This is a genomic window from Paenibacillus sp. BK720, assembly GCF_011761545.1.
Classification (GTDB): domain Bacteria; phylum Bacillota; class Bacilli; order Paenibacillales; family Paenibacillaceae; genus Pristimantibacillus.
On record NZ_JAASRQ010000004.1, the window covers coordinates 328570 to 386240 of the forward strand.

The 57671-nt window shown below is 52.6% G+C and carries 34 protein-coding genes (1 of these 34 running past the window's edge); 6 read left to right on the top strand and 28 right to left on the bottom strand.

The window, feature by feature from the left end; all coding sequences use genetic code 11:
- From FHT67_RS17095 to FHT67_RS17115, 5 genes are all read right to left on the bottom strand, one after another.
- Positions 1-1062, bottom strand: partial view of a DUF3320 domain-containing protein gene (locus tag FHT67_RS17095; RefSeq protein WP_167200123.1) — the 5' end (the start) only. It extends 4815 nt beyond the left edge of the window; only the first 1062 of its 5877 coding nucleotides appear in the window; the start codon lies at positions 1060-1062; its stop codon lies beyond the left edge, outside the window.
- Between the two features lie 193 nt (positions 1063-1255).
- Positions 1256-1912, bottom strand: coding sequence for a M48 family metallopeptidase (locus FHT67_RS17100; protein WP_167200163.1), 657 nt, complete (start codon positions 1910-1912; stop codon positions 1256-1258).
- A gap of 57 nt (positions 1913-1969) precedes the next feature.
- Positions 1970-2425 (bottom strand): SRPBCC family protein, encoded by a 456-nt coding sequence (locus tag FHT67_RS17105; RefSeq protein WP_167200166.1) that lies wholly within the window; start codon positions 2423-2425, stop codon positions 1970-1972.
- A gap of 207 nt (positions 2426-2632) precedes the next feature.
- On the bottom strand, positions 2633-3544 hold the full coding sequence (locus tag FHT67_RS17110) for a formylglycine-generating enzyme family protein (protein ID WP_167200169.1): 912 nt from the start codon (positions 3542-3544) through the stop codon (positions 2633-2635).
- Between the two features lie 118 nt (positions 3545-3662).
- A complete protein-coding gene (locus tag FHT67_RS17115) occupies positions 3663-4298 on the bottom strand; it encodes a glycoside hydrolase family 11 protein (protein ID WP_132307645.1) in 636 nt (211 codons plus the stop codon).
- Between the two features lie 452 nt (positions 4299-4750).
- Here FHT67_RS17115 and FHT67_RS17120 point away from each other — a divergent pair, with 452 nt between their 5' ends.
- Positions 4751-10831 carry an S-layer homology domain-containing protein gene (locus FHT67_RS17120; RefSeq protein WP_167200172.1) on the top strand — a complete coding sequence of 2027 codons (6081 nt, stop codon included), beginning with the start codon at positions 4751-4753 and terminating at the stop codon, positions 10829-10831.
- A gap of 159 nt (positions 10832-10990) precedes the next feature.
- Positions 10991-11404 carry a very short patch repair endonuclease gene (locus tag FHT67_RS17125; RefSeq protein WP_347880102.1) on the top strand — a complete coding sequence of 138 codons (414 nt, stop codon included), beginning with the start codon at positions 10991-10993 and terminating at the stop codon, positions 11402-11404.
- A gap of 367 nt (positions 11405-11771) precedes the next feature.
- Here the strand turns inward: FHT67_RS17125 and melA are convergent, their stop codons facing one another.
- The 4 genes from melA to FHT67_RS30070 form a co-directional block, all read right to left on the bottom strand.
- Positions 11772-13280 (bottom strand): alpha-glucosidase/alpha-galactosidase, encoded by a 1509-nt coding sequence (gene melA / locus FHT67_RS17130; RefSeq protein WP_167200178.1) that lies wholly within the window; start codon positions 13278-13280, stop codon positions 11772-11774.
- A 99-nt stretch (positions 13281-13379) separates the two neighbouring features.
- On the bottom strand, positions 13380-14306 hold the full coding sequence (locus tag FHT67_RS17135; RefSeq protein ID WP_167200182.1) for an AraC family transcriptional regulator: 927 nt from the start codon (positions 14304-14306) through the stop codon (positions 13380-13382).
- A 64-nt stretch (positions 14307-14370) separates the two neighbouring features.
- Positions 14371-14859 (bottom strand): hypothetical protein, encoded by a 489-nt coding sequence (locus tag FHT67_RS17140; protein WP_167200185.1) that lies wholly within the window; start codon positions 14857-14859, stop codon positions 14371-14373.
- A 95-nt stretch (positions 14860-14954) separates the two neighbouring features.
- Positions 14955-15497 carry a DUF1232 domain-containing protein gene (locus FHT67_RS30070; RefSeq protein ID WP_243867267.1) on the bottom strand — a complete coding sequence of 181 codons (543 nt, stop codon included), beginning with the start codon at positions 15495-15497 and terminating at the stop codon, positions 14955-14957.
- Positions 15498-15726: 229 nt separating this feature from the next.
- Between FHT67_RS30070 and tlp the strand changes: the two genes are divergently transcribed.
- The 3 genes from tlp to FHT67_RS17160 all read left to right on the top strand — a co-directional run bounded on the left by tlp (position 15727) and on the right by FHT67_RS17160 (position 18419).
- Positions 15727-15939: a small acid-soluble spore protein Tlp gene (tlp, locus tag FHT67_RS17150; protein ID WP_132307657.1), complete on the top strand. Its 213-nt coding sequence runs from the start codon at positions 15727-15729 to the stop codon at positions 15937-15939.
- A gap of 117 nt (positions 15940-16056) precedes the next feature.
- Positions 16057-17634, top strand: a complete 1578-nt coding sequence (locus tag FHT67_RS17155) for an acetate--CoA ligase (protein ID WP_167200188.1) — start codon at positions 16057-16059, stop codon at positions 17632-17634.
- A 464-nt stretch (positions 17635-18098) separates the two neighbouring features.
- Positions 18099-18419, top strand: a complete 321-nt coding sequence (locus FHT67_RS17160; RefSeq protein WP_243867269.1) for a type II toxin-antitoxin system death-on-curing family toxin — start codon at positions 18099-18101, stop codon at positions 18417-18419.
- On the opposite strand, the gene FHT67_RS17165 is transcribed toward FHT67_RS17160, so the two are convergent.
- The 8 genes from FHT67_RS17165 to ald all read right to left on the bottom strand — a co-directional run bounded on the left by FHT67_RS17165 (position 18408) and on the right by ald (position 41489).
- Entirely contained in the window at positions 18408-24206 is a 5799-nt protein-coding gene (locus FHT67_RS17165) for a glycoside hydrolase domain-containing protein (protein WP_167200191.1), read from the bottom strand. The genes FHT67_RS17160 and FHT67_RS17165 overlap by 12 nt on opposite strands.
- Before the next feature lie 28 nt (positions 24207-24234).
- Positions 24235-25809, bottom strand: coding sequence for an S-layer homology domain-containing protein (locus FHT67_RS17170; RefSeq protein ID WP_167200194.1), 1575 nt, complete (start codon positions 25807-25809; stop codon positions 24235-24237).
- Between the two features lie 26 nt (positions 25810-25835).
- Entirely contained in the window at positions 25836-29366 is a 3531-nt protein-coding gene (locus tag FHT67_RS17175) for a PA14 domain-containing protein (protein ID WP_167200197.1), read from the bottom strand.
- A gap of 450 nt (positions 29367-29816) precedes the next feature.
- Positions 29817-30758 carry a methylenetetrahydrofolate reductase gene (locus tag FHT67_RS17180; protein ID WP_167200201.1) on the bottom strand — a complete coding sequence of 314 codons (942 nt, stop codon included), beginning with the start codon at positions 30756-30758 and terminating at the stop codon, positions 29817-29819.
- Positions 30759-30835: 77 nt separating this feature from the next.
- Positions 30836-31372, bottom strand: a complete 537-nt coding sequence (locus FHT67_RS17185) for a DUF402 domain-containing protein (RefSeq protein ID WP_167200204.1) — start codon at positions 31370-31372, stop codon at positions 30836-30838.
- Positions 31373-31538: 166 nt separating this feature from the next.
- On the bottom strand, positions 31539-38336 hold the full coding sequence (locus FHT67_RS17190) for an S-layer homology domain-containing protein (RefSeq protein WP_167200207.1): 6798 nt from the start codon (positions 38334-38336) through the stop codon (positions 31539-31541).
- A gap of 37 nt (positions 38337-38373) precedes the next feature.
- Entirely contained in the window at positions 38374-39564 is a 1191-nt protein-coding gene (locus FHT67_RS30545) for a HupE/UreJ family protein (RefSeq protein WP_167200209.1), read from the bottom strand.
- Between the two features lie 797 nt (positions 39565-40361).
- On the bottom strand, positions 40362-41489 hold the full coding sequence (gene ald, locus FHT67_RS17200) for an alanine dehydrogenase (RefSeq protein ID WP_167200211.1): 1128 nt from the start codon (positions 41487-41489) through the stop codon (positions 40362-40364).
- A 149-nt stretch (positions 41490-41638) separates the two neighbouring features.
- Here ald and FHT67_RS17205 point away from each other — a divergent pair, with 149 nt between their 5' ends.
- Entirely contained in the window at positions 41639-43252 is a 1614-nt protein-coding gene (locus tag FHT67_RS17205; protein WP_167200213.1) for a PucR family transcriptional regulator, read from the top strand.
- Positions 43253-43260: 8 nt separating this feature from the next.
- Here the strand turns inward: FHT67_RS17205 and FHT67_RS17210 are convergent, their stop codons facing one another.
- From FHT67_RS17210 to lacZ, 11 genes are all read right to left on the bottom strand, one after another.
- Positions 43261-43491 (bottom strand): hypothetical protein, encoded by a 231-nt coding sequence (locus FHT67_RS17210; RefSeq protein ID WP_132307679.1) that lies wholly within the window; start codon positions 43489-43491, stop codon positions 43261-43263.
- Between the two features lie 55 nt (positions 43492-43546).
- A complete protein-coding gene (gene hydA / locus FHT67_RS17215; RefSeq protein ID WP_167200215.1) occupies positions 43547-44968 on the bottom strand; it encodes a dihydropyrimidinase in 1422 nt (473 codons plus the stop codon).
- A gap of 3 nt (positions 44969-44971) precedes the next feature.
- Positions 44972-46276 carry an NAD-dependent dihydropyrimidine dehydrogenase subunit PreA gene (gene preA, locus FHT67_RS17220; protein ID WP_167200217.1) on the bottom strand — a complete coding sequence of 435 codons (1305 nt, stop codon included), beginning with the start codon at positions 46274-46276 and terminating at the stop codon, positions 44972-44974.
- Positions 46277-46356: 80 nt separating this feature from the next.
- Positions 46357-47712: an NAD(P)-dependent oxidoreductase gene (locus FHT67_RS17225; RefSeq protein WP_167200219.1), complete on the bottom strand. Its 1356-nt coding sequence runs from the start codon at positions 47710-47712 to the stop codon at positions 46357-46359.
- A 28-nt stretch (positions 47713-47740) separates the two neighbouring features.
- A complete protein-coding gene (locus FHT67_RS17230) occupies positions 47741-48622 on the bottom strand; it encodes a nitrilase-related carbon-nitrogen hydrolase (RefSeq protein WP_167200222.1) in 882 nt (293 codons plus the stop codon).
- Positions 48615-49889, bottom strand: coding sequence for a M20 family metallo-hydrolase (locus FHT67_RS17235; RefSeq protein WP_167200225.1), 1275 nt, complete (start codon positions 49887-49889; stop codon positions 48615-48617). The genes FHT67_RS17230 and FHT67_RS17235 overlap by 8 nt, the downstream gene beginning before the upstream one ends.
- A 373-nt stretch (positions 49890-50262) precedes the next feature.
- Positions 50263-51321 carry an ABC transporter substrate-binding protein gene (locus FHT67_RS17240; RefSeq protein WP_167200228.1) on the bottom strand — a complete coding sequence of 353 codons (1059 nt, stop codon included), beginning with the start codon at positions 51319-51321 and terminating at the stop codon, positions 50263-50265.
- Positions 51322-51386: 65 nt separating this feature from the next.
- Positions 51387-52283, bottom strand: a complete 897-nt coding sequence (locus tag FHT67_RS17245) for an ABC transporter permease (RefSeq protein WP_208403336.1) — start codon at positions 52281-52283, stop codon at positions 51387-51389.
- Positions 52280-53095, bottom strand: coding sequence for an ABC transporter permease (locus tag FHT67_RS17250; RefSeq protein ID WP_167200231.1), 816 nt, complete (start codon positions 53093-53095; stop codon positions 52280-52282). The genes FHT67_RS17245 and FHT67_RS17250 overlap by 4 nt, the downstream gene beginning before the upstream one ends.
- 57 nt (positions 53096-53152) lie before the next feature.
- The gene (locus tag FHT67_RS17255; RefSeq protein WP_208403337.1) at positions 53153-53956 is read right to left on the bottom strand and encodes an ABC transporter ATP-binding protein; all 804 of its coding nucleotides are present in this window, start codon (positions 53954-53956) and stop codon (positions 53153-53155) included.
- A 628-nt stretch (positions 53957-54584) separates the two neighbouring features.
- The gene (lacZ, locus tag FHT67_RS17260) at positions 54585-57641 is read right to left on the bottom strand and encodes a beta-galactosidase, LacZ type (RefSeq protein ID WP_167200234.1); all 3057 of its coding nucleotides are present in this window, start codon (positions 57639-57641) and stop codon (positions 54585-54587) included.
- Between the last annotated feature and the right edge of the window lie 30 nt (positions 57642-57671).

Here is a 57671-nt window from a genome sequence, read left to right on the forward strand (position 1 = left end):
CGCATCCGTCTCGCCAGGTGCCGCCGCTTGCGGCTCCACAATCCAGCCTTCCGGCGTAGCCGTCCGAATCGGCAGCGGGCGTACCGCCGCGGCGCGGGCTCTTCGAATATCCAGCACGCAGTCGAACTGGTCGGGATCCTGCAGATGTTTTTCCGCTAACCCAACCGCTTGATCAAAGCTTATCGTCTCGCCCTCCACAAAAGCCGTAGCCTCCACCACGCAGATCTGGTTCATTCCCGCCGCGATCCGCTTCGTGAGAACGGAGATGTCATCCTGCACGCTTTCCGCGAAGGTCTCCTCCTCCAGCCATAAGCCGGAGAACGCATGCCCCTTCGTGAAGACGAGCAGCGGATGCAGCCCAACCGCTTCCAGACAGGCCGTGTAAAGAAGGGACAGGTCCAGGCAATTCCCCATGCGGTGCGTAAAGACCGTCTCCGGCAGACGTACGCGCTGACCAACAACCTCAAAGCTTGGAGGCGCTACGTTATACGCGATTTTCCGGTTCTGCAAAGCCGCGTAGATTGCCGCCGCTTGCATGCGCACCTTATTCGGATCCTTGCTCTGATAAGCGGTGAACGAGGAGCTGCCGGTCCATTTGGCTAGAATATCCGCGGCTTCCCGGACGACCTGCGCAATATGGTGATGGTTCGGCATGACAAAAGCAGCCGTCAGCTCCGGCAGCACGGCAAGCCCGCTCCACTCGTCGAAGGCTAATACGGCTATCGTCCCGCGCTCGCGGCAGACCTCCGAATCCCCTTGAAGCACCTGCAAAGTAAGCGTCCCGGTGAGCCGTTCGGACAAATTAGCCAGATAAGACGCCGACATCTGCAGGTTGACCGTTCCGAGATTCAGCGATTGGCCGGCAGGCAGCAGGCTGTAGCTTTTGCTCCACTCGTAAGCAAACTCCGGCTCCGCCGTAATCCGCACCGTAAAGTTAGTAAGATCTTCTTCGGTATGATTATGTATTTCTATACTTCTTACGACCGGCACATGATTTTGCTGGATGCCGTAATTGACAATCTCGCTGTAGGACCAGTCGCAGGATAAACGCGTAGGATTCAAAGGCTTCGAACCTCCTTGCTATTCAGTTTCTATCAAATGCTGTCAATAGATTTAATATAGCACTAAAGGATCATCATTTCTGCTAAATTCGACATAAAAAAGAGAGAGATTCCTCTCTCTCTTTTTTAAACAGATCGCTCCAATATTATACTGACGCATAGCCGATTTCATGTCTATGGATAAAACCTGCCAATTACAGCGTCATCACCTGCCCGTAACGGGCCAGATACGCTTCCTTGTCCTTGTAGTCGGGCATGATGCTTCCGAGCAGACGCCAGAAGGAACGGTCATGGTTCATATGCGTAAGATGGCAGAGCTCATGGATAATGACGTAATCAATCACTTCAACCGGAGCCATCGCGAGGCGGTAGTTAAAGGTCAGCTTTTTGCTGGAGCTGCAGCTCCCCCATTTGGTCGCCGATTCGACAATGTCAATCGACTTAGGTCTGACCTTCAGCTTCTCCTGATAAGGCTTGATCCGTTCCGCTATAACCTTCTTGCAGCTGGCAAAATAGAACCTCCGGAGATTCAGCCGCAGCTCCTCTTCCGATAAACCCTCCGTCTCGATCAATTCATGGAGAGAATAATACTTGCCGAGGTGAAGGAACTTCCCTTCGTCCTCATATTCCTTTGTCTTTGGCGTTATAGCTTGCGCTCTCGCAATGGCCTGCAGCCGGCTCACGATTTCTTTTTCATGCTGCTTCACAGCCCGCTCAATCACTTCGTCGCTTGTATCGTTAGGAGCCTTAATCGTAATATGCCCCATCGAATCCATCTGGAGATACAGCTTCTTCCTCACGCCATAGAGGACGTTAACGTCTATCGTGTAATTGTCTAACTGAACCTTCATAGTCACCATCGTTCCCGCAAAATAAATTCTAATTTGTGTTTGAGTAGATATACTCGGCTATATCGTAACGGCGCGCAGCGTTGTTCCCGTCTCCAGCAGGCTTTTTAAATTACTCAGAATGGCCGGCCAGCCATTGTTGATCCCTTCAAAAGTATCTTCCTTCTCAACAATGTCTGACGGGGCAAGACCTTCGTGTTTAAGCTTTAGCTTTACTGTAGAATCCAGCGGCGTTAATTCGAAGGTTACCTTCTGCGGTTCATCACGAACCGTTTTGTCAGCTGCATAGGTCCAGGTAAAAGAAAGCAGCCGATACGGCTCGCATTTCAGGATAATCCCGTAATCCGTTACCTCTTCGTTCCTTGAGTAAGTAATGCTCGAGCCTTCCTTCCAGTCGGACTGAATGCGGCTGCCAAAAAAATATCTCGTCGTATATGCGCTGCTCGTCAAAGCTTCCCATAGCTTTTCCGGTGTCGTGGCAATGTAAAGGGTATAAGCAAAGGTAGTCTCCGTCATTAGTTATCCTCCCGATTTCAAACTTCGCTGACAGCGATTAAATAGATCTTTTCTTGGAAGCAACCGCGTGGAAGAACCATCTCCTTTTAACGCTCCTTTATAGTGTATCAAATAATAAAGCACACCACATCAGCCGCTTGTTCTACTCGAACAGCGCTTCTGATGCAATGTGCTTTTATTCGTGTTGACGGTATGTCTACACACCATCTATTCCCCGCGAACCAATCGGAAGCCTTGATCCGGCCCAAAGCCGTTAGGCTCGAACTTGCCCCGGAAGGCCGACACGGCGCTGCCGATATCGCCTATCCAGCCGCCGCCCTTGACGACCCGCATAGCGCCTTGCGGTACATCCTGCCCCACGTACCAGTCCCAGCACCATTCCCGTACATTCCCCGTCATATCGTATAAGCCTAATTCATTAGGCTTCTTAATGCCGATCGTTTTGGTCGCATCGTGGTTGTTCTCTATCGCAGGCCAGGTCCAGTCTCCTTCTAGATACTTGTCTCCGGCGTTTCTCCAATACCAAGCGACTTCGTTCACGTTATTGCTTCCGCTGTAGGTGAAGCTTTCGCTCTTCTGCCCTCCGCTTGCGGCATATTCCCATTCTGCCTCCGTCGGCAACCGGTACCCGTTAGCGCCTTCGTTAATCGTAACCGTCCATTTGAGCTGGTCATGCTCGCTTTTGTTATTCGGGTCCTTCGTGTTCTTGTCCACGCTGTAATAAGGTTTGAGTCCTTCCTTCACGCTTCTCGCATTGCAATATTCAATGACGTCGTACCAGCTGACCATCTCGACCGGCAGTTTGCCGCCGTTAAACTGGGAGGGGTTGCTTCCCATTACGTTAACCCACTCTTCCTGCGTGACCTCGTATTTGCCGATATAGAAGTCCGGGAGCTTCGTGTCTTTCCCGTAATAGCTCGACTTCTTATTGGCGAAGGCTCCGCCCTTCACCAGCACAAAGCTATCATCCTTGTTATTCTCCGGCTTGGCGGAAGACTGAACCACGGCCTCCGCTTGAGCAGGCTGATTCTGCGCATTTTTGTCCGGCTGCGGCTCCTCCGTGCAAGCGCTGACCATGACTAGTGCTGTTAATAGAGAGCAGACAATAAGCTTTCTCATCGGTTGATCTCCTTTGAGCATTCGAAATAGAGAAGGCCGCCGTCAGGGAGACCGGCCGGCCTTGGCTCTTTTTTTCCTATGGTAAGAAGCATTCAGGCTCTCTTAGTAACTTATTAGCTTACCACACCGTTACGTTCGAGCTGCCGCTGCTTTGATAGCCTTCCGTCGCGAGGACCTGGTAGGACCAGCTGCTGCCCAGGTTCATGCCTTTGCTTTTCCAAGCGTTAACGTGGTTAGCGAAGGTAATGGCAACGTTGCTGCCGGTTGCTCTCTTCGATTGGCGGACGCTCCAGTATTGCGTGAAGGTAGCCGTTCCATCAATGGATGGCGCGTTGACGCGTTGAGCGGTATAGATATCGTAAGTGCCGCCGTCGCTGCTCACAGTCCCTTTATAAGTACCGGTAGGCCGGTATGTACCCCAGCTGTCTACCACGTAATATTCGATCAGGGAATTTCTAGTCCATCCGTAGAGAGTCAGATAACCGTTGCCATTAGGCGCCCATACGCCTGCATTGTAGTTAATAACACGGGAAGCAGAGCCGGTAGTCCAGCCTTTACCTACAACGAAGTTGCCGGTATTCGACCAATTCACGCTGTAGTTGCCGCCGGAGCCGTTAACCGCGTTCACCGTTCCGCCGCCGTCCGTCCAGTTCTGCCAGTAGTCTGTTGCCGCATTTGCCGTTGCCGCGAATAAACCGATACTCATGGATGCTGCCAGTACTGCTGTCATAACTTTCTTTTTCAACTTAAACATAATCTACCTCCTGGGATTTTGTTATGGCTTGTCACAACATTGTACCTACGACTTAACTTGAATCATCTCAGCGCGTTGATTCTCTATGAAGTAGATTGTTATTGTGTCTGACCCTCTCTGCTAAGCTCGGCTGCCACCTCCTTCTGAACAAGATTATAGATAGAAAACGCTTTCATCATAAGGAACAAATTAAAGGGTTATCCCCCTTGGATTTAACTTGTATGCAAGTATTTTTTATTTTTTGAGCACTTTCGCAAGAAGTAAAGATAGTTCCATTACATGTAAAATTAATTGGATGAATACGCTTCCAAACTTTCCTATAATAAAGCGGCGTAATCGAATACGGAAAGGGGGAACATCCGCGAGCCGTTGCATGGCAGACGCATTCACCATCGCATCTTAGACGAGACATCTTGCAGCATGACCATCGTCCATTAAGGAGTGAGCAGGTAATGAAGATAAGCAATCCGCTTCAAAAAAGCCTTTCTTTTATTCTAGCGCTTGTTCTTGCTATACCACTAATCTCCCCTGCCCCGGCTGCTGCCGCCGAATCGGCGCCAACCGTGGTTACCATTGACGGCGACGCCGCCGATACGAACCCTGCCAATACGTTCAAAGGCTACGGCCTTGTGTCCGCCAATAATACATCCCGCCTGCTGCTGGATTATAAGGAAGAGCATCCCGACCAGTACTGGGAAATGATGAATCTGTTATTTAATCAGGACACCGGCGCTGGCATCAACGATATTAAGATCGAGATGGGCAACGACTCCAACACCTCCTCCGGCACCGAGCCCGCCACCAAGCGGTCTGCCGACGAAGAAGCCAATGTCCGCCGCGGTGCCGGTTATCTATTCGCTGCCGATGCCAAAACCATCAATCCCGACATAAAAGTCAGCATCCTCCGCTGGACGCAGCCAGGCTGGGTACAGCCCTGGAGCGACGGCAATACCGACCCTTCCCAACCCGCTACATTAGCCGCCTACGAGAGAATGTACAAATGGTACAAGGATACCGCCATTGCCATTCATGACACCTACGGCTACGACCTCGACTACATTAACCCGGACCGCAACGAGACCGGCACTCCCAACGTCAACTTCATCAAGTGGTTCGCAAACCGCATGCGCGGCGACGCGGAATTCCCTAACTACGACAAGATCAAGATTATCGCTTCCGACGAAAATACTTCCCTCAACATTCCGACCCGGATGCTCGCAGATCCGGATCTGATGAATGCCGTGGATGTGATGGCTTATCACTATAACATGGCAACCAGCGCCGACTACCTGAAGGTCAACGAGCAGAACCAGAAGGAGGTCTGGTACAGCGAAGGCGTTGCGCCTCAGACGTTCGCCAAGTACCGGGCCAACTCGGATGAAAAATTCGGCGGCGTCGCCAGCGCGCTGGACGTGGCCGGCCGCTTCATCGGCATGTACACGCAGGGCAAACGGACGCATTACATGTTCCAGCCCGCGATTGGCGCTTTCTACAGCGGCGCTCCGTACAGCAGCAAGGAGCTGATCGGCGCCAGAGATCCATGGTCCGGCTATTATGTGCCAGACGTGGGTATACAGACGGTCATGCAATTTACGCAATTCGCCGCCAATGACTGGATGTACATTCCGAACGCAAGCCTTGGCGTAATCGGCAGCCGCGGCAACAGCGAGATGGACGGCAACGCGGCCGGAGCGGAATATAACCGCCTTGCTTTTGTCAGCCCAGATAAGAAGGACTTCTCCGTCGTCATGGTTAATGACAGCGACCGGGTGGCCGAATACCAATTCGACGTGAAGAAAAATATCGCAAACGCCGGCAGCCCGCTTCAGGTCTGGGAAACACGCGGCGCCGACGCCGGGCAAGCTTATGACGCCAACTGGTACAAACAGCTTGCTAACCTTGCTTCAACCGATAATGGTGACGTGTATTCGTATACCCTTACGGTCAAACCGCATTCCATGGTCAGCGTGACAAGCACGACGGTAAACCCGAATACGAGCAATCCGCGCACGCCATACACGCGTAATAACGATATTCCGGAGCAGTCCGTGCTGGACGTTGACGGAAGCAATCCGGCCGTCTTGTACGAGGATGATTTCGAATACGCCAATTATCCGGCGGACAGCAATGGCCTCAGCTACATCGAGCGCCGCGGCGGCACGCCTCGTTATACCGCCGACCAAGGCGGTGCCTTCGAGGTGTATCCGGGCATCGGCCAAGACGGTTCTAACGGCATGAAGCAGATGATTTACTCCGGCAACAAGCCGGGCACTTGGGCAACGACGCCATTCTCCTATACGGTACTTGGCGATGAACGCTGGGCGAACTATGAGACCTCCGTCGATTTCAAGATGGATCAGGACCCAACGCATACCGGAGACAACTACGTCGCGATTGGCATGCGCCACAAGCTAAACGGCACTACCTCCGATTCGGAATCCGGCTATAAATTCCGGGTTTATGCGGATGGCACATGGCGCTTGATCCGCTTGACCGCAACGGTTGCAAGCGGCACTTTAACAGGGTTCGATGCTTCCAAATGGCATCGTATCTCAATTAAGGGAGCCAGCCAATTCATTACTGCATCCCTTGACGGCAAGGTTGTAACAACCTACAACGACACGGCCAGCGGGGCTCCGCTCTCCGGTCAGGTGATGATTCAAACGAGCCTGCAGCAATCCGTCTTCGATAACCTGAAGGTTGAGGCGGTTAACGGTTATGTGCCTTATGCAACGGAGCGGGTCGATGATCTGGATTCCCGCGTGACTTACCATGAAGGCAGCTTCCCGTGGTCGCATAGCTTGTCCGGCGGTGCAGGCCGGTTGAACCGGACCATCTCCACCAGCGGAACAAGCATTATGTTCAGCAGCACCTCCAAGACCGAAGGTACGTTGAACCGTTGGTATATGGTGAAGAACGAAGGCAATACCGCAGCATGGAGCTCGAACAGCACCAATGCATGGGCCGGCGAGACGGGCAGCTATGCCTCCCTCACCTTTAACGGGACCGGCATTTCCGTATACGGCCAAGGGCAAGGCACCAACGCGGTTGTCCGGATGGACGTGTACTTGGACGATTTTGGAACGGGCTATAATCATGACGCTTCGAAGAGAGTCGTTACGAGCAAAGCCTATGCCAACAACAGCAGCAGCCAGCTTATCTACCAGATCAGCGGACTTGCGCCAGGCGTGCATAATGTCAAAATCGTCAAAACCGCCGCGGCATCCGGCAGTGGCAACTACCTTTCCATTGAGAAAGCCGTCGTAACCGCCGATGCAGCGGATCCGACTTCTTTTGAACTGCCGTTTACGGGCAGCGGCTTCCGTCTCGTAGGCGATACCGGAGCGGCAACCATTGATGTTGCTGTAGACGACAAGCTTGTAGGAACGAACATTGCTATTCCTGCCGCCTCGGTCAATCGGACGGATACTTATTCCTATGAAGGCTTAAGCTATGGCCCTCATACGCTGAAGGTCTCCGTGAAGGACGGCAGCTTCTCCATCGATGCGATCGATATTTTGGGAGAGGTGTACGGAACGGTATCCAAGGCTGCTCTTGCGGATTTCATCACCGAGGTTAGCGGATATGAGGAAGCGGATTACATGCCAACGGAATGGGGAGCTTTTACGGCGGCAATAGAGGCTGCGCAAGCGGTTCTTGCCGACGAAGCGGCTACGCAATATAAAGTAGACCTTGCCTTGAACAAATTGAAGGATGCTTCCACCGCCCTCAAGCTCCGGACACAACCGGTTGCCGTCACGGGAACGTATCCAACCATTATCGCAACCCAATCCGGGCAAGCCGTCATAGGACTTCCAGATACCGTAAAAGTCACGCTTGCGGACGGAACAACGGATGCGGACGCAGCAGTTCGTTGGCTGAACAACACGCCGGAGCGCTTCAATACGCCATACTCCAGCGTACAAGTAACCGGCGAGATTATAGGCGGGAACAATCTGTCCATTAACGTGCAGGTCGAAGTTGTTCCTGACAACCTGGTCTATTTCCTTGATCCAGGAGTATCGGACAACACAACAACGCCACCGTATAGTGCCATCAAAGCTTTAGTAGGCGATGTCCTGCTTAATGCGGCAGCCGACCAACCTTCTACCGGCGATACTGTCTGGGGACATACGCCTTCCGATGCGAACTATAAGTATAAGGCTATTTCGGGAGCAGTCGTTGCAACGGATAAAAGCCAAACAGGAATTTATGGTTCCGACACCATGAACAACCCGATCGGCTACGTCCTTCCGTTAACCGCTGGCGACTATACCCTTACTTCCTTCCATCGCGACTGGTGGAATAACACGAACCGGACGATGGATATTACCCTGAGCTACAAGGATGCCGACAACAACGTTGTCACACTACCTGTACGTACCGGTCTTATCGCTGGACCTGACGGCACAACGGTGACCTATGATTTTACCCTGCCTATCGACAGCACGGTCACATATTCCATCAACAACACGTATACCGGCAATCAAGCGGCATTGATCAGCTATCTTGGTGTTGCGAAACGGGTTGCGGACCCTGCGGATGTTCAGGCTCTCGAGACTGCTAAGAGCATTATTGAAGCGGGTAATTATACTGTCAAAAAGGTAACAGCAAACTCGGAGGATGAAGTGAAAGCATGGCTCGCGGATGCGATCCAAGACTTGGAGGGCTTGAGCGCAACCGGCGCTTCCGTTGATGGCATTACGCTAGACACCTTCCAAGCTGCAACCGAAGATAACAACGGCAGCTTCAGCTTTACCGTTCAATTGTCGAAGGGGCTTGCGAAGCAATCGGCAGCTTCTGAGGGGGTTATTGCAGCAAAAGATACCGTTAAACCAGTAATCTCCTTAAACGGTGATGCGGTCGTTAACCTGCCAATCGGTGCCGAATATACCGATGCGGGCGCTACCGCGTTGGATGAATGGGATGGTGATCTTACTGGAAGTGTTGTTACGACGATTACGAACGACGTCAATGACGGAACTACACTGGATACTTCCGTAGCCGGTACTTACACCTTCCACTACAACGTGAGTGATGCTGCCGGTAATGCAGCGGATGAAGTGACTAGAACCGTTGTTGTGAGCGAGGATCCGGATACGGTTAAGCCGGTTATCACGTTGCTTGGCGATGCCACTGTTAATCTGGCGAATGGTGCTAGCTATACAGATGCTGGGGCTACTGCATCTGACGACCGGGATGGCGATATTACCGGCCAAATTGTGAGGACCATTACTAATAACGTCAATAACGGCACAACGCTGGATACTTCCGTCGCTGGCACTTACACCTTCCACTACAAGGTATCTGATGCTGCCGGTAATGCTGCCGATGAAGCAACTAGAACGGTTATTGTAGCGGAGCGGGTACAGCCGCCAGTCGTAACCAATCCAACGCCGTCTGAACCTCCTATTCCTGCAACAACACAAGTTCTGACGAGTGCAGATCTGCAAAATGCGGTTTCGGGTACGATTACCGTCACTATAGCGGATGGTAAGAATACCGTTCAGTTCCCAAGCAATGTTGTTCAGCTTATGGGCGACAATACCCTGAAGCTTGTTATGGATGGCATGACCATTTCGTTTGCGAAGAATGATCTGTCGGGAATCATGGGAGCTGTAACAGGTGCTCAAGCATCTGGGGCGAAAATCAGCTTCTCTGCTGTTCAGGTGCCGAACGGTGAAGTGAATAGTCTGATTAACAACCAGGCTGTTAATGGTACTGTGAATCTGACAACAGCAGGCACTGTCTATGACTTCAGCTTGTCGGTTATCGGGGCAGATGGAATTGCAGTGCCAGTATCAGCATTTGAGAAGCCATTGAAGCTTACGTTCACCGTTGATCCAAACGCGAATCCTGATCTTCTTGGTGTGTACTACATCGCAGCAGACGGAGCTTTGCAATATGTTGGTGGAACTTTAGAGAATGGACAGATGACGGCTTATGTTAAGCATTTCTCGCAATATGCTGTGCTGGAATACGACAAGTCGTTCACCGATGTCAGCCCAGCCTTCTGGGCACATGATGTCATTCAGCAAATGGCTGCTAGGCATATTGTGACAGGAATTAGCGATACCCTGTTTAATCCGGAAGGCAATGTTACTCGAGCTGAATTTGCTGCAATGATCGCACGTGCTCTAGGCCTTGAAGATGTTGATGGATCAGTAAGCTTCCTCGACGTGAAAGCCGATGCTTGGTACGCTGGGTATATTGGAGCGGTTAGCAAGGCAGGTATCGTGATGGGGCGCAGCTCCAATACGTTTGCACCGAACGATGCTATTACCCGGGAAGAAATGGTCGTTATGACCGTTCGGGCTTATGAGTATGTGAAGGGTGAACAGGCGGATGTCGCGAATGGTGCTGCAACATTCGTGGATGGCAGCAGCATCAGTGCTTGGGCACAGGATGCAGCAGGCCTTGCGCAGGAACTTGGCTTGATTAATGGCCGTGACAATAATATGTTTGCTCCGCAGGCGCTTATGACCCGCGCAGAAGGCGCGCAGGTTATAGGGAATTTGATTAGTCTTTTATAAAAACTAAAACAAGATGCTATTTCCCCAGGGAAGTGGCATCTTGTTTTTATGCTACGTAGATAAAGCTGCTTCAATTAAAAACTCTCAACTTTTATCGTGTAGTATAGTATATTCAAAGAACAGAACAGAACATACGTTCTCTATTTGTGTACTAAGGAGGTGTTCGAAGTTAACAAGACTGATAATAGAAGAAAGCTAATGGGAAAAATAAAAAGTAAGAACACTAAATTAGAACAATCTGTATCTAAAGCTCTTTGGAAATACGGCTTTAGATTTCGGAAAAATGTTCTTTCGTTGTACGGGAGACCTGATATAGCAATAAAAAAGTATAAATTAGTCATTTTTATTGATTCTTGTTTCTGGCATGGATGTGAACGGCATTTTAAGTTGCCATCTAAGAATTCAGATTATTGGAAGAAAAAAATAAATCGTAACGTGGAAAGAGATATAGAAGTTACGGAATACTACATGAATAATAATTGGAATTTAATTAGAGTTTGGGAACATGATCTTAAAGTTAATTTTGAGTTAATTATCAGTCAAATTTGCGTGATCATTTTGAAGGCTAAATAAGTCCGTTCAATAATCCCCCGGTCTTCAATATAGATCGGTCAATCTAGTTCAAAGAGAATGCGTGCTGCGCATTATCCACCACATAAGGAGACGCATTGACACTCGTTTGACTTTTAAGTTTTTAAATCGACATTGTATGCAACGCGGAGGGCTCTTTATTACAGCATGTAACTAATTAATTCATTACTAGATGTCCTCCGACAGGTTGTCAGGTATAAGATGTTGAAGCAATAAGAATACCCATTCTCTTATCTAAAGTACTACGAAGCTTGGGATACTTCCCGTTCTCTTTTTTCACGATGGTTCTATAGTCATCATTGTACAAAAGAACTCGCTCAACATCGAGCGAGTTCTTTTACATCATCTCTTAAACCCCAGCCGCAGGCCGCTCCTTCGCCTTATCCGACTCGATCGCGTTGCGAGTCGCCGCTTCCCGATCCTGGCTGAGCTCCTCGATCGACTTCGTCTTCAGGCGCGCAGCGCCCTGATAATTCTCCCGCGTTGGCAACAAGTTACCACTTGCCAACCGCTCCTCCGCTGCGGCGATCGCTTCCGTATACTGCGGCAGCCACTTCGCCTGCGCAACCAGCATCTCATCAGCCATCTGCCAAATCTCCTTCGGATTGCACACCGCACCGGTGAGCGGATCCATCATCATCGCTTGGCGGAGCAGCTTGTCGTCGCCGTGGACGGCGGCTTCTACGGCCATGCGTTGGACGGAGATGCTGACGTTGCAGACGGCTGCGGGGCCGAGCGGCAGGTCGCCGACAACCGGCATGTTGATGCCGTTGCGGTCGACATAGCCCGGCGCTTCGATGATCGCATCGTCAGGCAGGTTGGTGATGACGCCGTTGTTCACGACGTTGAAGTGACCGCGGTAGACACGGCCTGTCTCAAGGCCTTCAATAATATAAGAGCCATGCTCTTCGCCGCGGTTCTCAGCCGTATACTTGAACGGCTCTGCCTTCATCCAATTCGGGAAGTCGGTCTCGAACCAGTTGCGGCCTTCGGTGCAGACTCGCAGGTAGCCGCCGGTCTCGCCGTTGATCCATACGCCAAGATCGATCCAGTCCTTGATCTCATCGGCGCGTTTACGGTACCAAGGCACGTATTCGCTCAAGTGACCGTTGGATTCGGTGGAATAGTAACCGAAGCGGCGCAGCATGTCGATGCGGACCTTTTCGGTCTGAGCGAATTCCGGCACCGCTTCGAATGCCTCCAAGAGGTCCCCCGTACGATCAACACCATCCGTCTTCACGGAGATATACCACGTCTGATGGTTAATGCCCGCACAGATGATGTCGACGTCCTTCTTCTCCCGGCCCAGCGCACGCGCGATTTGGTGATGTCCACCTTGTACGCCATGGCAGAGGCCGATGGTACGGACACCGCCGTACTTGTTGCATGCCCAAGTCAGCATCGCCATCGGGTTCGCATAATTGAGGAGCAGCGCATTGGGTTCCGCCACCTCGCGGATGTCCTTGCAGATGTTCAACATCTCGGCAATGCCGCGCTGGCCGTACATGATCCCCCCTGCGCACAATGTGTCCCCTACGCATTGGTCGATGCCGTATTTTAACGGAATGTCGATATCGTATTGGAACGCTTCAAGACCGCCAATCCGTACCACGCAGAACACGTAACGCGCATCCTTAAGCGCTTCTCTACGGTTGGTTGTGGCTTGAATCTCGATGGACAAGCCATTTTCGTTGATGTCTCTTTGCACGAGCTGCGTGACCATGTCGAGATTATGTTCGTTAATGTCTGTAAAAGCAACCTGGATATCCTTAAATTCCGGCACGGCGAGCAAGTCTCTCATTAAACCACGTGTGAACCCGATACTTCCCGCACCTACAAACGCCACCTTAAAACTCATAAAAAACGCCTCCTCTTCGCCTATAAGGGTGTTGTCTTTCGTTACCCTTATTCTAACAGGCGGAAAAAGAAGGCGTTTCCACATTCGCAACAGCTTGCGTTAGATATTGTCAACTATTTCAACTTCATCATCAGTCCAGCTGGAGATCGTATTCTTGGATTTGCGGTATTCGGCAGGCGATATACCCGTCATTTTCTTGAACAGCATGCTGAAATATTGACGGCTGTTCAGCCCGATATGATCCGCTACTTCAATGATGGGCACATCCGTCCGGGCAAGCAGCATTTTGGCTTTATCCATACGCAAGTCCACCAAATATTCATTGATGGTCTTGTTCATATTCGATTTAAAAATACGCTGGAGATAGACGGGATGCAGATTAACGGCAGCCGCAATATCCTTGGCTTGAATCGCCGTATCGTAATATTGGTGAATGTATTCCGTTGCTTGCCGCACGTAATGATGGATTTGGCGCTCGGTGCTATTTTTCGCCTCAACGGCAACCAGCCTTCCAACGCGAACCAGCAGCTGGGACATCAGAAGATTGGTCATCAGCTCGCGCCCCTGCTCCTTCCCTTCGCCGCCTAGATCCAGCTCGAACACGAGATTCCGCAGGTTCACCTGAATATCTTCATAGTCTCTCAGCACAATGGTATCGAGCCGCTGCTCCAGCAGCTTGGAGAACATCGGGTTATGATTGGCCATTTGATTCATCGACGGGTAGATGCCTTCGCAGGGCTGGAATCCAAACTCGACGTTCAGCATCCGGCACGGACTGCCGCTCTCAACGATCAGTCTATGCGGCACGCCGGCGTCCAGCATAATTAGATCGCCTTTGCGCATCGCAATAACATCCTTGTTCGTCTCAACCGTGCAGTTTCCGGAAATGACGTACATGAACTCCGTCCAGTCGTGCTGATGGAAGCCCATATGGAAATCCTCCCACTGCTTGTAATAATACGCCATGATCTTGGGCCGGAATTCCCCGTCTCTCCACTTTGCATCGTAAAAGCTGTTCGCATTCATGCTTTTCCCACCTTTGCAACCGGTATAGCCTCTAAGGTCAGCATATACCTGCCGGCAAGGAAGGTCAACGCTTCCCGGTCTTCTCGTTCCATTGCTCCGGATAAATGACAAAATACCTGGTCCCCGGCTTCACCGTGTAATGCTCGGTTGTAATGCCGTACAGCTTCAAGCGTTCCTTCAATCTACGATAGTAGCTGTCGAGTCTTCCTCGATCCTTCTTGTTGCCGGGCTCAAGCTCCTGCTTGTACCTGGCCGTGAAGATCATCTCCGAGGTACAGGACAAGCCTTCGGTAACCATTCGGAATAACACGCAGACATCCCCCTCAGACAGCTCCATAGCCTGGCCCCTCGCCAGCCATTCCCCTTTGCTCAAGTCCAGATAAAGATCGTATTGCAGCGGACGATGCTGTTCATACACCTGACGGAGCTGCAACGCCGTCTTGGCTTCCATCCAGCCATCCGCATCCGAATGGATGTAGGCCATCAATTCTTTCCGCCCTTCCTCTATCGCTTCTATCGCTTCTATCGCGCATCTCTCTTCCGTCATATTCATGGTGCTGCTTCCTCCTAGCCCTCTCCTCACTGAATCATCTTCCGATGCAAATACCCCGCTAACAATAAGCGAGGTACTTTATAAATATTTAACTGTTATTTCTTGAAAAAGGTTGCAGCCTTATCCCGGTGCTCGTCCGTAATATGCGAGCTGATGGCCTTATAGGCAACGAATATCGCAGTAGCGTCATCCCCATACCCGATAACCGGAAAAATATCCGGCACAAGGTCGATCGGCAGAATCCAATAGGCCAGCGCGCTAATGGCCGTTACTTTTACTTTGGCCGGCGTATTGGGGTCCATCGCGCAATAGTACATCGCTACCGCTTCATGGGCAAAAGGCACCTTGCCCGCATATTTTCTCATCTTGGACCAGAAGCCTTTGTTTACGTATTTCACTTGCTCCTCATGGTCGCCGATCTTCGCGGACCAGGAGTCCGTGTCGACCTCTTCCTCCTGCCTCTCCGCAGGAAGCGATTCGACGCTGCTTGCAATTTCCTCATCCGACAAGTCGGCCGGAAGGACATCCTCTTGAATGAAGCTTTCGTGGCATGCTTCGCATTTGGCCTGCCTCAGCTTCAGGGCATCAACCTGATTTCTGTGTCCGCAATTCGGACATTCAACCGTAATTTCCGACATCGAGATTCACCCGCCTATTAAATAGTTATATATTCGTTAACGGCATACAGCTGGATTAGCGTAAAACCGGGCAAAACAAGCCCTCTTATATAATTAAACAGAAAAACCAATCTTTAGACAATTAACTTTGGTTTATTTTTGCATAAAAAATCCAGTCCGTGGGTCACAATAGCTGTTGGGTGCTAAACGGCGCCCGACTACAAACACGAATAAAAGGAGAGGTATACGTATGGCAAAGCCAGACAATCGCGCGGACAATGCAGAACATCTGCAGGAGCATATCGCCAACACGCAGCAGAACATCCAAGAGACTGAACAATATTTGAACGAGTTCAGCTCCGAAATCAGCAGCACGGAACAAAACCAGCTCGAAGAAAAGAACGAGCGCCGGAGAGAAAGCGTTGCAGGCTTCAAAGAAGAACTGCAAGACGAACAAGGCTAAAAGGAAAAGCAAAGATGACTTCTGCTTCGTCGGAAGTCATCTTTTTCATGCTCACAACCTATGCTATACTGTCGCTAATCCGCTATGAATCACGCATTGGCAAAGGAGCAGGCCTACATGAATTTCGATCAATGGATCGCACCCGAACAATATAACATCAGCTCTGAGATTGAGCGTCACAAGTCGGACAAGCTTGCTCTCCGTTTGCTGGACGATCAGGGCCATACTACGACGATTACATATAACGAGCTGCTGAAGCAGGTAAACCGGCTGGCGGGCGGCTTAAGCGAGCTTGGACTTGCAAAAGGCGACCGCGTTCTCGTCATGGTTCCTAGAACTATCGAGGCGTATATAATCTACGTGGCCTGCTTGAAGCTTGGTCTTGTCATTATTCCATCCTCCGAAATGCTCCGTTCCAAGGATCTGTCCTACCGCCTCCAGCATTCCGAAGCTCGCGCGGTGATCGCTTGGACGGAGGGAACCGTTGAAGTAGACCGCATTACGGAAGAGCTGCCCGCCCTGCAGTTCCGGATTGACGCAAGCGGCGGACAAGCCGAAGGCTGGATGACCTTAAGCTCCTTAATGGAAGGTCAGCCGGAAGAACGAGAAGCCGAGCCTACCCACCGCGACGATACGGCGATGCTCTCTTATACGTCGGGGACAACAGGCAATCCGAAGGGCGTCGTTCACAGCCACGGCTGGGGCTACGCGCATCTGCGCATTACCGCTTCATGGCTTGGCATCCAAAGCTCCGATCTCGTCTGGGCAACCGCTGCGCCGGGATGGCAGAAATGGATTTGGACGCCGTTCCTATCCGTGCTCGGCAGCGGCGCAACCGGCTTGATCTATAACGGATCGTTCAGCGCGGAGCCTTACTTGCGAATCATTCAGGACAACCAGGTTCAGGTGCTGTGCTGCACGCCAACGGAATACCGCATTATGGCGAAGACGGATGGGTTGTCCGCTTACGACCTGTCGTCGATCCGCAGCGCCGTATCGGCCGGCGAGCCGCTTAACCAAGCCGTGATTAAGCAGTTCGAGGAGCTGTTCCGCTTCATCATTCGCGACGGCTACGGTCAGACGGAAAATACGCTTCTAATCGGCAATCTGAAGGATTCCCCGATTAAGATTGGCTCCATGGGCAAGTCTATCGTTCCGGGTCTCGTCGAGATTATTGATGACGAAGGCCGTCCGCAGCCGATGGGAGAGGTCGGCAGCATTGCCGTTCATACTGACATGCCTGCCCTGTTCAAGTCGTATTACAAGAATCCCGATCGCAAAGGCGCCAACATTGTTGGTTCCTACTTCATCACCGGCGACCGCGCAAGCAGGGATGAGGAAGGTTATCTGTGGTTCGAGGGCCGCGGGGACGATATTATTATCAGCTCCGGCTATACGATTGGACCGTTTGAGGTCGAGGAAGCCTTGCTCCGCCATCCATCCGTCAAGGAATGTGCGGCCGTCGCAAGTCCGGATGAAATCCGCGGCCATATCGTCAAGGCGTTTATCGTGCTGAGGGACGGCGTCTCCGGCTCCCCGGAGCTGGTCAAAGAGCTGCAGGATCACGTCAAATCCGTAACGGCGCCTTACAAATATCCGCGTAAAATCGAATTCATCAATGAACTGCCCAAGACGAGCTCCGGCAAAATCCGCCGGATTGAGCTTCGCCAGCGCGAGGCGTTTCTGAACTCTTAAGCAAAATAACAGCCGCTGTTCAAGCCAAGCTTTTACCAAGGCTTAGCTTTGAATAGCGGCTTGTTTATTACGATAGTTATTATTTCTTTCTTTTGCTACAGTAAATAACGTATTCTAGGCAGTCATCTATCACACCGGCATAATTAACCTATTAAAGGACATATTCTCTACTAGCACGTTTGATGTTCTTGGAGGGCAAAGAGGAGGAGAAGGATGTGGCTAATAAACAAGAAACTATCAAAACAACCGTTGCCAGTGATCGTGTCGTTGAAGATGCTATGAAAAAAGGTATGAAAAAATACGACAAGACCCTTAAAAGGTTGTCGAAAAGTTAATGTATGTACAACTTACCGCAGAGCAGATTATTCAAATTCATGATGAACAATTAAACGTATACGGCGGCCTACCCTGGTATTAAGGATAGAGGAAGACGAAGACTTGATTTCATTGCTGAACAACCCTTCATGGAATCATTCTCGCAAGAACTCTATCCCGGATTATTTAGGAAAGCCGCTGTTTATTTTTATACGTTAACCACTGCTCACGCATTTAACGATGCAAATAAACGCACTGCCGTCTTAACTTGTTATGTTTTTCTTACTATTCACAACCAAGAGCTAATTGCCGATGCTGATGAGTTGTATGAAGTAGCTATAAAAGTCGCTACTAAAACAATGAATATAGATGAATTGAGTATTTGGCTTCAAAATAACTGCGAAAGAACAAACAGCCCCCAATCCTTCGAAAGGATTGGGGGCTGTGCTTTTACTGCCTTATGCTTTTAACGAAAATGCCGCGTTATCGAAGTTGCCGATGTATTTCTTGCCGGTCTCGCCATTGCCGGCCGAGCCAGTCAGCACCAAGTATACATCCTGAATGCCTGTCAGCTTCTGCGTCAAGGCACCGCTCTCCGTTTTGTACGTTCCCCAGCTTCCCGCCGTAGGAGGAACGGAGATTGTACCCACAAGCGTACCTGTTGGGCTGCCCAGTCGTATTTCAACAGCAGAGTTCGCAAAGCAGTTGCCCGAGTTGCTTGAATACTCAACGGCGAATGTATTAACGCCTTCTGTGCCAAAATCCATTCGTTTGTAGGCCAGCCATGCGCCGTTGAACGTGTTCTTCACTTGCAAGCCAACTCCGCCCTTGCCCGCTTCCGTTCCGAGCGCGGTGCTGTTCGCCGGATTCAATGCCGTCGTCCATTCGTCGTACGATTCCAGCTCCAGCTTCGGATAATCGCTGCGAACCGGCTTGTAGCCAAAGGTTAAGCTGTCATAGTTGCCTACGTATAGGAGGCTTGAAGTCGTGCTGCCCGTCATTACGATGTACAAATCCTGCTTGCCTTTGATCGTCGTATTCAGATCCGCTGTCGCCGTATTGTATTGACCCCATGTACTACCTGTATTAGGGATCGCTACAGCTCCAACCAAGGTGCCCGTTGGGCTTCCGAGTCTGATCTCCGCTTTTACGTCCGCAGGAGCTCTATTGGTTGGCGCGTCGTAGACGATGGATACTTGGTTTTTGCCTTTTTCCGAACCAAAATCAACATCCTTGAAGCCCAGCCATGCGCCTGTGTACGTATTGCCGACCGTCTGGCCGCCATTATTGTTCTCGATCTTCATGGCTTGATTGTTAAACGTATTAAGAGCGGTGTTCCACTCCGTCTTGTTCTCGAACTGAACGGTAACTTGCTCCGGCTCTTCAGGCTGCTGCGCGTTCAGGGAGAAGGAAGCATTATCGAAGTTGCCAATGTATTTCTTGCCGGTCTCGCCGTTAGCTGCAGATCCGGTCAGCACCAGATAGATATCTTGAATGCCCGTCAGCTTCTGCGTCAAGCTGCCGCTTACCGTCGCATACGTTCCCCAAGCAGCCGCAGTTGGAGGTGTGGCTACTGTGCCAACAAGCTTACCTGTCGGACTTCCAAGGCGAACCTCTACTGACGAGTTGTTAAAGGTGTTGGTAGAGTTGCCCGCGTATTCAATCGAGAACTTATCTGCACCCTCACTGCCAAAGTCCATACGCTTGTAGGCCAGCCATGCGCCGTTAAACGTATTCTTCACTTGTTGGCCAACTCCGCCTTTTCCTGCTTCCGTTCCAAGCGGCTGGCTGTTGGCCGGGTTTAATTCCGTAGACCAGTCGTCATACGCTTCAAGCTCGAGCTTGGCATAATCCGATCTGATCTTCTCGAATTTGAACCAGTCGAAGTTTCCGATGTACGGCAATTTGTTTGGATTAGGCGTTCCCGCCACCATGACAACGTATAGCTTCTGCTTGCCGGTTAACGTTTTGGTCAGCTTCTCGTTTGTTAGGACATAACTTCCCCAGCCCGTATTCGTGTCGTCAACCAGATTAACGGTTCCGACAAGCTCGCCGGTTTCGCTGCCGAGTCTGAACTCCAGCTTGGAGCCGGCAGGTACTTTATCCGTAGGCGCGTCGTATTGAACGGTTACGTTATTAAAGCCTTTCGAACCGAAATTCACATCGTAGGCCAGCCATGCACCGTTAAAGGTATGGGCAACAACCGTTCCGCCGTTGCCGGCTTCGGTCCCCAGGCCACCCTTGCCATCCGGATGTCCTTCCGACGTCCACTGTGCGCGGCTCTCGAATTGAACCGTCAATTCGTCGCCAGGCTCTTGCGGCTCTTCCGGCACTTCCGGTTCTTCCGGCTCATCCGGCTTCGGATCCGGCAGCGGAATTGGTTCCGGCAGCGGCTCGTCGATAACCGGCGGGCTGTCCGGAAGCGATCCAGGCTCGGACTGCTGCACGATTGGATCGGCCAGCCAGAGCGGAGATTCGTAAATATCTCCGTTAAATTCGTTTACTAAATAGATATTCACCTTATATTTGTTAGCGTCTACGTTATAGATTTGCGAGATGTCAAAGCTTCCGGTCTGAACGGGCACTGCGCTGGATACCCAAGCATGCTCCTTGCCGTCCATGAGCTGGAAGACAACCACCGCCGAATCGGTATAGTCGCCTTTAAGCGTACCGGTAACATCCACAACCATGTTGCCGTCCTGGTGAATATCCGCGTTCAGATCAAACACATCCCACTTCACATCCGAGGTGTAAGCCTCGGTGGACAGAAGAGCTTTACTTGGAGCGAGATTCTCCGCCGCATTAGCCATCACTCTGACCTGCACATCGCCAGGTTCATAGCTCAGCGGTCCAACGGTCTGCGGGTTCGCCTTCGCTTGCGTCCAGGACTTGCCGCCATTCGTGCTGAACTCGTAATCCGATGCGTTCGTGATCCCTTCTACCGGCGTCCAGCCAAACGTATTGGCTTTGTCATCAACGACCGGATGGGTTGGAGCAGCCGGAACGTTCAGCTTGCGCACCGCTTCGAGACTGAAGTCGAACGCGATGTCCGAGCTGGTTGCATTCGCCTGATGCACCTCAGCCGTCAATACGTTGGTGCCTTCAACCAGATAGGAAGGATCAATACTGAAGCCGTTCTTATCCCGCTCATCGCCAACCGTTGCATTGGCAAGCGTGCTGTAGTTCACGGCACCCGAAGGCATATTGGTACGGAAAATTTCATGTCCGTTCAAATAGACAATTGCGCCATCGTCGCGGATTAGGCTGCCACCCAGCTCAAGGATGCCGTCCAGATCCTTCGCTTCGAACGTTTTGCGGAAATAGGTGGTAATGTACTTATTGTTGGCATTTGGCCCGTAGCTGATCGTCGTTGCCGGTTTGCCGTAATTGTCATAACCAAGCATCGCTTTGCCGGAGCTCCAGCTGCTGTCGTCGAAATCTACCTGCGTCCAGCCTTCGCCGGCTTCCTTGCCTTTGTCGTAATAGCTCCAAGTCGATTTCTCAGGGATCAGCTGCTCATGGTTGTAGTTATTGTCGATCTTGGCATTGAAATCGGTCGTTGGAGGAGCTGCGCTTGCTTTCGCGCCCCAGCTCATGTTCGGCGTGCTGCCCATATGGAATTCAAGCGTGCCGCCAGCCATCAGCTCATCGTACTTGATCCAGGATTGATTGAAGTCTTTGCCGTTCAGCTCAGCCGATTGGATAAAACGGTTCTCGCTCGACACGTTATCCGCCTTGATCACAAGCGTCTTCCCGCTGCCCATATGCAGCTTCACTTCGGAGAAGATCGGCGAGCCGATCAGGAAGTAAGCTTCGCCCGGGTTGCCGGGGAATAAGCCAAGCGCGCTGAAAACGTACCAGGAGGACATGCCGCCTGCGTCATCGTCCATCGAAGACAGGTAGCCTTCCGGATCGTCGCGGTATACGCGGGATTTAAGCGGGTAAGCGTAAGCCCCGTGGTTATGGTACTTCTGCGTAACGACTTCCGTCGTAAACTCTCTTGCATAGTATTGCGTCAGGTATGGATAACCCAGATAGTTGAACAGATACGGCGCCGAGATATCCTCCTCGTTGATCGCCATATACTCGTCGATCCCGAAGAAATGCTTCAGCTGCTTCGCCATCTCGGTCTTGCCGCCCATCAGCTCGGCAAGGCCGTTGATATCCTGCGGCGCGGACCAGCGGTATTGCCACAGGTTGCCCTGATAAGCATAGCGGTCAACCGCCTGAATGTCGCCGGCACCTACCGTCGTTCCATTTGGAGTAAAGAAGCCGGTTGGTGTGCCCTTTTCATCCACCTGCGTGGGATTCCACAGCTTTTTGTACGACAGGGCAAGCTCTTTGTACTTCTCGAACGTTGCTTTATCGCCGATCAGCTGAGCAAGCTTCATCGGGAACGATGCGCTGTTCGCTTTCTCCAGCTTGCCGGAGATCTCTCCGTCGCTGATGGAGAAGTTGTCGGCGTCAACCGCCATGCCCTTTAACGCTTTATAGACGTCGAAGTCCTGGAAGCCTTTCGCGTACGCATCAAGAATAACTTGTCCGTTGAATTCGTTCCGGACCGTTGGGCTTGGCCAATAACCGTCGCCCCATTGGGTATAAGTGCCGCGGGTACTGTACAGATCCACGAGCGACTTCACCATATTGTCGTAACGCTGCGGCTCGAACAAGGAGAACATCGCGTATTTGCGGAAGTCGTCCCATGTCGTCCAGCCGTTGTAGTACTCGAAGTCATCGCCCAGCTCGGAAGCCTGACGAATCGTATTCTCGTCTCTGCCCGCTTTGAACGTGCCGGCCGAGCTCGTTACGTTCTTCGGGCTCAGATAAGAATGGTACATTTGCGTATAAAATACGCGCTTGTTCTGCTCATCCGCATCCGTAATTTCAACCTTGTTAAGGACGTTGCTCCAAGCGGCTCTTGCTTCCTCGTGACGGGCGTCGAAATTCCAGTCCGAGTACATGCCTCGCTCCGCTTGCGCCTGCTCCACGCTAATCGTGGACAGACCTACCTTCGCTTGAACCGTTTTGCTCTCCGCCGTGTTGAAGTTCAGCCATACGCCGCTGTTCGAACCGCTGCGCTGAGCTACCGCGCCTACGGAATCGCCTTGCCACGAGCTGTAGGAATCAAAGTTATGATCGAATTGAATCGAGTAATAAATTGTATAGTAGCCATGGCCGCACACGTTCTGGGACTTGATCATCCCCGTAATTTCGTTGCTGCCCGTTACCTTCAGGTTCGCATCCACCATACCCGCGTACGAGTTCGACAGATCGACCAGAACGGAGCCGGTATTGGCCGTATCCGGGAACGTATACTTGTGGAAGCCTACGTTATCGGAGGAAGTCAGCTGCACGTTAATGCCGGAGGCTAGCGTTACGCCGTAAAAGCCTGCGGAAGCCTGCTCGCTGCTTTTGTCGTATTTCTGCTTGTATTCCGCTACGTTCTTCGTGAAATCGCGCGTCTCCGGCATCATCAGGATGTTGCCGCCTCCGCCGCTGCAGCCTACGCCGCTGAAGCGAAGATGGGAGAAGCCCTTCAGGTTTTTGTTCTCGTAGTAATAACCGCTGAATGCTCCGCCGTCGCTGTCCGGACCAAGCGATACCAGTCCAAACGGCGTTGTAGGGCCAGGGTTGGTCTGACCGTTATCGCCAAGCGTATTGATGAAAGGATCCACGTAATCGATTGGCGCCAGATTCGTCTCCGGTTCAGCCGGAATTTGATCGGTCTCAACCCCGTATACTTCCAGCTCATAGATGCGGGCGATGTTGCTGTCATACGCCGCCTTGTCGATGTAGAGACGAATGTACCGCGTCGTGAACGGGGTAACAAACCGGTCAACAATCGTCTGAGCGTTGTTCGTCACGACGTCAACGTCCGTCCATGTCTCGCCGTCGTCGCTTTTTTGAAGCCGGAAGTTTTTCGTATTCCAGAACGGGCTGTTGCCGGACTCGTTAATCGCAGCGTTCTGCAGCACCCATTCGTTAACCAGATATTCCTTGCCCAAATCAAGCTTGAGCCATTTCTTCTGGGCGGAAGTGTTATCGCACCATTTCGTATCGGTCTTGCCGTCCACGGCGTTGCTCGGGATTTCGTTCGCGTTGCACTGGCCGGAAGCCGTAGCCGTCGCGTTAATGGCCACGTTCCTGGTCGTAATCCCTTCGGCCGCTGCCGCAAACGCGGCATTGGATCCGACAGGCACCAGAATGCCGGTCAAGCACAGAACGGTCATCGCCACCGCAAAAAGCTTCTTAAACATTTGCCGGGTCCTCCTTCTTTCGTCTTTCTTACGGCATCAGCCGGTTGATCATAACGGCGATTTCCGCGCGTGTCAGAGCGGCTTTCGGATGGAACTGCTTGCCGTCGCCTTCGATTAATCCAAGCTTCCAAGCCTGATCGACAGCGGTGTTGGCCCAAGCCGAGATTTGTTTCTTATCCGCGAATGCAGGCGCACCTTTGCCGGTATCTTTTACTTCAAAGTACTTAACGGTCCGTACAAGCGTAACGACCGCTTCTTCGCGCGTAATCGGATCGTTTGGTCTAAACGAACCTCCGTAGCCCGACATCATGCCAAGCGAAGCCGCGCGCGTTACCGCATCGGTGTAATATTGGCTAGCCGGTACATCCTTGAACGGATTGGCTGCCGCCGCGTCAGCCGCTTTACCCGTGTAATCCACCGCGCGCATCATCATAGTCGCGAACTCCGCGCGCGTAATGTTGCGGTTAGGCGCATAATGCTGCTGGTCCACGCCGGATACAATGTGCTTGGCGCTCAAGGATTTCACGGCTGCTTCCGCCCAATGGCCAGCCGGCACGTCAACGAATGTTTTGCTGTATTCCAAAATGGTATACGTCGAGAAATGGCGGGCATTAAACTTGAACGTATTGCCCTCAAGCTTGCCGCCGACATAGTCAAGCTGCTTGCCGTTCACATAATAAACGCCAGCCAGACCGGAATGGATCTGCTTCGCTTGCTCGTCCGTCAGCTTAAGGGCTACTTCGGCAGGCTTGTCCAAGTTATGAATCTCCGTGACGCTGCTGCCGTTGATCACTTGAATAGTTGCCGTAAGCACAATCCCAGTCGAGACGTAGTCCGGGTTCGATTGAAGCGCTTGGTTAACGGCATTCTTGGCATCGCTTGTCAGAACCGTATTTACGACAATGCGGACCTGCGAGCTTGCCGATGTATCGGATGTCCCGATTGAACCTGCAGGGAATCGGATCGTCGAGCTTCCCGAAGTCACAATCAGATCCAGGTTCTTATCCTTGAGTGTCTTCAGCGTCTCTGCCGGGAAGTTCAGCGCGCTGCCCGTTTCGCCAGTTGCCGCAGGCAATTCTACCGTAATGGAGCCTTGCGCGCTGTTAGCGGCGGAAGCTAAAGTGCCGCTGCCGAATAGATAGCCGTCTTTGCCAAGCTCCGGCTTGATGGTAGAGCCCGTCGAATCGCCGGCATCGGCGGGAATGGTTGATGCCGGAGGCGTTACGGTCCCCCCGTTACCCGGATTCGAGCCTCCACCCGACCCTTCAACAACCGAGAACGTCTTGTTCACCGTAGTAGAGCCGCTGGTTGCCGTAACGTTATACACGCCCCAAGGAGCAAAATCCTGCGTCTCGGGAATGGTAATGGTTGCGGTATAAGTGCCGTTAGTTGGCTCAATAACATCCATATAGAAGGTTGTCCGGTTCGGACGGATGATCTTCAGGACGACATCGTCCTCTGCCGTTCCGGAGAACGTAATCTCGCCGCCGCGCAGCACTTCCTTCGCGCTAATATTAAGCGCAAAGGCTGCTGCAGCCGCATAGCCGGTTGCCGGCAGGACAACAATACACAACGCCAGTAGGGCTGCCAAAACTTTTTTCACTGCACATGATCCTCTCTTTCCAGCCGTTATTGGAACAGCATTGGTCTCGCCAATTGAACCGGAGTTTCGTTCTTGCTGTCGAACTTGTTCACGACGAATACCTTCACCTTGTAATCCTTACCGGTCTCATTGAAGTACTGTGTCATCGTAAGCTTGGTCTTCTTGAGCGGTACGGCGCTGACGAGAATGGGCTGCGGACTCTCCCCCTTCATCAGCTGGAACACCACGTAAGCATCCTCTTCGTAGTCCCTCAGCTGCTCGACATTCACGCTGACCTTCAGCTGCTGGCCGCGTTCGATTTCACCCGTAAGCAGGAAGGTATCCCGGGAATCGTTCTTCGTGAATGCCTTTGTCGATACAAGCGGCATACCGGCCATAACGCCAAGCGATTCATTCGCCGCGACGCGAACCTGCACCGCTCCGGCCGCATAGTCGCCATCCGCGATTGGCTGAGGGTTAGCCGTAGCCGGACTCCAGGTGTTGCCGTTATCTACGCTGTACTCGTAGTTGGTTACCGCATCGTAACCTTTCACGTTGGTCCAGCCAAAGGAGTTATGCGCATCGTCCACGACCGGTGCCGTAGGAGCAGCCGGCTGGTTGCCCGCGCTGACGGCGATTTTCGCTTCCGAGTTATCGCGTTTGTTAACGGCCTTCACAACGAATTGATAGGACTGATCAAGATTGGTTTTGTCTTTGTCAACGACATATTGGTAGCTGTCCTGACCCTCAACCGTTGGAATGTACACGTTCCAGTTCATGCCCAGCTTGTCGTTCTTCTCGTAGATACGGAAGCCTCGTACGCCTTCGTCCTGCGGCTTGTTCCAAGTAATGGTCCGCTTGTCGTCCTCCGATTTGCTTACTTCCAATTGCTCAACCGGCTTCGGCTTCTCGTCTTCGCGTACAATCGAGTACGTATCGAACGGAGTGGTCTCGCCTGTCATAAAGGAATTAATCGTAAAGCTGTTATCCGTCATGCTGACGCCGGAGAAGATGGCTTTCTTCGGCTGCTGGTAGACAGCCGCATAGTAGCGGTCAACGCCGTCTTTGACATCGTAGAACTTGGTTGCCGCCGAATTGTTGATCATGTAGAGCGTACCGTCCGGATTAAGGGCTCTGCCCTGCGCATCCGTCTGTACATTCTGAACCGGCTTATCGTTGTACATTTGATAGGAACGCATAAACGTATGGTCATGGCCTTGCAGGACAACGTCGATGCCCAACTCGTCAAAGATCGGATACATTTTCTGACGAAGGGCCAGAATATCGCTGTCGAGCGCATGGTTACCCACGGAATAGATCGCTTTGTGGAACGCTACAATCTTCCACTTCTTGTCCGTCGCCGCAACCTCATGCTTCAGCCATTCAATCTCCTGCTCGAAGGAATCCTTCTGAGCTTGGTCCCAGCCGATATCCATCGTGTTAAGCACCATGATATGCGCATCGCCGTAGTCATACGCGTACACGCTGCCCGGCGGCAGCGGGTTCTTGATCGAATCGTTCGGATAGTTGAAATGGTAGTAATAGTTGTCGTTATACGGACCTTCGTGGTTGCCGACAGCAGCCATCAGCGGCAGATTCATCAGAATCGACTGCGGCTTCTTGAAGTAATCCAGCCATTGCGATTCAAGCGCGCCCGCATCCACCTGGTCACCGGTCATCAGCAGGAACTTCGCATCCGGGAACTTCGTGATGGCTTGCTCCATCGTGTTGCCCCACACATCGTAATCCTGCGAATTGGAGCCTTGCGAGTCGGTCAGATACAAGAAGTTGAAGTCATTCTCGTTATCGCTCTCCGTTGTAAAAGACCCCGTCTCGCTCCAGTAGCCGTCAGCGCCAAGCCGGTACTTGTAAGCCGTACCCGGCGTCAGTCCTTCAACAAGCACTTTGTGGCTGATGAACGAGCCCGTCGTGCTGCTCGTAATCTTCAGATTGTTGAGAACCCGCGTATCCTCCGGCTTGCCTGTTACACGGATTTTATTCGGCGAATCAAATCCTTCCGCCGCAGGCACAATCTCAACGATACTGTCCTTAATGTTCGTTGGAGCGCTTTGCGGACGGTCGTAAGGGGTATACCAGGCAAAGGAACGGTTCGTCTTCGCGCTGCCGTAGAGCGACATCGCGATTGCGATCGGCGAGTAGTCCGTTACCTCGGAAAAGTTGGAAGGACTAAACGCAAACGCCTTGACGGCTGTTCCGTCCGCATAGTTCAGATTGCCTTGACCGTCGTAAGCAAGGAAGACGGTTTGACCAGGAAGAACAATCTTCGCCAGACTAAACGTCAAGCTTGAGGAATCTTCGCCGGCTGCAATCTGCTGTACGGATACCGGTTGCCCGTTCGCCATGACGGTAAGGTGATTATTCAAGTCAGCAGGCAGCTCGCCAAGCCCGGAGAGCATGCTAAGCGAGACGGTTTTTCCGTCTGCGGCAACGCTTGCCGCCTTAGGGCCTGTATACTCTGCCGGGAGATAGAAGGCGTTGCCCGGAATGATCTCCTTGGCGAGCGTTGGCGTTGACCAGCGCAGATACAGATTGGAACCGCCAAAGTCCTCGAAATATTCGATCTTGATATCGTACTTGCGATTGCCTTCGAGCGTAACCGGGGTGCTTGTCTGTTCTTTATCCCAGTCGTTCACCCAATGGTCGATCACAAGCCGGTTGTCGATCCATACCCGGAAGCCGTTGTCGCCCATCATGTAGAAGGTATAGTCACCGGACTCCGGCGGCATGATCTGGCCGGTCCAGCGCACGTTGGCGCCATCCTCAACGCCCGTCATCCCTTTTAATACCGGATTCAGGTCCGTAAAGTTAATTTGCGAGTCTACCGTTGTCGCTTTATAATCGCCGAATGCAAAATCGTTGCCCGAACCCGTGTTCAGGTAATATTCGCCGAGCAAGCCCTGCGCATCGCTCGCTGCTGCGACCGAATCGGAGGTAGTCCCTTGATTCGTATTTTCAGGCGTTTCAGGAGCCGTCTCGCTTCGATCGAAGCCAATGGCTTCAAATTCGTAAATCCGTGCGGCGTAAAATCCGGTATCGGCATCCACTTCACCCGGATTCGTAATGTTAAGCTTGAAGTACCTGGCCGTCACCGGCGTGTCCAGCTCATGCGTTGTTGTGTCTTCGGTGTTGCCGGTTACCGTTACGACAGGAGTCCAATTGACATTGTCATCGCTTGTTTCAATCGTAAAATCCTTCGTGTTGTACGGTTCCTCTTGGCCGCCTGCTCCGGCATGTCCAATGATAAATTTCTCTACGCTGACCTCCGCGCCGGCATCCACCTCCAGCCAATACGGATTGTCCGCCATTGGCAGACCGTCGTTGCCTTGGAATACCCATTCACCGCTCTCTCTGTGTCCGTCAATGGCCAAGGAAGGCGCAAACGCATCCGATACATAACCGTTTGCGGTTGCGGTGACTCCCGCTCTTGCAAACACGTTCTCGGCGGATGTTCCGGCATTAGCCTGCTGCACCATGAAATAACCGCCGGACGCAGCTACGGATGTCCACAGCGTCACGACGGCCAACATACGGCTTGTCAGCTTATAACTTCTCTTCACTCCCGATTCCTCCTACTCTACCTCATGCTTCTGCATCATAATAGAGTAGAATAATTTGGCGAATGTAAAAAACGTTTAAAGAAATAGTAAATGCACGTTGTTTTTATCAATTATTTTAGTTAATTATTCTAAATAAATTATTTGATAATCATTTGTATTATAAATTTCATATTTTTCACGTGATAATTTTATTTTCGAAAATAATTATTATAACTATGGTAATCTAAGCATCATTTGGCTTTGAATTGACGATACGGCTTGATCCGATAGATATTGTCTTGGTATGTCAATATTCGATCTATGGAATTACCCTATTTAATGGGATATTCCCTACTAGATGACAGGCATTAAGGGGATAGGTTTACATTAAAAAAGGAGGCTATAAGAGGAAAAAAGCCGCTGTTCAAGCGGGGCTCTTAACAAGCTCCGGCTTTAACAGCGGCCTTTGGTTTATACAATGGCGTGAACGCCAAGCTTACGGTCAATCATCGTTTTAATGTCTTTCACCAGCTGCACCGAAGCTTCGATCTCGACTTTGCGCGTCGATACGCTTTCGATACTGCAGCCAATCGGGATGCCTTTCTCGATGCCGAACTCAAACAGCTCTTCGAAGATTTTCAGCGACAGCGCAACCGACTTGTCCAAAATATCGGTGGACTTAATCAGATCGTTCTCCAGCCACTTCGGAATGCTGATGCCCAGCCACTTCATGAACTCGAGCGTTTTCTGCGACCCGCATGGTGCTAAGTTGAACAGAATCGGCACGGTCTCGATGCCTTGCTCTTGGCAATAATAGTAGTAGTCGGACAGCATATTCTTCGATGCTTCCACATTAAAGGTGGCCTGCGAAATAAAGAACTTGCATCCGCCGTCTACCTTATCCCTGATGCGGAGATGCTCGTCGTTTTTCTTCATGTGGCGCTCGGGAATAACGACGCCGCCCAGCGTTAACCGGTCGTTCAGTTTTTTGCTGAGCTCATAGGCTTCCGGCAGCTTCATCGTAGTCTGCTGCTTGCTTGAGGAAGTACCCACAAAGACCGAGAACCGGTCTTCTTCGGCATCCTGCTTCAGCCATTCCGCGAAGCTTTCTTCCGAGTTGTTGCCAACCACGCGGTAAATAATTTTGGGAACCTTCCAGTAGTTCAGATAATTCTTGCTGTACGAGGTTGGATCCAGCGCTTCCAGGTAGGGGAAAGGTCTCTCCTCATCCGTCCGGTCCGCTTCATCCTGAACGTCATACAGAATTAAGCCGTCAATGTCGAGGTTTTTCAGACGCTCGTACTGCTTTTCCGAAATTTCGGCCAGCTTCTCCGGCGTGTGGCTTGATTTAGGCGGAGTCATGCCGTAGGTGATGATGCCCGCCTGTCTGTTCAAAATTTTATCCTTAAGCATCGTTCTTCATCCTTAACGTCCATAGTAGTAGTGGAATAATTTCTTGTTTACTTCTACATCCCGCGCTAAATTCCTTCTTATACAGTCGGATTTGTAATATTTGCTTGCCGGTCCGGAATGCGGGCCATTAACCGTTCAATGGTTCCGTCAAAAGGAAACTGCCGCTCCGCAACCCGCTTCTGCAGCCCGGCCAGCTCTTCCCTGACCTGCTTCATCAGCTGCTCCGGATATCCGAACTTAATCGCATTGTCGGCAAATTCGTCTTCATCTATAACCATCCATTCGCCGCCGCGCTGGACAAGATCCAGATCATAATCAACAAAGGATATTTCGCTGCCGCTCATCAAGGCAGGCTGATTGATATTGCAATAATATTCATTAATTTTGCCGTCTACAACAGCCGCGCTGACGGTGAACCAATGCTTGCTCGAGAAAAACTCGATGGACCAGTTGTTTACGGTAAACACGGATTTCTTCGTATGATGCTGAAGCTTCCTGCCGTAACGGCCAAGAACAAACACATAGCCGTCCCCTTCCTCCAGCAGATCGGTGTTCCACTCGTAATGCAGGAGATTGCCATGTTTCAACGCTTTTATTTGAACCGAATTATTCACGAAATGGTCTTCCCTTCAACAATCGTTAGGTTAAGAAAGTATACCATACAATACGCCTATTCGTCGTTACTCATCGGCTTCCTCATATTGCCCTGTCACCAAAATCGACAAAAAAATAAGCCAGCCAGAAAAGTCTGGCTGACCTATTTTTCATGCACACATTACTTTAAATAAAATCTACGTATTCGAGCAGTCGCTTCAGCATAACGGTTGCTTCCGCGCGGGTCGCTTTGCTGTCCGGTGCAAATTTGCCGCCCGTCTTGCCTTCGATAATCTTCGCTTCAACCGCTTGCGCGACTGCCTGCTTCGCCCAAGCTTCGATCGAAGCTTTGTCCTTGAAGGCATTCAGCTGCGCGGCAGCGCCGGCTGGCTGCTTGCCTGTAAACGCGAGAGCACGGGAGATCATTACCGCCATCTCTTCGCGGGTAATCGAAGCATTAGGCTTGAAGCTATTGCCTTCGTAGCCTTTTACAATGCCTGCTTTCACCGCTGCGCCTACCGCGCCTGCGAACCAGTCCTTGCTGCTTACATCCTTGAAGGATGCTGCTGCTTGATCTTCGGAGATACCAAGCGCACGAACGACCATAGCCGCAAATTCAGCGCGCGTTACAACGGCATTAGGAGCGAATTTATCGTTGCTGGTGCCTTTGACAATCAGCTTGGAGGCCATCAGCTCGATATCCGCCTTTGCCCAATGCTTGCTCAGGTCGCTGAAGGTTTTGCTCAGCTGCGCAACCGCATAAATACTGTTGCCGTTACGTTGAATCGTCACAATCGTATGTCCGTTTGCGGTTTTGAAGGTTGCCGGCACGAATGTAAACGTGCCAGTCGCCTCGTTGTACATCACCGCTGTGGAATGCGAAGCATCCAAAGTCTGGTTGATGTCGAGCGTACGGGATACATACGTCTTGCCGAAATCATGAATTTCTTGCGTATTGCCGTTCGATTGAATAATGACGCTAAACTCAACCGGAGTACCAACCAGCTTGACACCGGATTGTGCTGCCTTATCCTTCATCGTGCTCGACAATGTGCTGTCTACCGGATCAATCTTGATTACGATCGAAGCGTCCGTGCCAATAGTAGCTGGCAGATTAAGGGCGCTAATCGGCAGATCATAGCTCATAACGCCGATATGAACCGAAATCGTCAGATTCGGTGCTTTTTTCAACGCTTCGAGCAGCACGCGTGCTGGCAGTTCCGCGCTTACGGCTTGCGTGGAATCCGCCGTAATTTCAATCGTTTGGCCTTTTTGTCCCGCAATCATATCGATTGCCTGATTCAGCGCCTTAGCCGTTACGGTCAGAGTAGAACCGTTCGTTGTTCCTTCCAGGCTGACGCCATCGGAGGTTTTCACCGGTGTTTGTCCGCCATTGCCCGAACCGCCGCCAGGCACCTCCACAGGAGGAGTCGTACCGGAATCGGCCGTTGTTTTGCCCGTCGCCGCCGGTCCGTTCGTGCTCCATTTACCGGAAGCATCTCCCGCTTCTACCTTGAATGAGTAGGAAGTATCTGCCGTCAAGCCTGTTACTTCGTAAGTCGTACCCGATACCTTCGCGAGTTCTACGTTATCCTTATAGACTTTGTACTCTGCGACGCCTACATCATCTGAAGCTCCTGTCCAGGTCAGCTTCAGCGAGGTTTTGCCGATATTCGATACGGTTAGGCTTCCGTTGTTCCAGGTTGGAGCCGTTTGATCGGCAGCTGATGTACCTGTCTTAAAGCTCCAAATGTCGGACAAAGTCTTGCCGGAGAATGCATCTTCGGCTACCGCGTACCATTGATACTTGGTATTGGCGTTTAAGCCGCTCCAATTCACGGACGCCTGCTCACCGCTTGTTACCTGATCTGCCTTGCCGATCGGCTGATTGGAATAAACGTTCACGCCCATGTAGTCGGTCGATACGCGTTTTACTTGCGGTGTCAGATCCACATCCAGCGTAAATTCTTCTTGTTTTGTCGTATCGCTTGGATCGTAGAAGTTATAGTCGTCCATGTACGGCGAATACGTTTTTACGTACATTTTGTCATTGGCGATATCGAACTGCAGCAGCTTGATATAGCCTTGACCGCCTTCCGGGCCGCCTTGGTAGTCGGACAGCATTTGATAAACCTTGCGGTCTGCCTGGCCGTCGCCATTGTCGTCCAGTTCGCTTACAAGAAGCTTGGAGTCATGGTAGTGGCCGGAAAGGACGGCAAATACGTTTTTGTTCTTTTGCACGACCTCTTCAAAAATCTTATCCGCAATCGGAGCCCGGTTGCCGGATACAAGCAGGAATTCATGGAAGTTCAGGATCGCTTTGCGGTCCGGATATTTCGCCAGCACCTCGTTCATCCAGTCGATATCCGAATCGCGGATCCCCCAGCCCATGTATACCATAATAAAGTCATTGCCGTTCGAGGATACAAGGTCATAGTGACCGCGGTTGTTATCCAGGGAACCGCCGTAAGTCGGCTGATCCTTGAACCGGTCTTCCCCGAAGTAGTTCCAGTAGTAATCGTAAGCGCCGAGCTGATGGTCAACGTCATGGTTGCCGGCAAGCACGCCGTAAGGAATGTTCGCGTCTTCCAGCACCTTCATGTCTTTATCCGCACGCTGCCATTGAATTTCTTTATCCGCTTCATCGACAATATCGCCGGTGTGGATGACGTATTTGATTTTGTTCTTCTCTTTGTTGTCGGCAATCCAGTTGACGATATCCTCGTAAATGTACGGATAGCTTTCCGAGTAATACTGCGTATCGGACATCCAGGCAAACGAGAAATCATAGTTTTCTTGCGATGCCGGCAGCTCGTCCTGGACCATTACCTGCAGCGTATGATTGTCCGCAAATTCTCCGGCTGTAACCCATGCGCCAAGCGTAAAGTCTTCCGCGCCCGCTACTTTGTAATCTACGCTAATCCATTGTTTTTTGGACGGACTCCATACATACATGCTGACTTTACGGCCTTCCAGCGATTTTCCTTTCCAGCTCAGTTCAATCTGGTCCGTATCCTTCACGGAAGGATCAAGCTGCACCTGGAACCGCTGATAAGGGAATTTCTCCGTGGAATCATCGGTGAGATATTGACCGTCAGCTGACCCGATCAGCGAATAATCTTCATCCGTCATCGCTTGTTCCCCGGCAGGAGCAACTTCCTTCGGAGGCTCGACATCCGCTGCGTTGCGGAAGCCCATAAAGCCGTCTTTATTGGCTCCGTCATACTTAAAGCCTTGGTAGAAGGAAACATCCATTTTGTCATTCGTAGGATCCTTCACTTTAACGGACAGAACCGCGTTGCGGTCAGTACCCGTTGCACCATCCGTTGGCGACACCAGCTCCGGCTTGAGCGGATTCTCGTCCGGTACGGAGAAGGTAACTTCCTTCACGGCTACGTTGCCGACTTTATCGGTTGCCTGGACTTTGAATACATGCTCTCCGCCCGTCAAATCCTTGGAGGCCGTTGCATACGGGATTGCGATTGGCGTCTCGTCGAGCCACACCTGTACTTTATCCACGCCGGACAACGCGTCTTGAGCGGCAGCGTCAATCGTGAACGCACCGCGGTATTCTTTTCCGTCTTGAATCGTTGTTGTAACGGCTGGCGCGGTATTATCCACTTTCACAACCGCGGCCTTTTCTCCGTACTGGGAGTGGCTCACTTTTACGGTATGATCGCCGTCCGTCAGCTTTGTTGTATCCAGAGCGTAAGCCTTCGATGCAAGCAGCTCATCCGGAATAACAAAGTTGAAATCTACAACCGGATTTTTGCCGGCACTGTCGCCCATCGGGATAACGGTATCCCGGTTTTTGTAACGATCGTCAAAGATTTCCGTACCGTCCGCAAATACAAGTCTTACATTACGTACGGTGAAATCATCCTTGTTCTCTTCCGGGCGGTCATCAAACGGCGATGCCTTTGTGCCTGCACGGATGGAGATAATGTTGCTTCCGCCCTTCAGGCGTTCCGCCGCGATGGGTACCGTCAGCGTTGTATACGTGTTGATCGGATCCAGGAAGATCGACAGAATTTCGTCTCCCATCGTAACGCCGTTCTTAAAATAGTAGTTAACGCCGTTCGCTTCGAAAGCGAAGTAGGCATCCTGCTCAACCGCGCTGTACGTTCCTTCTGTCGCTTCAGTCTGATCGATGGACAGATGAAGCTCCGAAGCAGGCGCACTCTCCGCTGTTGCCTTCAGCACCTTAATGCCGGCAAGGAAATCCCCGTCTTGGACATTCAGGCGCAGCGGCGAATGATCCGTATTGCCAGTCACGTTTGTGCGGTATTTATCTGTCGTTACTTCATTCTGGCCATCCGAGATAACGTAATAATACTCGATGTAATCGCGGCCGATCAGCTCCGGCGAGTAGATCGTGTAGTGATACAGCGTATCGTCAAAGCTTTCCGCCAGGTAACGCTTCGTATATTGCGCATCCAGGTTGCTCTTGTAATAGAGAGCTACGGATTTAACATTGTTCTCGTCATGGGCTTCCGCTACGATCGAGAGGTTTTTCGATTTGTCGATTTCCGGCGTTGCCGTCAAATCCTTATAGGTAGGATTTAATGTATCCACCGGCGTCTTAACGGTAATGACAGGTACCTGAACCGGAGCTGCGGAGCCCGGTGTCGCCGCTTCCGTACCGGCGCTGTATTTGACCATCTGCGTGCTGCCGGTTGGCGAATATTTGTAAAAAATCCCTTTGTTCGCAACTGTCTCCGCGTCCGTGTCGTAATAAACGGCCGAGATTTCCGTCTTCGTATTCGATGCAATAACAATGCCGCGTCCGCCGCCGTTTGCCATGCCGTCACTGTACATCTTGACGATATCCGTGCCTTCTACAAGATTCGTGCCGTAGTTAGCGTTGAAGTCGGCAACGGTTTTTTGCTTGTTCTGGCTGTTGATGACCCAGAACACCAGCGTCTTTTTCGAAGGAATAAGCAGATCCTCCGAATCCGTCGGCCAGACCACATCGGCATCCGGTCCCGAAGCGGTATAACGGTATTGGATCTTGTAGTCTTTAAAGTTAACGGTTTTGTCCGTGTTGTTGTAGATCTCGACAAACTCGTAGCCGTCCGCCGTACCTACGTTTGTGGAGTCCGGAACAATCTCCGTCACCATCAGAGGAGGAAGCTTCGAGAAATCTACGTTGCCAAGCTCAATCGTTACCGTGTAAGTATTCGATTTGACCGTATCGATACCGTCGTTAGCTTGAATATAATATTGCAGCTGGGAGTCGGTAAAAGCTTCCTTCGGAATGTTCGCCGAGAACACGTCGTTGTCTCCGGCTGTCATTGAAATGGAAGTGTATTCTGCCGAATCGCCAAGTTTATAGTATAACGATGCTGTTACAGAGCTGCTGTCCGAGTCCACGATGGCTGCTTGTACCATCAGGTCACTATCGATGCTCCCGGATGCGGGTGGCGTATGCGTGATAACAGGCAGTTCATTAATGGCTGGAGCCGGTTGAAGCGGAAGCAGGGTTGCTTCGACATTACCCGGAGTTGCTGCATTAACGCCTGCGTTGACCAGCTTCATCTTGTTGGTGCCATCTACCGGATATTGATAGAATATCCCTTTGTTCGCGACAGTCTGTTGATCTGTCTCATAAAATGCCTCGGAAATTTCCTTGCCCGTCTTCGATGCGATAACGATTTTGCGCTGGCCGCCGTTAGCCATACCGTCGCCGCCATCGATGCGGAACAGGTTTGTATTTTCTACAAGGGACGATTTATAGTTGGCGTTAAAATCTTCTGCTTTAAGATCTTTATTAGCCCCGTTCATGACCCATAATACAACGTTGCTTAGAGGAGGAATAACCGCCGTGCTTGGCAGCTCCCATATTCCGTCCGGCTTTGAAGAATCCGTATAACGATAGAGCAGCTTGTAATCACTTAATAAAATCGGACGAGTCGTATTGTTATACAGCTCGACAAATTCGTAAGCGTCCCAGTCTTTCCCGTCAACGTTTATGTTTGCACTATCCGGTACAAGCTCCGTAATAAGCATGGGAGGCACTTTCGAGTAATCAAAGTTATGCTGCTCGATTGCAACCGTGTATGTAGACGATTTTACATGGTTAACCGCATCCGCAGCTTCAATATAGTACTGCAGCTCGGTTCCCGTAAGAGAAGCTTTTGGAATAACCGCGGAAAAATCCGAACCGCCCGTATTGCTCATCGGTACCGAGGTAAACGCAGCGTCGGACGGGTTCTTGTAAAAGACCGCCGCCGTAGCCGTGTCATCGGCATCCGTAATTTGCGCCGTAATCGTAAGGTCCTGTTCACTGCTTCCTGCCGTTACCGGAGAATGGGTAATAACCGGCGCCTGGTTAACCGGGCCTTCAGGGAATTGGTAGTGAACCGAAGGAATTTGGCCCGCTGCCAGCGTGCCCGGGGTTGGAGCCGATTTCACCGCAAATTTGTCGGTCTGCACACCACCTGCTGCCGGCAGCATGTAGTGATCGCCTAGACCGGCGCCGACATCTGTAGAGGCCGTGTAGCTGGAACTCGAGATTTCCGTTCCTTGGCTGTTCTTAATGACAACCGCGCGGTCAGCCGAATTGGAGAATCCGTTAAAGCCTGTCACCTGGACGATCTGGCTGTCCGTCAGGCTTACGCCGTATTTGGCATTAAAATCTGTCAGAGCAAAGTTTTTGGGATTATACCAAAACACCATTGCCTGCTCCGGGTCCAACGTCTTCTCACCGAAGCTGAACGTTGCATCCGGGGAAGCTGTTGGGTCCGGATAACGGTACAGGAATGTATACTCGTTCAAACGAATCGTTTTATTCGAGTTATTGTATACTTCGAAAAACTCGTAATCATCCGTACCCGCTACGTCGGGATGAATCTCGGAGACAAACAGCTCCGGCACGGTATTTTCTTCTGCAGCCGCAACAACGCCTACAGAGGACAACAAGCTGATGAGCATGCTTGCCAGCAGAACGCTAGAGATCCATTTCTTGTATCTCTTGCTTACCATAATAGGAAACACTCCTTCTGAATGAATAGATAGGTTGTTACATCGTGAAGTCTGAAATCAGGCGTTCGATCAGCCAATAAAGCCCCATTAAACCAACCACCGAGGAGGTCGCATACGTCCACCAGATTTGACGGTTGCGTGAGCTTGTAATCAGCTTCCGGATCAACCACAGAATCGGTATGACGATCGCCAGTACAACGAGCTGGCCAATCTCAACGCCAAGATTGAAGGAGAAGAGCGGCAATGCAATGTTGCCCGACATCGTTCCGTGCAAAATCTCCGCAAAGCCAAAGCCATGCACCATCCCGAACAACACCGTGACGGCAATCTGCTTGCCTTGCAGCTGCGGGAATCTTTTGCGGAACATCGTCTCAAAAGCTACAAAGACGATACTGAGCGCAATAAGAGGCTCCACGATAAGCGGTGACAACGACGCCAGATCCATCGCGGATAGAACCAACGTGATGCTGTGTCCAACCGTAAAGGCCGAGACCAGCTTCAGCATCGTCCAGCCGCTTGTGCCCGAGGCAAGGATTAGCCCGCAGAGGAACAGCATGTGATCGGCGCCCGACCAGATATGTTCCATCCCCATCGTCACGTAATCTTTCAGGACGCTTGTCCACGTGGATGAAGCGGCTAATGGCTTCGAATCAGCATCCCCTTGAGCGGTGCCCGCATCGGAGCTTGCCGCATCCGTTCCATGGTAGCCTTCCATCTGCAAAATATTGTTCGAGCTGTTAATCACCTGCACGATGGATTGCTTCCCCATCCGGATGGTGGCATAGCTGCGGTGATCGGGGTTTGTTCCGTCATAAAAGTTATATTGAACCATGTACCGGTCGACAGGCTCGGCAAAATCATAGTTGATGTCGATCTCGATCATCGGCACTTTTGCTTTTTCGGTCTGTTTGGCTGCGAGTACAACTCCCGTGCCAACCTTGCTGTTTCCCGTGACGATAAGCTTGTCATGAACAAGCGCGGTGAGCGCGTCGTTTTCACTGGACAGCTCGTCTTCTGAAAGCTTGCCGTCACCGTTGCCATCAAGTCGTGGCATAGCCTCAAGCAATTCCCTCTCCAGCAAGAACAAGCTGTATTCCAGGTTCTTATCCTTAACGGTAATATCCGAGAACCCCGTCGAGCTGAAATGCGCCTCGGCCGTTCCGCCCATTACGGTCACAAACAGCCAAAATGCGGCTAGTACAACCCCAGCTTTTTTGTGTAATTTCACATGTGTCTCCTCTCTCCCTATTGCTTGGCTTCCTTCTTCTCTCTATCTATCGAATGCTAGGCATACTTAGCGATTATAGTTTTCAAGTGTTTGAGGAACGTAAATGGTAGATGAAGAAATTATTGAGAATGTGGAAAATCGTAGAATAAATGATTGGAGGATGTGCCGTTGCTGCGCGCTCGCAAGAGATTCGGAAGTAAGTCCGGAACGGACAAACAGGTGGCGATGCCGGGCTATTTGCGGTTCCTTAAGGTCCCTTAGGGGCCTTAAGAGCTTTCTTATTGCCTGTGCGAGCCGGGTTAAGGACCCTATAAGGGACCTTAACCTCGTGAAATCGGCCATACATGCGGCGACGCCGGGCCTATTTGCGGTTCCTTAAGGTCCCTTAGGGACCTTAAGAGCTTTTTTCTTGCCCGTGCGAGCCGGGTTAAGGGCCCTCAGGGAACTTAACCTCGTGAAATCAGCCATACAAGCGGCGATGCCGGGCTATTCGCGGTTCCTTAAGGTCCCTTAGGGACCTTAAGAGCTTTTTTCTTGCCTATGCGAGCCAGGTTAAGGGCCCTAAGGGACCTTAACCTCGTGAAATCGGCTATACATGAGGCGACGCCGGGCCTATTTCAGCCCCCTTAGAGTCCTACCGACAGCCTGATAGACGGTTTCCAACCTTTCACTGCCGGATTAGCTGCTTTTTCTAGAGTATTTCTAGCCTTACAGCCGGAAGCCAAGCAAGCGGCGCACCCCTCTTAGGCAAAAAAGAACCCCGCAAGCTGGAACAATCCAGCCTCACGGGGGCTCTCTCACGCGATCGATGAGCTTAGCAGCTCGCTCACATGGGTATAGCTCATTTGATGCGCGGCGGCGACGGCTTCATGGGTGACGCAGCCGTCCATGGCATTCACGCCGCGCCGGATCGGCTCGCTGCCGGCAAGCGCGGTGCGGACGCCGCGGTCGGCAAGCGCGAGCATGTACGGCAGCGTGGCGTTCGTTAGTGCCGCCGTTGCCGTATACGGCACGGCGCCCGGCATGTTGGCGACGGCGTAATGCAGGACGCCAAACCTCTCGAAGACCGGCTCGGCATGCGTCGTAATCCGGTCGATGGTCTCCACGCTGCCGCCCTGGTCAATGGCGACGTCTACGATAACCGAGCCTGCCGGCATGGCGCGGACCATGTCCTCCGTCACTAGCTTTGGCGCACGGGCGCCGGGAATCAGCACCGCTCCAATTACAAGATCCGATTCGGCTACAGCCTCGGCGATTTGCCGGGAATGCGAGGCGAGCGTCTGCACCCGGCCGCCGAACCGGTCCTCCAGCGCCCGCAGCCTATCGGCATCTCGGTCTATAATGGACACGTCGGCGCCAAGTCCAAGCGCAATCTGCGCGGCGCCCGTTCCTACAACGCCGCCGCCGATAATGGCGACGCGCCCTTTCCGCACGCCGGGAACGCCGCCCAGCAGAATCCCTCTGCCTCCATGCACCTTTTCCAAAAACTGCGCTCCGACCTGAGCCGCCATTCTTCCGGCGATATCGCTCATCGGGGTGAGCAGCGGCAGCTGCCCGCTTGCCAGCTGAACGGTCTCGTAAGCGATCGCCGTCACTTTATGCTGCACCAAAGCCTCGGTCAACTCCCGCTCCGCGGCCAGATGCAAATAAGTAAACAGCACCAGCCCTTCACGGAAATGCCGGTACTCTTCCTTCAGCGGCTCCTTCACCTTCACGACCATATCCCTTGACCAAGCTTCATCCGCATCCGCCACAACTATAGCTCCAGCCGCCAGATACTGTTCATCCGAAAATCCTGAGGACGCTCCCGCTTCCGTCTCCACAAACACGCGATGCCCATGCCTCACGAGCTCATAAACGCCGCCGGGCGTCAGAGCAACGCGATGCTCCGAGCTTTTTCTCTCTTTCGGAACCCCAATCTCCATATACGCTCCCTCCCTTTCTCCTTATCCACCTGCCGCTATGCGTTACGTTGCCTGCCGATTCTAACCTCTTGTATAATGTGAGAAAACCAATATCGAGGCCTATCGAAGAAAGATTCCCCCACTATTCCACGTTAGGGCGGTGAATGTCCATGGTTGAAACGTTAATGCAGCTAACCGTTAGAGACATCCTGCAGCGCCCGCTGTTTCAGAAGGCGGAGGCGATCGCAAGCGAAGAAGCGCTGAGTCGCACCGTACGATGGGTCCACATTATGGAAGTTACCCAGATTGGCAAGCTTCTAAGCGGCAATGAGCTGATCCTCTCTACCGGCATCGGCTGGCATGACGACGAGGAGCTAAGCCTATCCTTCCTCAGGCAGCTCATCGATTCCGGAGCCTCCGGCCTCTGCATCGAGCTCGGCACCTACACCAAAAAGCCATCCGATGCCATGATCGAGCTGGCTAAAAGCGAGAACTTTCCTCTCCTTTTTTTTCACGAGGAGGTTCGTTATATCGACATTACCCAAGACCTGCACGCTTACTTCATCGATCAGCATCACCGCATGGTCTACGAGCTCGAAGCACTCTCCACCAAGCTGAACCAGCTGCTGCTCTCCGGCAAAGGCATTGTGCCGCTGCTTAAGCTTCTCCACCACTCGACCGGCACCCAAGTCGCATTCTTCCCGCTAAATGCCGAAGCAGAGTTTGTTCCGCCTATGCCCAAAGCCAAAGCAGACAGCTTCTACGAGCAATGGATTTACGGCGAAATGTTTGCCACCCCCGACCAGAAGCGCGGTCTCGCGCACCGCCCGATTCTTGCCCTGGACCATCTGTTTGCCGATTTGCTGCTGCAGTCGGAGCAGGAGCTGAGCGAATTTCAGATTCTCGCTTTAGACCGCTGCGCTACCGCTGTCGCCCAAGAAATGATGCGTACCAAATATATGGAGGAGAGACGGCGCTACAAGGATGAAATGTGGGTGACGGATTGGCTGAGCGGCAAGCATGCCGAGAAGGAGGTCCGGGAGTATATCGGCTCGATTAAGCCCGCCGCCAAGCTGTACGGCTTGACCGTTTGCGTATTCCGTTTGAACGTGAAGCTGGCGGAGTGGAAGGAAGGCGAAGAGCTGCTTATCCAGAAAAACATGGTAGCCCGTGCCATCTTCGAAGGCGAAGGCTACTTTCTTCTCCCCGCTATTTTTCATGATCATATCGTCTTTGTCCTTATTGATCAGATGAAGCAGCTCAAGTGGAAGGACCGTCTGCTCCGCGCCATTGACCGCCTGAAAAGAACCGAAATTAACCCGGACACGTCCCTATTCGCCGGTACGCTTGGCATCGGCAAATATTTGACCGATCTGTCCCGCGCCAAGGAGGGCTACGAGTCCGCGCAAGAGACGGTTGCGATCCAGACGGATATCGGACCGCTGAGCTCGCCTTTTTTCAACGATCTGCACACGTACCGGATCATATCGGGTCTCAAGAAGACCGGAATGCTGCCCGCCCTCATCGAGGAATATATCGGCCCGCTGGCGCGGTACGATCAGGAGAAAAACGGGCAGCTGCTCAAGACGCTGAAGGTATTTCTCTCTCTGTCCGGCTCCAAGCAGGATGCGGCCAAGGAGCTGTTTATCGTCCGGCAGACGCTTTATCATCGGCTCGAGAAAATAGCGTCGCTGTTAGGGGATGACTACCTTGTTGCGGACAAACGGCTGGCTATTGAGCTCGCATTACATGCATACGAATACACCTACGGAGCGATCCAGTAGTTTAATAGTTACCCGGCATCGTTCCAACCGGAGGAAGCCAGCTGCTTCACCACCAGATTGGACATATATTTCCGGGCATCCGCGGAGAGCAGCTGGAGCACCGCGCTCTCCCCGCCGGGATGAACAAGCTCGATGGTTGCGCCGCTCAAATTCTCCACTACGTTATGAATTCTGAACTGCCTGCCGATATAAGCATCCAGCTTTTGCTTCTCTTCGAGAAACTCCTGGTAAGCGGACATAAGTAAGCACCTCCGTTGAATGTCTTCCTCTTCCCGCCTGCATCCTTATCACTGCTTACAGCTGTTCAACCTGTTCTTTGGCGCCCGCATTGTCCTGCTTATATGTCGCGCGCTTCAGGAATTGCCCCGTCCCCGCTTCCCCTACGAAAGCTTGATTCCGTATCACAAACTCGCCGCGCGACAATACGCTTTCCGGCACGCCGCTCACCCGCAGCCCTTCAAAGGGGTTGTAATCCACGTTCATATGATGAGTCTCCGCCGAGATCGTTCTTTCCGCCGTTGGATCGAAAATAACGATATCCGCGTCGCTGCCGACGGCAATCGTCCCTTTGCGCGGGAATAAGCCGAACAGCTTGGCGTTGCGGGTCGAGACAATCTCCACGAATTGGTTAAGCGTCAGCCGGCCTTTCGCAACTCCTTCCGAATACAAGATCGAGAATCGGTCCTCAATGACCGGACCTCCGTTTGGAATTTTGCTGAAATCGCCCTTCCCCAGATCCTTCTGCCCTTTGAAGTTAAAGGAGCATTGATCGGAGCCCAGCGTCTGCAATGAACCCGTTATAAGCGCATTCCAGAGCACCTCTTGATGGCTCTTCTCCCGGAGCGGCGGAGACCAGACATACTTGGCCCCTTCGAAATCCGGCAGCGCGAGGCACGTCTGATCGAGCACCAAATATTGCGGGCAGGTCTCGCCCCATACGTCAACGCCGCGGGTTCTCGCTTCGCTGATCGCCTTCACCGCTTCCGCACAGGTGACATGCACGACATACAGTCTTGCTCCCGTGAGTTCGGCTAGAGCGGCCGCGCGTGCCGTTGCCTCGCCTTCGATGGCGGACGGCCGGGTGAGCGCATGGTAGATCGGGTCCGTATTCCCTTCGGCAAGCGCCTTCCCTACCAGAAACTCGATGACATCGCCATTCTCGGCATGCACCATCACCATGGCGCCAAGCTCCTTGGCCGATAACATAGTCCGGTATAATGTTCCGTCATCCGCTTGGAACACGTTTTTGTACGCCATAAATACCTTAAACGAAGTAATCCCTTCGTCCTTCACGATGGAAGGCAGCTCCGCCAGCACGGCTTCATTGATCTCGCTGATCATCAGATGGAAGCTGTAGTCGATAACGGCTTTGCCGCCGGCTTTCGCGTGCCACTTCCGAAGCGACTCGCTTAGCGGCTTTCCTTTGTCCGTCAGGCAAAAATCGATAATCGTTGTTGTCCCGCCAAAGGCCGCCGCTCTTGTCCCCGTCTCGAAATCATCGGCCGTCACGGTCCCGCCAAACGGCATATCCAGATGGGTATGCGGATCTACCCCGCCCGGGAACACGTATTTCCCCGCTGCGTCAATGATTTCCGCCCCCTCCGCCGCAAGGCCGAGGCCAATCTGCTTAATAACGCCGTCCTCAATAAGCACATCCGCTTGATACGTGTCCGCTGCGGTTACTACTGTGCCGTTTCGTATGATTTTCGTACCCATCGCTTATACCGCCTCCTTGCTCGCGCCGTCTTGCGCTTGATTGGAATCGCCGACGGAAGCAACCGCCTTCTGGCGCTCATTCCAGGACATGGGCAGCTCGCCGGAAGGAATCTCGACCATGGAGATCGCATCTTCCACCGGACAAACGATCGAACAAAGATTGCAGCCGACGCAATCCTCTTCCCGCACCTTCAGGTAAGCACGGCCGTCATCCGTTGTCAGGCGCTCAATGCATTGATGCGACGTATCCTCGCAGGCAATATGGCATTTGTTGCAGACGATGCAGTTCTCCTCATGAATCCGCGCAACCACCTGATAGTTCAGATCAAGATCGCCCCAATCCGAATACCGGGGAACGGATTTGCCAATCAGCTCGGTAACCGAAGATAATCCTTTGTCGTCCAGGTAGTTGCTCAGCCCGTCAATCATATCCTCCACGATGCTGAAGCCGTGATGCATAGCCGCCGTACAGACCTGCACGCCCGTTGCGCCCATCAGCATAAACTCGACCGCGTCGCGCCAATTGGAGACGCCTCCAATTCCGGAAATCGGCACATTAACATGAGCATTGCGCGCGCATTCCGCCACCATGTTCAGCGCGATGGGCTTCACCGCCGGACCGCAATAGCCGCCATGAGCGCCTTTGCCTCCGACATGCGGGATCGTGTTCCAGGTATCGAGATCCACCCCGGCCAGCGAGTTGATCGTATTGATGAGCGAGATCGCATCCGCACCTCCTCGAACCGCCGCTTTGGCAGTGGCCGTAATATCCGTAATGTTGGGCGTCAGCTTTACGATGACCGGCGTTTTGGCCGCTTCCTTCGCCCACATCGTTTGCGCTTCAACGAGATCCGGCTGCTGGCCGGAGGCCGAGCCCATGCCGCGCTCCGCCATGCCATGCGGACAGCCGAAGTTCAGCTCCAGTCCGTCTACGCCTACGGCCTCGACTTTTTTTACAATCTCATGCCACTTCTCCCGCTTCGGCTCTACCATGAGGGACACCACGACGGCATGGTTCGGAAACCGTTTCTTCGTCTCGTAAATCTCCTTCAGATTGACCTCAAGCGGCCGGTCCGTAATCAGCTCGATATTGTTGAAGCCCGCCACGCGCTGCCCGTTAAAATGCACGGCCGCAAACCTCGACGAGGTATTGATAATCGGATCCCCAAGCGTCTTCCATACCGCTCCGCCCCAACCCGCCTCGAAAGCCCGCTGCACCTGGTAGCCCGTATTCGTTGGCGGCGCCGACGCTAACCAGAACGGATTCGGCGAGGATATGCCCGCCAGATTGATACGCAAATCAGCCATCGCGTTCCCTCCTAAAAAGAATTGCCATAAAAATGGTTAATCTAAGCCATTGGTGGTGATTCTTGCCTCGTAAGCATCCATTACGCCGTCTCCTCCTGCTCCTTCACCAGCTGCCAATAGATGGCATACGCCGCTTTCTTGCCCTGCTGCGCCGCCGACACAACCATTGCTTCCCCTTGCCCGTCGCCAAAAATCACATCGCCGGCCGCATACACCTGCGGATCGGACGTTTGGAACGTAACCGGATCAATCGCAACGATTCCGCGTTTATGCGTAAGGCCAAGCTGCTCGATCAAGCCGATATGGCGCGTTTGACCAATGGCAAGAACAACCGCATCCACATCCATAAAAAACTCCGAGCCTTCCACCGGCACCGGCCGGATCCGGCCGCCGCTCTCTTCAAGCTTCATCAGCGTGCATTCAAGCGCCGTAACATGGCCCGCCGAATCTCCAACGATCCGCTTTGGCGCGGTCAGCCATTGGAACCTAACGCCGTCCTGCTTCGCAAAGTCGTATTCGAAATCGTAGGCCGTCATCTCCGCGGAAGTCCTGCGGTAGACAATCGTTACCTCGTCCGCTCCAAGCCGAACCGAACAGGTCGCCGCGTCAATGGCGGTATTGCCGGCACCGATAACGGCAACCTTTTTCCCCGCAAAGTCCGTCCGGATAGACGATTTCGTTGATTCCACGAACTCGATCGCGTCATGCACGCCTTGGAGCTCCTCCCCTTCGATTCCCAGCTTAGGCACCTTGGACATGCCGATGGCCAGCACAATCGCATCGTACTGCTGCTTGATTTCCTCGATGCTGATATCAATCCCAACCCTTACGCCCGTACGGATCTCTACGCCAAGCTGCCTGACCTGCTCGACTTCCCAGAGCGAGATTTCCTGCGGCAATCGGAAGCTTACAATGCCGTACGTATCAAGGCCGCCTGCCTGCTCCTTCGCTTCGAACACGGTGACCGCAAAGCCGAATCGGGCAAGCTCCCTGGCCGCCGACAAGCCTGCGGGTCCACCTCCGATAATAGCGGCCTTTTTCCCGTTGCTGCTTCCCGCTTTGAAAAGCACCTGCTCGTTGCGGATTGCCCAATCGGTCGCGTAACGCTGCAAATCCCCGATCATAATCGGCTTGGACGAATGATTAAGCACGCAAGCTCCTTCGCAGAGCTCCTCCGTCGGGCATACCCGCGAGCAGCTTGCTCCGACCGGATTCGCCTCCATGATGGCGCGGGCCGAGCCTTTCATGTTGCCGGAGGCGATCTTCTTGATAAAGGACGGAATGTTGATGCCTGTCGGACAAGCCTTGATACACGGTGCATCATAGCAATACAGGCAGCGGTTCGACTCCTCGATCGCTTCCTTGGGCTTCATCCCGGCTTTCACCTCGGCAAAATTGCGCCGCAAAGATTCTGCGGATATAAACGTTGCAGTCATCCGTTCATCCCCCTTCCCTCAGCGCTTATTATAGGTTTATGATGCTGTCGTACGTTTCCGGCCTGCGATCCCGATAAAACTGCCAAATATTTCGCACCTCGCGGATCAGCTCTTTGTCCATCACGCCGACGACAACCTCATCTTTATCCCGGCTGCCGATGGCGACGATTGAGCCGCGCGGATCCGCCAAATACGACTGTCCGTAAAACTCTCCCATATTCCAAGGCGCTTCATACCCGACCCGATTAATAGCCGCTATGTAATAGCCGTTCGCCACAGCATGAGCCGGCTGCTCCAGCTTCCACAAATATTCCGAGGTTCCCGCAACCGTCGCGGACGGATTAAAAACAATCTCCGCCCCGTTCAGCCCAAGCGCACGCGCCCCTTCCGGAAAATGCCGGTCATAACAGATGTATACGCCAACCTTCGCGTAAGCCGTATCAAATACCGGATAACCCAGATTGCCCGGCTTGAAATAATACTTCTCCCAAAAGCCGCATCCCCCGTCGCCTGCCGCTACATGCGGGATGTGATGCTTGCGGTATTTGCCGAGATAAGCGCCGTCCGCGTCAATGACCGCAGCGGTGTTATAGTAGCTCGCAATGCCGTCCCGCTCATAAATCGGAAGGATAATAACGACGGACAGCTCGCTGGCAAGCTCCCGGAACAGCTTAGTTGTAGGACCGTTCGGAATTTCTTCCGCCGCGTCATACCATTTGGGAATCTGCTCCGCGCAGAAATACGGGCCGTAGAAAATCTCCTGCAGCGAGATCATCTGAGCGCCTTTGGCAGCGGCTTCGCGTACGAGACGAATATGCTTCTCAATAGCAGCCTTCTTGTGAGCTTCTACCGGTTCATCGCCATGTACGTCATGGGATGCCTGAATTAGCCCAATCGTTACCTTACTCATCGCTTCTCCTCCCTTTCCCGCTCGCAATGCGTACAGCCGACCGGTACAGCAGCTCCGCACCCAGCGCGATATCCTCCGGAGACGAATACTCCTTGGGGTTATGGCTGATGCCGTCCTTGCACCGGACAAAAATCATGCCGTAATCCGTCACGTAAGACATCGTCAGCGAATCGTGGAACGGCCCGCTCATCAGCTCGGGCGGCTTCATTCCCATGCCGGACGCTTCCTTCCGCAAGATGTCCTTCATCCATTCCGCGCAATACCGCGGCTCGCTGTTCGTATCCTCCCGGATCAGATATTGCAGGCCATGCTCATCGCAGATATCCTGAATGGTATCCAGCAGCTGCTGCTCCCGCTCGTTCCGGCGGGAAAGCACGATATCCCGCAGGTCAACCGTAAACGTCACCTTTTCCGGGATAATGTTGCGCGAATCCGGGAATACGGACAGCGAGCCTACCGTCCCCACCGTCGAAGCCCCGTCTTCCAGACGGGCGAGGTCGTTAAGAGCGACGATTACCTTGGCCGCTCCAACCAGCGCGTCCCGCCTCATCGGCATGGGCACCGAGCCCGCATGTCCGGCAAAGCCGTTCAGCTCAACCGTCCACCAGAGCGGACCGGAAATGCCGGTTACAATGCCGATTGGCGAATCCAGCGCTTCGAGCACCGGCCCTTGTTCAATATGAAGCTCCAGGAACGCGCCGATCCTGCCCGCCTCGAATGTATATCCTTCAAACTCTGCCGGGTCGCAGCCGAATTCCAGCAAGGCTTCCCGGCGAGTTACGCCATTCTTGTCCGTCCGGTCAAGCTCCCCTTCCTCAAGCTTGCCCGTCATGCCGCGGACGCCAAATAACCCTTTGTTGAAGCGGCAGCCCTCTTCATCGCAGAAAGCGACGACTTCAATGTCCATTTCGGGCATAATGCCTTTTTCCGCCATCGTCTGCACGGCTTCAATCGCTCCAAGAACGCCGATAGCCCCGTCATACCGTCCGCCGTAAGGCTGGGAGTCGACATGGGAGCCAAGCATAAGGACCGGAAGCTCCGGATGTTTTCCTCTATATACGCCGATCAGATTGCCAAAAGGATCTATTCTTGCGCTCATTCCCGCTTCTTCCATCCAGCTCTTCACCTGCTCTACGCCGGCTCTGTCTTCCTTCGACAAAGCCAGCCGGCATACGCCGGTCTCCCCAATCCTTCCGATCTGCGCCAGCTCCTCGATATGCCGGTTCAGCCGTTCCGCATTAATCGTTGCGTGCTGCTCCACACTCATGTCCCGTTCCCTCCCGTCCAAGTCTCCGATGACATATAAGTATGTACGAGATTCGAATTTATACGGCTAGCCAGAGAGCTGCCCTCAAGTAGGGACAGCCGTTCGTACACCTACGCATATTCCAATCCCAGCAGCGGCTTCAGGCTGCCGCTGCTGCGTTAAGGTCCCTTAGGGACCTTAACCACCCTGCCAGCCGAACTTTTCTCGAGCTTAAGGTCCCTTAGGGACCTTAAATCCTTCACATCCGCCTCTTTCGGCGCTTTACGCTGCCACTTCCACCGCGTTAAGGTCCCTTAGGGACCTTAACCACCCTGCCAGCCGTATTTTTCCCGAGCTTAAGGTCCTCTGGGGACCTTAAGCTTCTCCATCCTCGTCAGCTTTTTTCCGCGTCCGCCAGAATGGTCTTGTCTATTGCTTTGCTTAGATCAGGCGCCGCTTTGATTAATCCGTATTTGAGCGAAATATCTACCGTCCGCTGCACGGCATCATCTACGAAGGAGCCGACCTGGGCATCCGTGAATCCTTCCGGCTTCACAAGCTTCGCCATCTCCATCAGCATGGTCGTCTGATGCTCCTTCGTCGTACTGCCTTCCGTTACCGCCTTCATCACGATATCGACGGCTTCCCCCTGATTGGCGATGGCGTAGTTCCAGCCCTTCATCGTGGCGCGGATGGCCTTAACCGCGGTGTCCCGGTTATTTTTCAGCCAATCCTCCTTCACCACCAGCGTATCCTCCAGCATCCCAACGCCCGCATCCTCAAAGTCGTAAACGTACAAATCCTCCGGTTTTACCCCGCTCTCCAGCACGACATGATACTCGTTATAGACGGTAGAGATCGCTACATCCAGCTGCTTGTTAAAGAACTGGTCCATCGTAAAGCCCTGCTTCACCAGCTCGACATCCTTCTGCGGATCAAGGCCGTTCTTCTCCATAAAAGCGAGCACCTGGAACTGCTGGCTTCCCGTCCACATGCCTACCTTCTTGCCTTTCATCTTCGCCGGCGCGTCAATCCCGGAAGCTTTGCCGGCAACAAACCGATAAGAGCTTTTCTGCAAAATCTGCGCCACCGAGACGAGCGGCAATCCGTTGTCCCGGTTCACCAACAGGCTGTCGAAGCTCGTGACGCCGATATCCGCCGCGCCGTTCACCACCTGCTGCTCAATAACGACATCCGGCCCGCCCGGCACAATCTCCACATCTAATCCTTCTTGCTCGTAGAAGCCTTTTTCCTTGGCAACGAATATCCCCGCGAACTGGGCCTGCGGCACCCATTTCAGCTGGATCTTTACCTTCTTCAGCGGTTCGCTCGACTTGCCCTCGTTCGCCGAAGACTCCGATGGACTGTTATTGCCGCAGGCCGCGACAATAACCAGCGCCAATGCCATCGTCAGCGAGGTTACGCCCTTAATGACCCGGTTTCTCTTTCTCATCTACCCCATCCTCTCCCTATCGCTATCTATTTGCAAGATAATGACATCCCCTGTTGCGTAAGAAGTTATTGCAGCTTGCGCCGGGCGACATGCCACGGAATCGCGATTCTCTCAATTAGCTGTATGAGGGAATAGAAAGCAATGCCAAGCGCGGCAGCGATAACGATGCAGGACCAGGCAATCGGCATATTGCCCAGCTTGATCTGATCGGATAGCAGAAAGCCCAGCCCTCTGGAGGAAATAAAAAATTCGCCAACTATCGCCCCAATAATGCCGGTTGCCATATTAATCTTGAGCGCTGTAAAAATATATGGCAGTGCAAGCCGAAGTCGCAGCTTGTAAAAGATGGCGAGCCCCCCTGCCGCGTAAGAATGCATCAACTCCAGATAGGCGGGCTCAACGGAACGCAGCCCCTTGTAGGCGCTAACCGCCATTGCGGCCATCGTCATGATCGCGACAATCGCCATCTTGGAGGCGATGCCGTCACCGAACCAATTGTTCATTACCGGCGCGAGCGCAACGATGGGTACGGCGTTGAAGGCAGCGACTAAGGTGACGGCGCCTTTGCCCAGTTGCGGAAAAAAGGAAGCTGCAACAGCAGCGAGGAGCCCAATAGACGAGCCAATCAGACAGCCTCCCAGCATTTCCGCGCCGGTGTAGAGGGAATAGTTCCAGAGGAGATCGCGGTTTGTCTGAATAGCCTTTCCGATGGCTGACGGAATCGGCAACTGATAAAGCTCCAGGTGAAAGAGCTTGTGGAATCCTTTTAGCTGCCAGATAACCAGAAAGAGGAGGCCGAATCCGATAGGCAGCCAAAGCGCGCTTGCGGATTGTTTTCGTAAGGAGCTTGGGGTTAGGCCGCTAATCTTAGCGTTCCGTTCTGCCGTATGGTCTGTTGCTAATCTAGGCTGCGGGGGCGGGACTGGGGGCGGCTCCGTATGGAGGGCGGTCATCTCCTTCATCTCTCCCCACCTCCTTGCGAGCGGAATTCCGGCTGCCATGGAGTCCATAACCGCTCAGCCAGCGTGACCAGCAGAAACCAAATTAACCCGATTGCAACGCTGATTAGAATCGTGGACCAGAACATATACACCTGCGAGCTGCCGTAGTAAAGAGAGCTGAGCATTAATACGCCAATGCCGTTTGGCGCGCCCATCAGCTCAACGATAATAGAAGCGGTAATCGCGAGGGGGGCGGACAGCTTCAGTCCGGCAAAAAGACCGGGAAGCGATGCCTTCAGCCGCAGCTTGGTGTACGTCGTCCATCCAGAGGCTGCGTACGAGCGCATCAGCTCCTCCTGCTCCGGCTTAATGCTCCGAAGGCCGCGAAGCATATGGATGGCTACCGGAAAAAAGGTTACGTACCCCGCCATCAGCACCCTCGACAAGGCAGGATCGTGAATAATGCCGTACAAGATTGGGGCTAGCCCAATGATCGGAACCATTTGCGAAGCGATCATATAGGGAGATAAGGTCAGCTCGATCGCTCTGGACAGGCTCATGATAATGGCAAGGGCAACCCCAACCGCGGTTCCAGCTGCAAATCCCAGTATCGAGTTTCCGAAGGTGATCATGCCTTGCTCGGCTAATGCGGGCCAATGCTTGACCAGGGCTTCCATGACAAGGTGAAGATAAGGGAGCTTGGAGGCCGGAGCCATCACATGGGCAATTTCGGCTATGTACCAGGCCGCGACTTCCCATAGCGCCAGAGCTCCCGCCGCCCATATGGCGATAATGCCGCCCTGGCCGCTTTTTCTAAGCCATCCGGTTATCAAGGGGATCACGCTCCTACAAAGAATTGCGAATGCAATTCTTACTTCGTAAGCATCTACTTAAGAATTGCGAATGCAATTCTTATCTTCTACAAAACAAGCCCTCACCTTGGCCGTCATCTCGTGGAAACGGCGTGAATCGCGGATTTGCTCGTAGCTGCCTTCCTCGCGTTCGATGTCCAAGATCGCATGGACGCGTCCGGGATGTGCCGACAGGACGATAACGCGATCGGACAGGAACACTGCTTCCGGAATGCTGTGAGTCACAAATACGATCGTCTTGCTGGTCTGTTTCTGAATGTCGAGCAGATCCAGCTGAAGCTTCTCCTTCGTAAACTCATCCAAAGCGGAGAACGGTTCATCCATCAGCAGGATCGGCGGGTCAAGCGCCAACGCTCTTGCAATCGCAACCCGTTGCTGCATGCCGCCGCTTAGCTGCCAAGGATAATGATCCTTGAAATTTGTTAGACCAACCATGTCAATCAACTGCTTTGATATGGCTGAATATTCAGATTTTTTAAAGCCAAGCACTTCCATCGGAAGCTCGATATTATCCTTCACCGTGCGCCATTCGAATAAAGTAGGGCTTTGAAATACAATCCCGAACCTTCGCTTTAACCGGACTTCACGCGGCTCCTCTTCTCCGATTGTTATCCGTCCGCTTGTTGGCTGCAGCAGATCCGCGATTAACCGGAGCAAGGTGGATTTGCCGCAGCCCGAAGGCCCTAGCAGAGAGACGAATTCGCTCCGATGGATATCAAAGCTGACTTGCGAGAGCGCCGTCACCTCTCTGCCCTTCCGGCCAAACACCATCGATACACCGTCGATCCGTATCTCTATTTCCCTCTGACTCGCTTGTGACAATTTCCCAACCCCCTCGCTCTTGATGAAGATTGTTTATGTCATCCTTTACGCGCCGTTTATGTTGTTATGTAATATTATATAACACGAAATTCGGATTACATTATACAAACTGTTTTATAAAATGGCGTGAACGTTGGACGTTATGTATAGAAGTAGCTGGACGGCGTTCATACGATGTGAGGGCTGAGTTACATTATTTGTGTTTTAACTGCCGTGAAATAGGATGGTTACTAAGCCAACGAAGATGCACCGGAGCAGCTCGTGGTTTAACTAACTCCCCTCTCCGTTACGTTGTACATTTTGCAGGATAAGGGACGTAAAACGTTCTAAGTAGAAGATTACATTGCACGGAATGCAGTAATCGGGCCTCATGTTGTTGTTCTCACGCATATTCTGCGTCATATGCTGCACAACGTACAATGTCGAACAAGTTACTGGGAGGTAGAGCCTTATTATGCTGTATTTCGTGCAGTGCGGCGGGCGGAGAAGTGACCGGCATGGTCCTCGTATGGAGCTCAAGGGACAATTTTTGCTGCTGCAAGGCGGGCTGCGGTCTTACGGCCTTACAGCTCTCCGCACAAAAAAATAGAGGCTGTCCCCTCGGGGACAACCTCTATTCTGCAGCCTTCTATATCGTGGAGCGGTCAACTGCCGAAATCGTAAACGTGAAGCTCAGGTCCCGATCCGCCGGGATCAGATATTCCGGATGAACCGGAGCGCCCCAGCTGTCGTCGCCGCCTACGCCCATTTGGCGTCCAGCCACCGTTACAACCGTGTAATGCGGCTGCGGCAGCTCATACCAATGAGCGGCGTTTTCCAGCTCAAAGGCTGTCCAAGGCGATACGTTGCATTCCACCGGTGCTGATGGAGCTGCACTCAGCTGCAGTCCAAAGCCTTGGCTGTCCGTGATGCGCACGCGGCGCACGCCCGTACGATTACCCGTCTCTTGCGGTACCAGATACGGCGTTGGCAGGTCCTTCACCGCACGGCTGAACGTCCCGAGACGCGCGCCAAAAGCACGGTCGATATAGTTCTCTTCCGGCCCCATGGCATACCACTCCGTCTGATCATAATCCGCAGACAGCTTGAACGTCAGGCCAACAATCGGCACATTCGGAAGCCCGGCCGCACCTTTGTAATCGGTCTTCACTTCAATGCTTCCGTCCGCAAATACCGTATAGGTCGTGCGTACGCGCAGGTCGGCGCTAATGCTGAAGCCGTATTCGAAGGCAACCGTAACGCGGTCGCCCGACGCGGCTGCGTCCAGCTCCACCTTCAGGCATTTGCGCGCCAAGCTTGCCGCATACCACAGACCGGCATCATAGCCATGCGCGTAACCTTTATCGTTATCCGTCTGCGCGCGCCAGAACTGCGGCACCGGCGGTGCTGCGATAAACTCGCGGCTGCCGTAGCGGATCGAGGCCAACGAGCCGACGCCTTTCGAGAACTGAATGGTGAAGCCATCGCCCATTACGCCAATGTTCACGTCGCCTTCTACAACGCGAATCGATCCCGCGGGAACGGCTTCCTCCGCAGCCACTTCGAATACGTACTCGCCAAAAGCTACTTCATGGCCGGCTTCCGCCCACAGCTCATCCCGCTTGAGCACAAGTGCGGCATGAACCGCATATTCGCCGGCAATCTTCGTTACTTCCGCTGGCAGCGAGAGCGGCACAACGTCTTCGCTTCCCGGTTCCACGGCCGTTTCCCCGTTCCAGCCGAATACTTCTACGCCATCGCGGTATACGCGGACAGTCAAATCCCACTCGCTTGTATTCACGAACAGGTTCTCGTTTATCACTTTAACGCCCGTGCGCGAAGGCACCAGCTTCACGTTCTGATACAGGAACTTCACTTCCTGCATCTTAGGCGTTACGCGGCGGTCCGCAAATACAATGCCGTTGCCGCAGAAGCTGTAGTCCGTCGGACGGTCGCCAAAGTCGCCGCCGTAAGCAAAGAACTCTTTGCCATAGCGGTCCTTGGTCATAATGGACTGGTCCATGTAATCCCAAATGAAGCCGCCTTGGTACATCGGGTACTTCTGCTCGAGCTCGGTGTATTTGTGCATGCCGCCAACCGAATTGCCCATCGCATGCATGTATTCGCAGCTGATGTAAGGCTTGGACGGATTGCTTTCCAGATATTCGATAATGTCCGCAGGCTTGGCGTACATCCGGCTTTCCATGTCGCTTGTCGCGTCGTATTTCCGGTTGTGGAACACGCCTTCGTAATGGACAAGACGGCTTGGGTCCTTCGCATGGAAGTACTTCGTCGCGTTCAGAATGACTTCGCCCGCATACGATTCGTTTCCGCAAGACCAGATAAGAATCGAAGGATGGTTCTTGTCGCGCTCAAGCATCGACTCGGCACGATCCAGCACGGAGCCCTGCCATTCCGGCAGATTGCCCGGCACGTTCCAGGATGGCTCAACCGCGCCCATCTTCTGCCACGAGCCGTGGGATTCGAGGTTCATCTCATCGATCAGATAAATGCCGTACTCGTCGCACAGCTCGTACCACAAGGTCTGGTTCGGATAATGCGAAGTACGAACGGCGTTCATATTATTCGCCTTGATCGTCTTAATATCCCAGATCATGTCCTCAGCCGTAATGGCGCGGCCGCGGCGTACGTTGAATTCATGGCGGTTAACGCCTTTGAATACGATTCGTTTGCCATTCAGATGCATCACTTTATCGATCATTTCAAAGCGGCGGAAACCGGCTTTTTGCACGATGGCTTCAACCAGCTGACCCTGCGCATTCAATACAGACAAGCTTACGCTGTACAAATACGGCGCTTCCGCGCTCCACGGCTTTACTTCGCCTGCCTCAACCGAAACAGACAGCTTGCCATCCGCAAAAGCACCTTCGCCCGCGGCAACAACAACGCCTTCCGCGTCCTTCAGCTCAAGCTTCACCGAAGCGCCGGCATTGCCGGCTTGCTCGAGCAGCTCCAGGTCAACCTTTAATGTGCCTTGCTTGTAGCTGTCATCCAGATCCGCATGGATAAACAGGTCTCTAACATGGACTTCCGGAACCGTGTACAGATAGACGTCGCGGAAAATACCCGAGAAACGCCAGAAGTCCTGATCCTCGAGCCAAGCGCCGGAGCTGCGTTGGTATACCTCCACCGCAAGCTTGTTGTCGCCCTCTTGGATAAACGGAGTAAGATCAAACTCCGAAGGCGTAAAGCTGTCTTCCGCATAGCCGACAAATTCGCCGTTAAGCCATACATAGAAGGCCGATTCGACGCCTTGAAACGAAATATAGACAGGACCGTTTAAGGATTCCGGCTTGCGGAAATGCTTCACGTAGCTGCCGACCGGATTGCTGACGACCGGAATAGCCGGAGGACGAACGGCGTCGAGGCCGTCCCAAGGGTACATCGTATTTACATATTGCAGCTGGCCATAGCCCTGCATCTGGATATGCCCCGGCACTTGAATATCATCCCAGCCGCTGCAATCAAAATCCTGCTTATAGAAGTTTTCGATTCGGCTCGCCGCATTTACGGCATAGCTGAATTTCCAACCGCCGTTCAAACCATGGCGCATCGCCATTGGCGCTTTGCGCTCCGCTTCCTCCATCGTGCCGTAATACCGATGATCGGAGTGCGCGTCCAGACGGTTTACGCGGTAAACGGTCGGATCGCTGAGCCAATTGATGTCTGCCCTTGTTGCTTTCATTCTGTTTGAATCCTCCCTAAAATGAATTAT

Bases quoted from the DNA above. Each gene is read 5' to 3' on its own strand.
- FHT67_RS17100 (WP_167200163.1), bottom strand. From the start codon at position 1,912: ATGAAGGTTCAGTTAGACAATTACACGATAGACGTTAACGTCCTCTAT.
- FHT67_RS17105 (WP_167200166.1), bottom strand. From the start codon at position 2,425: ATGACGGAGACTACCTTTGCTTATACCCTTTACATTGCCACGACACCG.
- FHT67_RS17110 (WP_167200169.1), bottom strand. From the start codon at position 3,544: ATGAGAAAGCTTATTGTCTGCTCTCTATTAACAGCACTAGTCATGGTC.
- FHT67_RS17115 (WP_132307645.1), bottom strand. From the start codon at position 4,298: ATGTTTAAGTTGAAAAAGAAAGTTATGACAGCAGTACTGGCAGCATCC.
- FHT67_RS17120 (WP_167200172.1), top strand. From the start codon at position 4,751: ATGAAGATAAGCAATCCGCTTCAAAAAAGCCTTTCTTTTATTCTAGCG.
- melA (WP_167200178.1), bottom strand. From the start codon at position 13,280: ATGAGTTTTAAGGTGGCGTTTGTAGGTGCGGGAAGTATCGGGTTCACA.
- FHT67_RS17135 (WP_167200182.1), bottom strand. From the start codon at position 14,306: ATGAATGCGAACAGCTTTTACGATGCAAAGTGGAGAGACGGGGAATTC.
- FHT67_RS17140 (WP_167200185.1), bottom strand. From the start codon at position 14,859: ATGAATATGACGGAAGAGAGATGCGCGATAGAAGCGATAGAAGCGATA.
- FHT67_RS30070 (WP_243867267.1), bottom strand. From the start codon at position 15,497: ATGTCGGAAATTACGGTTGAATGTCCGAATTGCGGACACAGAAATCAG.
- tlp (WP_132307657.1), top strand. From the start codon at position 15,727: ATGGCAAAGCCAGACAATCGCGCGGACAATGCAGAACATCTGCAGGAG.
- FHT67_RS17155 (WP_167200188.1), top strand. From the start codon at position 16,057: ATGAATTTCGATCAATGGATCGCACCCGAACAATATAACATCAGCTCT.
- FHT67_RS17160 (WP_243867269.1), top strand. From the start codon at position 18,099: ATGGAATCATTCTCGCAAGAACTCTATCCCGGATTATTTAGGAAAGCC.
- FHT67_RS17165 (WP_167200191.1), bottom strand. From the start codon at position 24,206: ATGTTTAAGAAGCTTTTTGCGGTGGCGATGACCGTTCTGTGCTTGACC.
- FHT67_RS17180 (WP_167200201.1), bottom strand. From the start codon at position 30,758: ATGCTTAAGGATAAAATTTTGAACAGACAGGCGGGCATCATCACCTAC.
- FHT67_RS17190 (WP_167200207.1), bottom strand. From the start codon at position 38,336: ATGGTAAGCAAGAGATACAAGAAATGGATCTCTAGCGTTCTGCTGGCA.
- ald (WP_167200211.1), bottom strand. From the start codon at position 41,489: ATGGAGATTGGGGTTCCGAAAGAGAGAAAAAGCTCGGAGCATCGCGTT.
- FHT67_RS17205 (WP_167200213.1), top strand. From the start codon at position 41,639: ATGGTTGAAACGTTAATGCAGCTAACCGTTAGAGACATCCTGCAGCGC.
- FHT67_RS17210 (WP_132307679.1), bottom strand. From the start codon at position 43,491: ATGTCCGCTTACCAGGAGTTTCTCGAAGAGAAGCAAAAGCTGGATGCT.
- hydA (WP_167200215.1), bottom strand. From the start codon at position 44,968: ATGGGTACGAAAATCATACGAAACGGCACAGTAGTAACCGCAGCGGAC.
- preA (WP_167200217.1), bottom strand. From the start codon at position 46,276: ATGGCTGATTTGCGTATCAATCTGGCGGGCATATCCTCGCCGAATCCG.
- FHT67_RS17225 (WP_167200219.1), bottom strand. From the start codon at position 47,712: ATGACTGCAACGTTTATATCCGCAGAATCTTTGCGGCGCAATTTTGCC.
- FHT67_RS17230 (WP_167200222.1), bottom strand. From the start codon at position 48,622: ATGAGTAAGGTAACGATTGGGCTAATTCAGGCATCCCATGACGTACAT.
- FHT67_RS17235 (WP_167200225.1), bottom strand. From the start codon at position 49,889: ATGAGTGTGGAGCAGCACGCAACGATTAATGCGGAACGGCTGAACCGG.
- FHT67_RS17240 (WP_167200228.1), bottom strand. From the start codon at position 51,321: ATGAGAAAGAGAAACCGGGTCATTAAGGGCGTAACCTCGCTGACGATG.
- FHT67_RS17245 (WP_208403336.1), bottom strand. From the start codon at position 52,283: ATGAAGGAGATGACCGCCCTCCATACGGAGCCGCCCCCAGTCCCGCCC.
- lacZ (WP_167200234.1), bottom strand. From the start codon at position 57,641: ATGAAAGCAACAAGGGCAGACATCAATTGGCTCAGCGATCCGACCGTT.